Below are 57,476 nucleotides of genomic sequence, written 5' to 3'. Positions count from 1 at the left end.
CCTCGCGGGACTGCCCGTTGCCCATGTCGGCGTCGATCCAGGGGATCAAGGAACCGGCCAGCGGCACGCCGAACTGTGAGGAGTCGATGCCCTCGCGCTGGTGGGCGAGGACCTTGCGGTCGATTTCCAGGATGGCCGACGCCGGGTTGTCCAGTTCGGAGGAAACCTCGGAGTTCAGCGTCCCGAACTGGTTCAGCAGCTCACGCATGTGGCGGGCGCCGCCTCCGGAGGCCGCCTGGTACGTCATGGACGTGCCCCACTCGACGAGGCCGTTCTTGAACAATCCGCCCAGGCCCATGAGCATGCAGGAAACGGTGCAGTTGCCGCCCACAAAGTCCTTCACGCCGGACGCCAGGCCGGCGTCGATGACGGAGCGGTTGATGGGGTCCAGCACAATGATCGAGTCGTCGTTCATGCGCAGCGTGGAAGCCGCGTCCATCCAGAGCCCGTCCCAGCCGCGGTTGCGCAGCTCGGTGTGGACGCGGGAGGTGTAGTCCCCGCCCTGTGCGGTCACAATAATGGGCAGCTTGGCCAACGTGTCAATGTCAAAAGCGTCTTCGAGCTTGCCGGTGTCGCCGCCGTTAATCGCGGGGGCTGCGCCGCCGGCGTTCGAGGTGGAGAAGAAGACGGGGTTGATATCGCCGAAGTCGCCTTCGTCCTGCATGCGCTGCAGCAGAACGGAACCGACCATGCCGCGCCAGCCGACAAGGCCGACGGAAGGAACATTGTTATTGGTCATGTTCCCACTTTAGTCGGTGGGGCAAATCGGCCGTAGTTCGTTTCAGCCCGTGAACAAGCACGACGGCGTTTGGTGCCTTTTGCGGTCCGGTCCCGTTGGGTGCGGTCCCGGCCGGGCGGCTGGGATCGCGGAGATCCGGCCCAGGGCAGGTCGATCGGGTGGGAATTAGTCGATGGCGCGCGGGATGCCACGGAGCTTGCGCACGCGGGAGGCCTTGATCTCCCTGATGAGGTCCTTTAGGCCCAAGACAAAGAAGAGTCCGAACGCCGAGACCAGCACGAACATCATCAGGAGGCCGATCCAGCCATTGTCCTCAAGCAGTTTGAGATCGCGCAGAGCAACGTCGTTGGAGATGAAACCGGTAACCGTGGCCCCGATAAGGCCGGTCAAGGCGAAAGCCCACATGCCTGTCCACGCGATATGACCGATGACGGATGTCAGCGGGTACCTCCCGCCTCGATCCGCACCGTATTCCTCGGGTCGGTAGCTGTGCAGGTTTCCGTCAGCGCCGGTTCTAAGAATTCGTACTTCACCGCGGGCAACCGCCTCGTTGTGGGCCGTGTGCGTGGGATCGTCACCGAGCAGCTGCTCGGGGGGTTTCCTTGCGGTACCAGTATTTGATGTTCAGGAAGACCACAGCACGTGTCCTTTCGCCGTGCGACTATTCGGCCTGGAACTCCGTCTCGCCCTTGGCCCACAGGGTGAAACGGTATTCGGTGCCGTTCTTCGCGGTATGCCAGCCCTCCAGCGGCGTCGCCCCGCGGAACGTCCATTCCGAACTCAGCCCCGGCGCCTGTGTATCGCCCCGCGCATCCGTGTTGATGACAGTAATCACGGCCACATTGCAGTGTTCCTTAGCCTGCTCGTAAACCTGTCCGCCGCCAATAACCCACACCTCATTGCCACCAGGGGAGAACTGCGCCTCAACCAGTGCCTCCTCCAATGAGTCAAGCACGACGGCGCCACTTGCCTCAGGTGTGGAACCCCACCCTTGCTGGCGGGTCACCACGATGTTGGTGCGATCGGGGAGCGGACGGAACTTGTCCGGGAATGATTCCCACGTCTTGCGTCCCATGACCACCGGGTGACCCTTGGTGACGCGAGTGAAGTGGGCCATGTCCTCGGGCAGGTGCCAGGGCATGCCGCCGTCGGCCCCGATCACTCCGGTGTTGGTCTGCGCCCAGATCATGCCAACGATGGGCTGGGTGAAACGGTACGTGGGCGTGGCAGGAGACTGGCTCATACAGCGATCGGCGCCTTAATCGAGGGGTGGTGCTGGTAATCAACCAGTTCAAAGTCTGCAAAGTCGTAGTCAAAGATGGAGTCCGGCTTGCGGGTGAAGCGCAGCTGCGGGTACGGGTACGGTTCCCGCGAAAGCTGCTCGTCCACCTGCTCCACGTGGTCGTCGTAAATGTGCACGTCGCCGCCGGTCCAGATGAATTCGCCCGGCTCCATGTCCAGCTGCTGCGCGACCATCATGGTCAGCAGCGCGTACGAGGCAATGTTGAACGGCACGCCCAGGAAGGTGTCGGCGGAGCGCTGGTACAGCTGGCAGCTGAGCTTCCCACGCCCATCCTCGGTGGGGGCAACGTAGAACTGGAAGAAGGCGTGGCACGGCGGCAGCGCCATGTTTTTCAGCTCGCCAACATTCCAGGCGGAGACAATGTGGCGGCGCGAATCGGGGTTCTCCCGCAGCGAGGACATGACCTGGGCAATCTGGTCGATGTGCTCCCCGTCCGGCGTGGGCCACGAGCGCCACTGGACGCCGTAGACGGGGCCCAGCTCGCCGTCGTCGTCCGCCCATTCATTCCAAATCTTCACGCCGTTCTCCTGCAGCCAGCGCACATTCGAATCGCCGCGCAGGAACCACAACAGCTCCATCGCGACCGACTTGAAATGCACCCGCTTCGTGGTGATCAGCGGGAACGATTCGCTCAGGTCGAAGCGCAGCTGGCGGCCAAAAACGCTGCGCGTGCCGGTGCCGGTGCGGTCCGATTTCGCCGTCCCGTTGGCCTGCACATCGCGCAGCATGTCTTCATAAGGGGTCTCGATAGTCACGCCAACAGTCTACTTGTTGCGCTGGTTGAGGCGGCCCTGCAGCAATGTGACCAGCATCTTCCCATCCAGGCCGGCCCGTTCCCCTGCTTCAATGAGATGTTCGACGGCGGCCATCACCTCCAGCGCGTTCGTCACCTTTGAGGGTGGTTCCTCCCCACCGGGGCCCTCATCTCGTTCCTCGGTCGAGGCCCCTCTCAGGCGTTGGCCCATGTCTGCGGCGACCACGGTACCCTGACGCCTGTTGGTTACGACAAGTCCGCTCGCCTCGAGTTCCTTGTAGGCGCGGGCCACCGTTCCGGCGGCCACGCCGAGGTCGGCGGCGAGACTGCGGACGGTGGGCAGTCGCGTGCCGGGCGCCAGCTCGCCAACGGCAATGAGCGAGGAGATTTGGGTCCGCACCTGCTCGAACGGCGGCGTTGCCGTGGCCAGGTCGATGACTATTTGGGCTTCCACGGCACTACTTGCCGAGGCTGGTGCTGTTTTTTACCGGCGGTATGAAACCGGCCGGGGTGAAGGCACGCACGGGGTAGAAGCACAGGGTCAGGGCAGCAACAATGCAGACTCCACCAACCATGGCCAGGCTCTGGTCCGCGGATTGACCGCCGTACGTTGGTGCCGTGCCGAGGTTGAAGAGCGCCGCTGCCAAGATGGCGAACAGTCCGCCTGCCACCGTGCGGGCGATGCGGAACAGGGAGCGGCGGCGCAGGGTCCGCTCGAGCAGTTCCGAGGCATCGTTCAAGCCGGGGCGGCGCAGGACAACGGCTGTGGCACCGGCGCCAGCCGTGAGGATGGCCAACACGCAGATCAGCGGAACCAGGAAATGCGGCGAGGATCCGCCAAAGCCTGGCCAGTCATACCCGCCGCCCCTGTTGAGGCTGGAGGTGGCCGCGATGGTCGGGATCAGCCCAATTCCCGCAACGACGGCGAGGATGGGCAGGCTCCGCGGAACGGCGGCCTTGAGCCGGGCGCGCGGGGTCCCGGGTGTTGCATAGTTGTTGCGAAGCAGCAGTTCCAGGCCCAGGTGCGACAGCAGTACAAACACCAACATCAGGGTCATGGGCCCCAGCCAGCCGAACCACGGGACAGTGAACCAGCCCGCAACAAGTCCCACAGCTCCGGCTGCAGGTGCCAGCAGTCCCGCGGTGTTGTTCAGCTTCGCGGCAGCGGGGCCGTCTCCTGAGGAGGGATCCGGGGAGGCACCGCTGTTGAACAAGGCGTTGTAGCCGGCGTCGTCCGTGGGAGAAGCAAGGAACGGCGGCTTCCAGAACAGCATCGCGATGAGCACCAACATGTTGCCAATGGCCAGCCAATTCACCCAGGACGTCGCGGTGGAATCCGGGGCAGGCTGGGCCAGATAGTTCCCGGCAACTGCGGCCAGCCCGGAAGCGACGGTAGCCGAGACGCGCAGCAGCCGGTTCATGCCGATGGTCCGCAACGTCTTGTTCGCCTCCGCCGAAAGGGCTTCAAGGGACCTGCGCGAGGCAATGAGCCGCATGACGGCTGCTGTGCCCACAACCAGAATGGTCAACGCTACGCCCAAGGCAGTTGCGAGGACGTAGCCAGGTGCCCTGCCAAAGCGCGTCTGAATCGACTGGCCGTAATCGCCGAGTGTGACACTGTTTGGCCCAACGGATTCGGGGGCAAAGAACAGGAATCCAACAACAACGGCAGTTAGCGTAAAGATGCCTGCAACGGTCCAGCCCAGCGCGGGCTCGATGTAGTCGCGGGTGCGTCGGAACTCGAGGACTGCGCTGCGTTTGGGGGATTTGGGTGCCGGCCATGTTGACTGCCCTATGGCATGGACTGCGACTACTGCCACAGATGGGGCGATGACGGCCAGCCATGGAACTGTTGACCAGTGGTCGGGGTAGTACTGGTCTGGATCGTAGATTCCTGCCCGGTTGGCGCCGGCAAGGCTGCTGAACGCCCAGGCAATGACACCTGTCCAGAGGGCATGCCTGCGGATATATTCAAGGGACTTTGATTCGGCTTTGCTCCAGACGAACAACCGCAGTGCCAAATAGGTCACGACGGTGACACCGACGCCAATCGTCCCCACCAAGATAAGCAGTTCCATCCAGTTAACGCCAAACATCATTTCCCCCATGACTCAATGGTCTTTGTATCGAGTGTACGGTACAAAGACTTGTTGGGGAAGGAAATCGTGTGGGGCGGTGTCAGCCCGCCAGTAGGTCCGGGTGCTGCACCGCGGCGACGTTTGGGTGTGCGCGCAACCGGTAGCGCAGGGCGTTGTCGCCGTAGGTCTCCAGGATAGGACTGTTGGTGGGGTCGACGGAAAGTCCGCGGGCCTTCGACTGGAACTCGGGGCTGACCGCGAGCTGGGGCATCGTGGCGTCCAGTGCCGGGTTGAAGAAGAATGGCAGGGACATCCTGTCGGTGCCACGCAGGGGTGAGATGACGCGGTGCAGGGTCGCCTTGAGGTAGCCATTGGTGGCGAGTTCAAGCATCTCGCCAATGTTGACCACAAAGGTGCCGGGCACCTGGGGTGCGTCGATCCATGCGCCCTGGTATTCCACCTGGAGCCCGCCTTTTTCGGGTTCGACAAGCAGGAGTGTCAGCACACCGCCGTCGCGGTGGGATCCCACACCCTGCACGGGGTCCGGGCTGGATTCCCCTGGATAGCGCACAATTTTCAGCATCGGGAAAGCCCGGGAGGCGAAGGCGGCATCAAAAGTGTCTTCCGGCGCACCGAGGGAAAGGGCCAAGGCCCGCAGAAGCTCGAGTGAGATGGTGCTGAGCCGTTCGGTCCATTCCGATACAACGGCACGCATTTCGGGCAGTCCCTCGGGCCAGAGGTTGGGACCTTCCAGGCGCCAGTAGTCGGCTACGCCCTCACCCGCGGCAACGGCTTCATGCTCCACGCCGATGTCGATTTGTTCGCGCCAGTCGACGGACCCGTCCGTGAGTTCGCCGCCGACGCGGGTGTAGCCCCGGAACTGCGGGCTGTGGATGTTCTCCACGGCCAATTTCACATCCTCCGGCAGTTCGAAGAAGCGGCGGGAAACCTCGAGCATGGCGTCGGTCAGTTCCTGCGGTATTCCGTGGCCGGCCAGGTAGAGGAACCCGACCTCGTGCATGGCGTCGCGAAGCTCATCGCGGAAAGCGGCGGCTTCCTGTGGGCCTGCGCTGAGGCGGGAGAGGTCCAAGACGGGCAGTGAATCGAGTGAAGCCATCCCATATATCCTTTACGGCATCGTTGGCAAGCGAAATCCCTTATTCGCTTCAATGTTACGTACTGGAGTTCCAGATAGTTCAACAACGTTTCGAATTGCTACGCCCGGGTTCAATCCTCGTAGGGCTTGTGTTGTTCCAGGGCTACGATCCGGCCGGGCTCGGCCAGGGAAACGTGCGCCACCAAAACTTCGCCGGGGGTAAGATGTGGGTCCTTCAGTGGCAGGGCTTCACCCAGTTCGGGCGACATATGCCCGGCCAGCGTCTTCAGCACTGTTGGCAGCACCGGCCTGTGGGTGCACAGGGCGGTGGCGCTTGAGCGGGTCAGCATTTTTTCCACGACGGCGGCGACCTTGGCAGGGTGCCGTTTGTGGTCGGCCTCCGTCAGCCACGGCACCACCTTGACCTTGGCCTTCGTGGCCTGGGCATAAGGGGAGATGGTTGAAATGCAGCGCATCCAACCGCTCGTTTGGATGCGGGCAGGATGCCACGACATCAACAGACGTTGCAAATACAGTGCCTGCCGTTTGCCTGTTGCCGCCAGCGGGCGTTCACCCTCGGCCCTGGTCCATGCCGAACGTGGCTTGGCCTTGGCATGCCTGATGATGAGCAGGGGCCACGTCTGAAGTGTTTCGGCCTCGAAGGCAGCCACCAAAGCCTCCAGTGGTGCAATGTCCGAGGGGTTGGACAGCAGCCCCCGGGCCTTGTTGGGGCTGCACCAAATAGCGGCGTCAACCTCTTTGCCGTCGGGAATGGGCGGCATGTCATCCACGGCGGCAGCCCAGTAATGGACCTCCTTGAGTCCGGTCTTGACGGCGTAACTGATGGCAGGCAGCGGAATGCCGAGGGTGATGGGCAAGCCAACTTCCTCGTACACTTCACGCACCGCACACTCGGCCAGGGTCTCGCCCTTGTCGAGCTTGCCCTTGGGCCAAGACCAGTCGTCGTAGCGCTGCCGGTGGATCAGGAGGACTTCAAGCTTTTTCTTCTTGACCCGCCAGCACAGTGCGCCGGCGGCCAGGATCGAGACTTCCGTGCCGGCCTCGACGCCTTCTTCGAGATGTTCAGAGTTGCGCATTAGCGGTGGAGAGCTGATCTCGGCCGTGAACGGCTGGCGAGCAGCCAAGACTGGATGTCGAGCAAGGGTTTTCCTTCGTCGTCGAGATGGTGGCGTTTCCATTCGCCGTCGCTGTCGAGGTGCCAGCTCGCGGTGCCTGGATCCAGGTACCGGCCCAAAAGGGAATTAACGTCGGCAATGTCCTCAGGATTGGAAAGCTGCACCAGCGCCTCGACCCGGCGGTCAAGGTTCCTGTGCATCATGTCGGCGGAGCCAATGTAAACAACAGGATCCCCGCCGTTGGCGAAGGTGAACACCCGTGAGTGTTCCAGGAAGCGGCCAAGAATTGAACGGACCGTGATGTTCTCGCTCAGTCCGGGAACGCCGGGGCGCAGCGAGCAAATGCCGCGAACCACGATGCCGACCTCTACGCCTGCCTGTGAGGCACGGTACAGGGAGTCGATGATGGCTTCATCAACCATGGAGTTGACCTTGATGCGCACCCGGGCCGGCAGGCCGGCCTTCTTGTTGGCGATCTCGGTGTCGATGCGGTCGATCAATCCTGACCGGACTGATCGCGGAGCCACCAACAAACGGTCGAAGGACGTCTTCGGTGCATAGCCGGAGAGTTGGTTGAAGAGTTTGGATAGGTCTTCGGCCACCTGGTTGTCGGCCGTCAACAGGCCCAGATCCTCATAGTACCGGGCAGTGCGCGGATGGTAGTTGCCCGTGCCAATGTGGCAGTAGCGACGCAGTCCGTCCTGCTCCTGCCGAACCACCAGGGACAGCTTGCAGTGCGTTTTCAAGCCCACAATCCCGTACACCACGTGCACGCCGGCCTGCTCCAGCTTCCGGGCCCAGGAGATGTTCGCCTGCTCGTCGAAGCGGGCCTTGATCTCCACAAGGACCAAGACCTGCTTGCCAGCCTCTGCAGCATCGACCAAGGCGTCAACAATGGGGGAGTCGCCGGAGGTGCGGTACAGGGTCTGCTTGATGGCGCGAACCTTGGGGTCGGCGGCGGCCTGCTCCAGGAACGCCTGCACAGAGGTGGAGAAGGAGTCGTAGGGGTGGTGCAACAAGATGTCACGACGGCGCATGGCGGCAAAGACGTTTGCGGCCTTCGAGGTTTCGGAGGCATTCAGGTCCCGGGAGGTGTGCGCAACGTGTTTGGGGTAGCGCAGGTCGGGTCGGTCAATGCCGCCGAGGATGGACAGCCCGCGCAGGTCCAGGGGCGCCGGCAGCGAGTAAACCTCTGTCTCTTCCACATCGAGCTCGCGCACCAGCAGCGCCAGAATGCTTGGGTTGATGTCCGTGGCCACCTCAAGGCGGACGGGCGGGCCGAACTTGCGGCGCAGCAGTTCCTTCTCCAGTGCCTGCAAAAGATTCTCGGCGTCGTCTTCTTCAACCTCGAGGTCTTCATTGCGGGTGACACGGAACGTGTGGTGCTCCACGATCTCCATGCCGGGGAACAGCTGGTCGAGGTGTTCGGCAATGACTTCTTCCAGCGGAATGAAGCGGGCCACGCGGCCGGGAACCGTGCCGGCGCGGGTGCCGTCGAGCGCAACCAGCCTGGGCAGTTGATCGGGCACCTTGACGCGGGCAAACAACTCCTTGTCGCTGACAGGGTTGCGGACAACAACGGCCAGGTTCAGGGAAAGCCCGGAAATGTAGGGGAACGGGTGGGCGGGATCAACGGCCAGCGGGGTCAGGATGGGGAAAATCTTCTCGGCGAACATCTTGGCCAGCTGCACCTTTGACGGATCATCCAGCTCATCCCAGTGGACCAGGTGGAAGTGCTCATAGGCCAGGGCGGGGCGGATTTGACCGGCAAACACGTGCGCGTGCCGTGCCTGAAGCTCGTGGGCGGCGTCGCTGATCTGCTCCAAAACCTCCAACGGACTCAGCCCGGCAGGCGAGGGCACGGCAAGGCCGGTGGCGATGCGGCGCTTCAGCCCGGCCACCCGGACCATGAAGAACTCATCAAGGTTTGAAGCGAAAATGGACAGGAAGTTCACTCGTTCAAGCAGCGGCATGTCGGGGTCTTCGGCCAGTTCCAGGACACGGGCGTTGAAGGCCAGCCAGCTCAATTCGCGGTCGAGAAAGCGGTCCGGTGAGATGTCGCCTTCCGGGATGAGCGTCGGCTCAAACTCAGGGATGTCAATCCGGTCCTGCGTGGCGCGTGATGCCGGCACTTCGCCGGAAACAAATCGTTCCTGGCCATTGACTGCCAGCGTTTTCACGGATCCCTTGTATTCGCGCTTCATCAACAAGTCCTCATCGTCGGTAGTGCCTTAAAACAACCTTACAAGCCGCAGCGGGAATGGGTGCAACGGGCAGGTTAGGCGGATACGGGTCCATACATGACATCGGAGTCCCACTTGGTGAATCCCAGCTTGCGGTAGAGCGAGACGGCGGCTTCATTGTCGGCGTCAACGTACAGCATGATGGCACGCAGGCCGGCGTTTTGCAGATGATCCAGGCCCTGCCGTGTCAGCGTCTTCCCGAGCCCCAATCCCTGGGCGGCCGGGGTCACTCCCACAACGTACACTTCGCCCATGGCTTCCTGGCCGGAGCGTGCACCGTGGACCTTGGTCCAGTGGAAGCCGAGAATCTCATCCGCGTCGTTGACGGCGAGGAAGAAACCGGCCGGATCAAACCACGGTTCCTCCATGCGCGCCTGTAGATCGGCGAGGGTCAGCGAACCCTGCTCGGGATGGTCCGCAAACGCGGCAGCATTGGCAGCAACCCAGGGAACCTCGTCCTGGTGCGGGACAAATGTCCGCAAGCTCACGCCGTCGGGCGTTGGATAGTCAGCGGGAACCTGGGAATCAGCGGACGACGGCGCCTGCCGGACCAGGCGCATGCGCCACAGTTCGCGGATGGCACGGTAACCGTAACTGGCAGCCAAATCCGCGGCTGCCTCATGGCCACCGTGGGACCAGGCCTTGATGCCCTGCAGGCCGCGGATTTCCACCAGCTTGTCGGCGAGGATCGCCCCCACGCCATCATTGCGGTAGGCGGGGTGGACAACAATTTCCAGCACACCCTCGCTGCCGTTGAGAACAACGACGGCCACGCCCGCAAGGTCCTCGCCGACGGTAGGGGAAGCGTCCTCCGGGGCGTAGGTGAGCAGCGTCAGGACGCTGTGCGGGCCCGCAGCTGTGGATTTCAATTCCACCAGAGTCTGCTCGGAGAAGGGCGGGTTGCCGTCGGCGTCCTCGGCAGCATCAATCACCGTCTGGATTTCCTGCAGGATCTCCGGGGATGGGGCGCCGTTGATGACTGTGACCGGCCAGTTCTCAATATGTGCGGGGCTCATAACCACAGCCTAGTGGCCCGGCCCAAGACATTGCGAGAGGTGGGGCCGGTTTGCGTACGGGGGCGGACGTGCCTTAGAGTTTGGGAGCAGCACATCTTGCGAACTTCATTGTTCTTGAGATAGGCACTGGGGGGATGCACCAGTGGGGTGTCCTCGATACGTTCGACCCGTATGTCCTCCACCAATATGAAACTGACCCGCAGAAGATGGCGAGAATTCAACGAAATCGTTGACTTATCGCCGTTTTCTGCGGGTCAGTTCTTTAATTCCGAGAGACGCCTTGGGGGCCAGCCTACGGCCGGCTATGCGTCGGCGAGTGCGTCATCGGGGACCTTGGAGATGGTCAACCGGTAGCCAACGTTGCGCACGGTGCAGATCAAATTTTCATTCTCCGAGCCGAGCTTGGCCCGCAGTCGACGCACGTGGACGTCAACCGTGCGAGTGCCACCGTAGTAGTCGTAGCCCCATACCTCGTTGAGTAGTTGGGCCCGGGTGAAGACGCGCCCCGGGTGCTGGGCCAGGTACTTCAACAACTCAAATTCCTTGTACGTCAGGTTCAGTGCGGTGCCGTGGACCCTGGCCGTATAGCTGTCCTCGTCAATGACGATTCCTGCCGCCTGGATTTCCTGATGTGTGCCGTTTTCGGTGCTGGCAGCGCGAGTCAAGGCCAGGCGGATCCGGGCCTCCACTTCGGCAGGGCCTGCGGTGTTGAGGATGACGTCGTCGGCGGCCCAGGAAGCCGATACGGCAGCCATGCCGCCTTCGGTCAACACCAGCAGGAGCGGCACGCTGATCCCGGTGGCCCGCAGCAGCTGTGTCAGGGAGCGGGAGCCAACCAAATCCTTGCGGGCATCGACCATGATGAGTTCCGTCGGCTTCGCCTCCAGCAAGGCTGTGGGCACAGCAGGAAGAATGTGGACGGCGTGGCTCAAAAGTTCCAGCGCAGGCAGGACCTCCACGGAACTCCCGCGGTCGTTGGTCAGCATGAGAATCTGCGACATGACTTCCTAACAAAGTACTTTTAGCGCGCACCTTTGAGCGAGGAACCAATAGCCAGACCAAGGAAAATGGTGTGGACGAGCCAACTCCGGCGCTCCATTTTCAGGGTTGTTCCACAGTGTACCGGCAGAATAGGGCAGGATTGATGTGTGAAGTCATCAATAGCCGGACTTATTGGAATCATCGCCCTAGCACTGCTGGTGGCCGGACACTTTCTTGGCCTGGGCTGGGCGATGGGCGTCAGTATCGCCCTTGCCGTGGCCTTTGGCTATGGCTGGCCGCATTACCTCAACATCCCGGCGAAGAAGACACTGGGCACCGTCCTTGCCCTGACGGGTGGCGCTGCTGCGTTGACGGCGGGATTGACCGTCAACAGCGACTATCTAGCCTGGACACCCATCTACCTTGCACTGGGTTTCGGCGCGGTCATGGTGGTCCAGCTCATTCGCGGAACCGGGCAAAAGAGGCGCCTGGAATCCACGCTGGGCGCCGGGGCAGGCGTCGCCATCGCCGGTTTTGCTTGTGGCTGGGTGGGCTCCTTCAGATTTCTGGGCGAGCCAGGAATGACACTTATCATCGCCATCAGCACCGCAGTTGCGCTCCTCGTTGGCATGGTCAACTGGCCGGACAGGGTGCTGGCCCCGCTGGCAATCGTCCTGGCCACCCTGGCAGGCCCGCTGGTGGCACTGTTATTTTCCGACGTGCGCATTGTCCCGGCCGCCATTTTGGGCCTTCTTGTCGGAGCCGTCATCACCTCCTTCCGGCGGCTGCGGACTCTGACCGGCCCGACCCGCAACCTGCTCGGCATGGTTGCGGCGGCCCTGGCACCCGTGTTGTCCCTCGGTGCCCTGGTCTATTTCGTGGAGAAAATGCTCCTGCACTAGGTCGCGCCGTGGTCAGTCAAGATCCGTTCGAAGAACATTGTAGGATGGCATTATGAGCGTACTTGCCTTAGAAATCTTCTTTATCTGCCTCCTCGCGCTGGCCGGCGTAGCCATGGCCTGGTTTGCCGGACTGGTGGTGTGGCGCCTCTTCAAGGGTCAGCAGTAAACTGCCATGGCCATTGAGATACCCACTGACTTAACCCCCGAACTGGTTCCGCTGTCCTGGCTGCTTGGCACCTGGACGGGCACCGGCAGGCTGGGTGCCGGCGAGGAAAATTCCGAGCACTTCACCCAGACCGTGACCTTCAAGGCCAACGGCCTGCCATATCTGCAATACACGGCCGAGTCCTGGCTGTCCGATGAAGACGGCACCATCCTGCGCCCGCTCTCCGTCGAGACAGGGTTCTGGCAGCTAGACCGCACCCTCAATGACTCCGACGGCGGACCCGGCCTGATCCCGGCCGACATGGTCCCCGCACTGAGGACCGCCGACGATGTCGAGGCGCTTCGCAATGCTGACGGCGGCTTTGACATCATGGCGAACATCGTTCACCCCGGCGGCATCTCCGAGCTGTATTACGGCACCATCAAGGGCCCCCAGATCCAGCTCTCCACCGACGCCGTCATGCGCGGTGCCGGCGCCAAGGACTACACCGCAGCCACCCGCATCTTCGGACTTGTCAACGGCGACTTGTTCTGGCGCTGGGATGTTGCCGCGCAAGGGAAGTCGCTGGACGCCCACGCTTCGGCCGCCCTGCGCAAAGTCTCCGCCTAGCCACACATCTTAAAACTGATCCTCCCCACCGGCGCCCTCACCTCGTGCACCGGCTAGGGAGTCCTGCCGGTGTGGACCCGAAGGAAACGGCGAGAATTCATGGTTTTCATGTGTTTTTCGTCGTTTTCTGCGTATCAGCTGGTGGGGATCGACGGCGGATGCGGTTGCCTGCCGCTGTTGGCCGCAACGGCCCGGCATCAAATCGACCGTTCGGAATAGGCCACTAGTAGAAGGCGTTGCAACCGTTATGAGCTATTTGAGTCCTTTGTTGAACCGGACCGGGGCCGTACAGGCCGGCGGTCTCGATGCCGGAGTTGCCGCCCACTATGGGGATCCGAACCGGGAGCAGCGCCTGTTGGCGGGCTACCTCGGGAAGCCGGGGTCCGCCGTCGTGGATCTTTCACACCGCGGCGTCGTCACGGTGACCGGGCCGGACAGGCTCAGCTGGCTGAACACGTTGTCATCACAAGACACGACGAAACTTGCTCCCAACGTTGGCACCGAACTGCTGCTGCTGACCGTGCAGGGACGCATTGAGTTTGATGCCCGCGTTGTCGATGACGGAGAAACCACCTGGCTGATTGTTGAATCGGGGGAAGCCGCACCGCTGGCCGAGTGGCTGAACCGGATGAAGTTCATGCTCCGCGTGGAGATCGCCGACGTCTCGGGCGGGTGGGCTGTGCTGGGCTCGGTGACGGAGGTTCCGGAGTGGAGCGAGCATTTGGTGTGGGTTGATCCGTGGCCTCACATCGGAGTTGGCGGCTACAGCTACGCTGCCATTCCGGAAGACCAGCACCCCGGCCTGGAGCGGCCGTGGCGGGAATATCTGGTCCCGGCGCTTGAGCTGGAAGCAACGGTGGGGGACCGCCCGCTGGCAGGAGTTTGGGCCGCAGAGGCCTTGCGGTTGGCTGCCTGGCGTCCCCGCCGCGGTGCAGAAACCGACGAGAAAACAATTCCGCACGAACTGGACCTGCTGCGAACGGCGGTCCACATGAACAAGGGCTGTTACAAGGGTCAGGAAACCGTTGCGCGGGTGCACAACCTGGGTCGCCCACCGCGGCGGCTGGTGTTTTTGCAGCTCGACGGTTCTCTGCACACGCTGCCCGCTCCCGGCAGTGAGGTCCTGCTGGATGAACGTGTCGTGGGAACTGTGACGTCGGCTGCCCAGCACTTTGAGATTGGGCCCATCGCGCTGGCCCTCGTCAAGCGAAACGTTGACCCTGACGCTGTGCTTACCGTGAACGACAACGGGGAAATGTATCCCGCCAACCAGGAAATCATCGTCGCCACCGACGCCGGCCAAGTGGTCGGGCGGCAAACGGGATTCTTGCGCGCACCCCGCTAATAGCAGTCTTGGCGGACCGGCCCGCGGCCGCAAAGGCTGTGGCCCGGTGACCCGAAACAAGCGCGTATGAGCCCGCCCTATCGGAGAGAATTAAGTGGCGTTTAGCTATTCCACGTGGAATACTTCTTGCGGAATAGTGAAACGCTCCACGTAGGGCGGCAGCGGAAAACGACGTGGGCACTTGGATATGAGAAGTGGTATGGCAGTGGCAAAACAGCTCTCAGCCTTGGCACTGGCCGCTCTGGGCCTGTTGGTTGAGCGGGCCATGCACCCCTATGAGATGTACCAATTGTTGATGCACCGCCATGAGGACAGGCTGCTCAAGGTCAGGCCCGGCACGCTGTACCACGCCGTGGGCCGGCTGGCGGAGGCCGGACTGGTTGAGGCGACCGGAACCGTCAAGGACGGAAACCGGCCGGAGCGGACCAACTACGCAATTCTGCCGGCCGGCAGGGCCAGTCTGACGGCGGGGCTGCGGGAACTGCTGGCGGAGCCGGTCAAGGAATATCCGCGCTTCCCCCAAGCGCTCTCCGAAGCGCATAACCTCCCCGCAGCCGAGGTCATCGAGCTTTTGGCGCAACGTGTTGTTGCCCTGGGGCAGGAGTTGGCAGCCCTGGATGCCGACAGGAAACTCGCACTATCCAGGGATGTGCCCCGCCACTTCTGGATCGATGTGGACTATCAGCAACACCTGCTGCGGGCCGAGCTGGCCTGGATTGAAACGCTCCGTGCACAGCTGGACGATGGTTCGCTGCCATGGATGGACGGCCGGACCAGCCCGCAAATATTGACCGAAATCGTTCAACTCTAAGGATTACCCATGGAAATCGTGGCAAAACCGTGGCCCGCGTTATGGGCACTTGTTCTGGGGTTCTTCATGATCCTTGTGGATTCAACCATTGTTTCGGTGGCCAACCCCAAGATCATGGAAGGGCTGAACACCGACATCAACTCGGTCATCTGGGTCACGAGCGCCTACTTGCTGGCCTACGCAGTACCACTGCTGGTGACCGGACGGCTGGGCGACAAGTATGGTCCCAAAAACCTTTATTTGGTGGGCCTGGTTGTGTTCACCCTTGCATCGCTGTGGTGCGGCTTCTCCGGAGACATCGGGACGTTGATCCTGGCCCGCGTGGTCCAGGGCCTGGGCGCCGCCATGATGACGCCGCAAACGATGGCGATCATCACCCGCATTTTCGCCCCTGACAAGCGTGGCCCCGCCATGGGGCTTTGGGGTGCCACCGCCGGTGTTGCCATGCTCGTGGGACCCATCCTGGGCGGCGTCCTGGTTGACGGCCTGGGCTGGGAATGGATCTTCTTCGTCAACGTCCCCGTGGGAATTGTTGCCTTTGTGCTGGCCTGGCGGTTGGTTCCAAAACTGAAAACCCACGATCACAAGTTCGACCTCTTGGGTGTTGCGCTTAGTTCCGCGGGGTTGTTCCTGCTGGTCTTTGGCATCCAGGAAGGGGCCACCTACGACTGGGGAACGATCGCCGGTCCGCTCAATGTCTGGACCATGATCATCGCCGGCATCGTGTTCCTGGTTGCCTTTGTCTGGTGGCAGGCGGTCAACAAGGGCGAACCGCTGGTGCCGTTGCACCTGTTCAAGGTGCGCAATTTCTCGCTGGCGAACATCGCCATCACCACCATGGGTTTCAGCGTCACGGCGATGAGCCTGCCGTTGTTCTTCTACTACCAGCTGGTGCGCGGCATGACACCCACCCAGTCGGCACTCATGATGGTCCCCATGGCCTTGTTCTCAGGGGTCCTGGCACCGTTTGTGGGCAAGCTGGTGGACGCCGTCAACCCGCGTTACGTGGCCACGACAGGGTTTGTCCTCATGTCGATTTCCCTTGCCTGGACGGCGTCACTCATGAGTCCGGACACTGCCATTTGGCTGTTCCTGCTGCCCAGCGGCTTGTTGGGCATTGCCAGCGCCGGCATTTGGGCGCCACTGTCGACGACGGCCACCCGCAACCTTGGCCCGCGGGAGGCCGGTGCCGGGGCTGGGGTGTACAACACAACCCGCCAGATTGGTTCCGTCCTGGGCAGTGCCGCCATTGCGGCGCTGATCTCCGCCCGCCTGGCCGCCGAAATGCCGGCCGGTGCGGCAGGAGGTGCCGCCGGCGCCTCCGGACCGCTGCCCGAATTCCTCCATGCAGGATTCTCAACGGCCATGGCCCAGTCAACACTGCTGCCCGCCGCCGCGGTCCTGCTGGGAGCCGCCGTGGCAATCTTCTTCGCCAAACCCCGGGAAGTGTCGGCCATCTACGCAGAATTTGACTCCGCCAAGGCATCCGAGGTTGCCAAGGACTCGGCAGAAACGCCCGCCCGGACCGAGCACTAGGCACGCAGGCGAGATTGCCAGAGTACTTAAAGCACGACGGCGGGAGGTCACCTCCAGAAGGTGACCCCCCGCCGTCGTCCGCCATCATTTTCGCCGAGATGTGCGATGACGCCCTCAAGAAAGAGTCTCTTGAGGGCGTCATCGCACATCTCGGCGGTTAAGGCGGCGGTGAAGCGGCGGTGAACCGGACTCGGATTTAGCCGAACAAAATGGCGGCTTCGTCGTAGCGGTGCTGCGGAACAGTCTTCAAGTTGCCGAGGGCCGCTTCGAAGGGGACATGCTCAATCTCTGTGCCCTTGAGCGAAACCATGGTGCCCCAGCGCCCTTCCACGACGGAATCGACGGCGGCCATGCCCAGCCGGGTGGCCAGTACGCGGTCAAAGCTTGAGGGAACGCCGCCACGCTGGATGTGGCCGAGAATGGTGGCACGGGTTTCGATGCCTGTGCGGGCCTCGATCTCAGGGGCCAGCTGCTCGCTGATGCCGCCCAGGCGGGGGCGGCCAAAGGTGTCCAGGCCGCGCTCGGAGTGTGCCGAATCCTGGTGGTCGGGGACGAAGCCCTCGGCAACAACCACGAGGGGTGCGCGGCCGCGGTCGTGGGCTTCCTGCACCCATTCAACGATCTGGTCCATGCTGGTGTTCTGCTCCGGGATCAGCACAGCGTGCGCGCCCGTGGCCATGCCTGCATGCAGGGCAATCCAGCCAACGTGGCGGCCCATGACCTCTGCAATCATGCAGCGGTGGTGGGATTCACCTGTGGTGCGCAGGCGGTCGATCGCCTCGGTGGCAATCTGCACGGCAGTGTCGAAACCGAAGGTGTAGTCGGTGGCGTCAAGGTCGTTGTCAACGGTCTTGGGCACGCCCACAATTTTCAGTCCGGCGTCGGTGAGCCGGCGTGCGGCGGCCAGTGTGCCTTCGCCGCCGATAGCGATCAGGGCGTCGACGCCGAGGCGCTCCATGTGTGCCTTGATGACCTCGGGGCCGCCATTGCCTTCAAAGGGGTTGGTGCGGGAGGTGCCCAAGATGGTGCCGCCCTGCTTGGAGATGCCGCGGACCATCTGGCGGGGCAGGTCCATGACATCGCCCTCAACCACGCCGCGCCAACCGTCTCGAAAACCAACAAATTCATGGCCGTAGCTCTTGATGCCCTTGAGTACGATGCCACGGATCACTGCGTTCAGGCCAGGGCAGTCTCCGCCGCTGGTGAGAATTCCAATCTTCATGGGTAATAAAGTCCTTCGAGGGATGGAGTCAATGGGATTGAGCGCATCATTGAGCTCCTCTAAGACATCATTCTAGACGCTCGTGTGATCTCGGCAACCTCGCGACCAAACCGTGGACGGCATCTGTTAGTTCTGGCGCTTGCGCAGCAGGTTCGCGGCGCCCCCAGCCACCATGGCCACTCCCGCCCCGAGCAGCAGCCACATGACGGTGAGTCCGGCGTCCAGCCTGAGGTCCAGTTGGCTACTGAGGATGACAAGGATGCCTGCCACAAGTACGACGGCGCCCCACACGATGGTGCCGACGCGGGCCGGGTGCCGCACAGCTCCGGGGACGGCGGACGGCTCCTTGGCTGCCGGGGTTTCGGTGCCGGCCGCCGGCTCTGCGGTGGTGTCGGTCGACGGGGCTGTGAAGTATCCGGCCGGCGGGCGGTGCCCGGTTCCGGAGTTGTTGCCGCCGGAGTGGCCGGCTGGGTGATCAAGGGGGTCCGTTGGATGGTTCATGGTCTGCTCCGCTGCTTCTGTGGTTGGTGGAACGGGCGCTGGCCCAAAGTGGCGGCTGTCCGTCACGGGGCCACCGCCGCAGTGACGATGTCAATGTTGCTGGCCACGCCCTGCAGGCTGATGACCAGCACCGGGCCCTTGGCCCCCGGGTTGAGATTGGTGGCCATGTCCTGGGTGAGGACGCCGCCATCGTTCTTTCCATCGATGGAGAACGACGCCGCAGCCAGTTCACTGTTGATGGTCACGGGGATGTCGGAGGGAACCTTCACCGTCATGTTGGCGGTCACTGCCTTGAGGGAAACTTGCACGTCGGCGCTCAAGGCCGAGCCGCCGTCGAACTGGGTGAGGTCAAAAGTGGCATTGCCCAACACCACGGTGCGACCGGTTTCGGCCGCCTCTATTGAGGTGGGGGCCCAGGTGGTGTCATTGAACGCGGTGAAGGGAGTGTTATTGGCGGGCAGGCTCAGCATCCCGGCAAAGACCAGGGCCACGATGGCGAAGGTTCCCAGCCCGCCGGCTGTTCGGCCCAAAATGCCTGCGACCACAATGCCGAGTCCGGCCGTGATGGCCGCGGCCGCCGCGGCCACCCCGGCCTCGTAGCCGCCCAGGTCGATGATGTTTCCGACGTGCAGGAGCAGCACGGCTGCGCCAACCACGGCGGCGGCACCGAGCACCAGGAAACTGCCGGCCGCGCCCAGCCGGGGCTTCGTCTTGACGGGCTGCTGCTTGGCGTACTCCTGCTTGGGGTGCTGCGGCTTCACGTACTGGCCCGGTTCAGGACGGAAGCCCTGTGCATACTGCAGGGGTTGCTGCGGTGCGCCGCCCGGAGGGGTGCTGCCGGGCCAGCCGCCGTACGGCTGGCCTAGTTTTTCATCGCTATCGTTGCCGTACCAGTCAGCGCCGGATTGCTGCGCGGATCCCGAAGTGCCGGGGCCATGCTGCGCGGGCGTGCCTAAGTTCTTGGGGACGGTGCCCTCGGGCTTGTCGCGGTTGACGGCCCAATAGATGAGCCAGAAGACGGGGCCAATCCATATGACGGACCACGGAAACCAGCCGCCTCCGTCAAAGATGAATCCCTGACCGGGGCCCGCAAAGCCCAGCAGCGTCATCACCCCGGCGCCTGTCATGCCGCTGGACCAGCGGCCGCGGGCCACTTCCTCAACATGAATGCGGCCGTCCGGTTCGGGCAGCAGCGCCCAGGCCACGCCATAGGCGAGCAGGCCGACGCCGAAGAACAGCGTGAGCACCACGGTCAGGCCGCGCACAATCACGGGGTCGATGCCCCACTTGGTAGCCAGTCCGCTGCACACCCCGCCCACCCAACGGCTGCTGCCGCGCTGGAAGCCCAAGCTGCGGAGCCACTGAAAGAATTTGGCGGACTCGGACTGCAGCGGCGGAGGGGGAAGAGTTTCGTGCCCGACCGGCGGTTCGGCAGGCGTGTCTGCCGGTGGTTCTGGGAGGTCATGGGAAGTGTTCATGGTTCCATCGTGCCCTCTGCACACGCCGTGGAACATCGGGGGTGACCCTGAAAGAACCCTGAAGAACCCCGGGAAGCGCTGCGGGTGGCGCCGGAGCGTGTTTGGATTGAAACATGAGCACAAAGATGTACCGTTCCCAGGACCGCATTGTTGCCGGAGTGTGCGGCGGGTTGGCCGAGCACCTGGGAGTCAATGTGCGGATGGTTCGCGCCATCATGATTGGGGCCAGCTTCTTCTTTGGCGCCGGCTTGGTCTTTTACGGCTGGTTGTGGTTACTCGTGCCCATGGTGGGGGAGGCATCAGGGGACGGCAGCAAACTGCTCGACGCCGACGGCAACCCCAGGCTGGCACTGTTCCGCCCGGCGGCCGGTGCCGTGGTTGAAGTCAACTCCAACGCGGCGCGCAAGCGGCTATCCCTGGGATTGAGGGAGGTTGCCATCGGCGGGGCACTCGTCATTGCCGCCATCATCATTTTCGGCCAGCAAAGAGGCTGGAACCTGCAGCTGGGCACCTTGATCCCGTTGCTTGTCATCATCCTGGGTGCCGTCCTCGCCTGGATGCAATTGGATGACACCCGCAGGGTGGGGCTGCTCAGCGCAGCCAAGATGAACACTCCCACATCAATGCTGCGCCTTGGCGGGGGACTGGCCCTTGTCATCACGGGTGTGATCGTCATCGTTGCCGGTTCGGGATCGTGGACCCTGGTGTGGTCATCCGTGGTGGCTTCCCTAGCCGTGCTGGCCGGCGTGGCACTGGTCCTTGCCCCATGGGCGCTTAAATTCTGGCGCGAATTCCAAGCTGAAAGGACAGGAAGAATCCGTGAAACCGAGCGCGCGGAAATAGCCGCCCACCTGCACGATTCGGTCCTGCAAACCCTGGCCCTGATCCAAAAGAGCGCCCATTCCCCCGGGGATGTGACCCGGCTGGCCCGAGCCCAGGAACGTGAACTGCGGGAATGGATCTATAAGGACAACACCCACGACACCGGAGCACTGGTGGAACGGGTCAAGGCTGTCTGCGCGGAAGCCGAAGACCTCTATGGCCAGGCAGTGGAGGTCGTCACGGTGGGTGATGCCGAGCTGACCGACCGCGGAAATGCGCTTGTCCAGGCCGTGCGGGAGGCCGTCCTGAACGGTGTGCGTCATGGCGGGACAACCGTTTCCGTTTATGTCGAGGCCGGTGCCAAGGGAGTGGATGTGTTCATCAAGGACCGCGGCCCAGGCTTTGATGTCGCTGCGGTGCCGGCGGACCGGCTGGGAGTCCGGGAGTCCGTCGTCGGACGTATGCAGCGCAACGGCGGCACTGCTGAGATCATAAGTAGCACAGACGGCACCGAAGTGCGCCTGCACCTGCCCAGCGAAACACCTGCCCCCGAGGAAACCAAATGACTGCACCTGCAACACCGATCCGTGTTGTCATTGTCGATGACCACGCCATTTTTCGGTCAGGGCTCAAGGCCGATCTTGCCCAGGACATCCACGTATTGGCTGAGGCGGCAACCGTGGAGGAGGCCATCGCGGCGGTCACGGCGCACACACCCGACGTCGTGTTGCTGGATGTGCACCTGCCCGGCGGCCGCGGCCAGGGCGGGCGGGAAGTGATTGCCGGCTGCGGATCCTTGCTCGCGAGCACCAAATTCCTGGCGTTGAGCGTTTCGGACTCGGCCGAAGACGTGGTCTCCGTCATCAGGGCAGGTGCCCGCGGCTATGTCACGAAATCAATTTCCGGGGCTGAAATATCCGACGCCGTCCGCCGCGTGGCCGGTGGGGACGCCGTGTTCTCGCCCCGGCTGGCCGGATTTGTGCTGGATGCCTTCGGCACGGCGGAAGTGGCGGTCGAGGACGAGCTCGACAAGCTCTCCGCCCGCGAACTTGAAGTCATGCGGCTCATTGCCCGCGGATATTCCTACAAGGAAGTGGCCAAGGCGCTGTTCATCTCCATCAAGACGGTGGAAAGCCACGTCTCGGCCGTGCTGCGCAAGCTCCAACTGTCCTCCCGCCACGAGCTGACCCGCTGGGCTGTCGACCGGCGGCTGCTCTAAGCCAAGCGCTGGCCGCTCTGGGTCCGCCGGCTCCGCTCCCGCTCCCGCTACGGAACCTCGCTTTCCCTCACCCGCGAACTCGCAGTTAATGCGCTCCCAAACGCTTGGGAGCGCATTAACTGCGAGTTCACGGGGATGTACTAGGCCCAAAAGACTGTCACGCAGTGGTTGCATCGCGATCAATCGAATTCGATTGACCGGGCGCAACTACTGCGTCACAGATGCGGGTCAAAAAAGGGCTACGCCTTGGCGGAACCCAGGAATTCCTGCAGGCGGCCCACACCGATTGCAAGGTCGTCGTCGCCGAGGGCGTACGACAGGCGCATGAAGCCGCTGGGGCCAAACGCTTCGCCCGGCACAACAGCAACTTCGGCCTTGTCCAGGATCAAGGCGGCCAGTTCGGCGGAGGTGGCCGGACGGATCCCGCTAATCTCACGGCCCAGCAGGCCTCGGACATCCGCATAGGCGTAGAAGGCCCCGTGCGGGGTGGGGCACTCAACACCGTCGATCTCGTTCAGCGCCGAGACCATGGCCTTGCGGCGGCGGTCAAAGGCCACCTTCATCTCGTCCACAGCCGTCAATGGTCCGGACACTGCAGCCAGGGCCGCCATCTGGGACACGTTCGCCACATTGGAGGTGGCGTGGGATTGCATGTTGGTGGCGGCCTTCGTGACATCCAGGGGTGCGATCATCCAGCCCACGCGCCAGCCGGTCATGGCATATGTCTTGGCCACGCCATTGAGAATCACCACACGGTCACCCAACTCCGGGACGGCCGTGGCAATCGAGGTGAAGGGGACGCCGTCGTACGTCAGGTGCTCGTAGATCTCATCGGTGACGACCCAAATGCCCTTTGACGCAGCCCACAAACCAATCTCGCGGGTCTGCTCGGGGGTGTAGACGGCACCCGTGGGATTGGACGGGGACACGAACAGCAGCACCTTGGTGCGGGGTGTCAGTGCGGCCTCGAGCTGGTCAATGCTGACAAGGTAGCCCTGTTCGGGGCCGGCAAACACCTCAACCGGAACACCGCCGGCCAGGCGGATGGCCTCAGGGTAGGTCGTCCAGAACGGGGAGGGCACAATGACCTCATCGCCGGGATCAAGCAGTGTCGCGAAAGATTCGTACACAGCCTGCTTGCCGCCATTGGTCACCAACACCTGGGCGGGATCCACGGCGTAGCCCGAATCGCGCCGGGTCTTTTCGGCAATGGCGCTGCGCAGCTCGGGCAACCCAGCCGCGGGGGAGTAACGGTGGTACTTGGGCTGGCGTGCAGCGGCAATGGCCGCCTCAACAATATAATCGGGTGTGGGGAAATCGGGCTCACCGGCACCAAAGCCAATGACGGGACGCCCCGCAGCCTTCAGGGCCTTGGCCTTGGCATCAACGGCCAGGGTGGCGGATTCGGCAATGGCGGCGATCCGTGCGGAAACGCGGCGGGCGGAGGCTTGATCAGCGCTCAGTTCGGCAGACATCAGGATTCTTTCTTCGGTGGGAGAGGCCAAAATACTTTCATCGTCATCCTCTACTTTAGGCGCATCCGCTCCCCGGTTCGACGAACCGCCACAATGATGCGTAGAATGGATAACCGGTGTTCAAGCACCATGATGGTTCACGCCTTGAAGTCGGTTTGGAAAGACCGCCCTTCTGGCTGTAAGTTGTTCATGGTTATTAGCACCAAAGAGGGAAATAGTTCGGCCGTTGAAGCCAGCTTCACACGGTTGACTATCAAAGGGTAGTGGCGCAATTGGTAGCGCAGCGGTCTCCAAAACCGCAGGTTGCAGGTTCGAGTCCTGTCTGCCCTGCGCATGGATGCAGCGGGTGTAATGCACAGTTCATTGTGTGCAGAGCCGCCCGAGTGTCCTAGCGAATAGTTTGCACATCGTACGGTCCGGATACACGGACTAGCGTAGTAACCCAACTAATGATGAGTGAGGCACTGGTGACCGAAACTGCGGCAAGCAGCTCCAAGGGCCCTGCCAAGAAGGCGACAAAGCCCGGCAAACCCGGATTTTTTGCCCGGATAGCCATCTTCCTCCGCCAAGTAATTGGCGAGTTGAAGAAGGTTGTTACGCCCACTCGCAAAGAGTTGATCAACATGACCGCCGTTGTGCTGGTATTCGTAGTCATCGTGATGGGTATCGTCACTGTCCTTGATCTTGGTTTCGGCAGAGCCGTACTATGGATCTTTGGCGGAAACATAAACATCGAGCAGTAAGACGCTCAACTTGGCCGACCTCGCCGAAGATCTTTGGCATGGGGTCGGTTTGAGCCATTTAAGAAACGCACAAGGAAAGCAGGAAATTCGTGTCTGAGCTGGAGCCCGAGGCAACACACAGTGAGCAGGACCAGGACACTGTGGTTGTTGATGCTGCCATCAATGCCGACCTTGATGCCGTTGCAGAAGAAGCCGCAGTTGACACTGACGCCGCTGATGCTGCTCCCGCTGAACCCGAGGTTGACCCGGCAGAGGAATTCAAGGCCAAACTGCGCCGCCAGGAGGGTGACTGGTACGTCATTCACTCCTACGCAGGGTATGAAAACCGTGTCAAGGTAAACCTTGAATCACGCAGCCTGTCGCTGAACATGGAAGATTACATCTTCGAAATTCAGGTCCCCATGGAAGAAGTCGTGGAGATCAAGAATGCGCAGCGCAAGGTAGTCAACCGCGTCCGCATCCCCGGCTACGTGCTGGTCCGCATGGAACTCACCGACGCATCATGGGGCGTTGTACGCCACACCCCCGGCGTCACAGGATTCGTTGGCAACGCCCACAACCCTGTTCCGCTGCGACTGGATGAAGTCTTCTCCATGCTTGCCCCCATCTTCGAGGAGCAGCAGGCTGAAGAGAGCGGCGTTCCGCTGCGTCACGATCCTGTTGATGCCGAGATCGACTTTGAGGTCGGCGAGGCAGTCATCGTCAAGGACGGTCCCTTCGAGGGCTTGTCGGCGTCGATCTCCGAGATCAAGCCCGAAGCCGCACAGCTCGTTGTGCTGGTTTCCATCTTCGAGCGTGAAACCCCGGTCACCCTCGCATTCAACCAGGTCACCAAGATCTAGTTGCCCCAAATTTCGTTTCACGCGGAGTTTGCTTAGTTCTGTGTGAAACGTTCGGCCGGACGCCATTCGGCCACCCACCTTGGACGCGCTCCGTCGTCCTAGGAAAGATATTGAGAGAAGGACCCTACATTGGCTCCCAAGAAAAAGGTCACCGGCCTTATCAAGCTGCAGATCCAGGCAGGCGCCGCTAACCCGGCACCGCCCATCGGTCCGGCACTTGGTCAGCACGGCGTCAACATCATGGAATTCTGCAAGGCGTACAACGCTGCAACGGAATCCCAGCGCGGAAACGTCATCCCCGTTGAAATCACGGTTTACGAAGACCGTTCATTCACCTTCATCACGAAGACCCCGCCGGCTGCAGAGCTCATCAAAAAGGCTGCAGGCGTCGCCAAGGGTTCAGCTACCCCGCACACCGTCAAGGTTGCCCAGCTGACCAAGGCACAGGTCAACGAGATCGCCACCCAGAAGATGGTTGACCTCAACGCCACCAGCATCGAAGGCGCAGAGAAGATCATCGCCGGCACCGCCCGTTCCATGGGTATCACCGTCGAGGCTTAAGTCTTCTTTAGACTTTTACTTCACGCCCATTTGGGCATTCACAAACATTAAGAACGACGCCGGATCCCTCACCTTTGGGTGTGCGCCGGCGGACGTAGTGGCAGGGCCCGCGCGGTCCTAACGACCACAACTGCACAAGGAGAAACGCAGCATGGCAAAGCGCAGTAAAGCATATGAGGCAGCTCAGGCCAAGATCGATGCGGAGAACGTATACGCACCCTTCGACGCCATCAAGCTCGCCAAGGAGACCAACCCCTCCAAGTTCGACGCCACCGTTGAGGTTGCCTTCCGCCTGGGTGTAGACCCTCGCAAGGCCGACCAGATGATCCGTGGGACGGTAAACCTGCCCCACGGTACCGGCAAGACCGCCCGCGTCCTGGTTTTCGCAACCGGTGAGCGTGCAGAAGCCGCTATCGCAGCAGGCGCCGACTTCGTTGGCACCGACGACCTGATCGAAAAGATCCAGGGCGGCTGGACCGACTTCGACGCAGCCGTTGCAACCCCTGACCTCATGGGCAAGGTTGGCCGCTTGGGTAAGGTATTGGGGCCTCGTAACCTCATGCCCAACCCGAAGACCGGCACCGTGACCAACGATGTTGCCAAGGCTGTCAATGACATCAAGGGTGGAAAGATCGACTTCCGCGTCGACAAGCACTCCAACCTCCACTTCATCATCGGCAAGGTTTCCTTCGATGTTGAGAAGCTGGCCGAGAACTACGCAGCCGCTCTGGACGAGGTGCTTCGCTTGAAGCCTTCCGCGTCCAAGGGCCGCTACCTGCAGAAGGCCACCGTCTCCACGACGTTCGGCCCCGGCATCTCGGTTGACCCCGCGGCAACCAAGGTTGTCGTCGAGGCTTAGTCCTTGAATCTGTTCTGAAAAGGACCGTTGCAGCATTTCGCTGCGACGGTCCTTTTTCATTTGCCCGACCAGGATTTGCCCGGCAAGGATGGGCGGGGCGAACTTTGTCACCGTCCCGGCTGTTTGTAAGCTGGGTACAGGACGTTACTGCGGCAGGGGAGATTGGGTATGGAAGCCACTATCCGTCCGGCGCTTGCCGGTGATGCACCAGCACTGGCGACTTTGGCTGCCGTGACATTTCCGCTCGCCTGCCCGCGAGACTCGACGCAGCAGGCAATATCCGCGTTCATCAAGGAAAACCTGGGCGAACAGGCATTCGCCCAGTATGTGGCAGACCCTGCCCGCCAGTTGTTTGTTGCTCAGGAGGTTGTCACATCAGGTGCGGGACGCCTGCTGGCCTATAGCATGTTGGTTGACGCCCCGCCGTCGGACCTTGACGTGGCGGCGGTGATACCCGCAACCGGTGCAGTGGAGTTGAGTAAATGCTACGCACATCCCGATATCCACGGCCACGGCGTCAGCAGCACCTTGCTGCAGCACAGCCTGGCATGGGTAAGCCGGCGGGGGAGCCGGGCAATGTGGCTGGGCGTCAACGCCGAGAACCTGCGGGCCCAAGCATTTTATGGCAAGCACGGCTTCCAGCTGGCCGGCACAAGAAGTTTTCAACTGGGGAAGAGGGTCGAGCATGACTATGTCATGGTGCGGCCGGCAAAAGATTAGCAACGGGGAATTTACGCCATGACCGAAACGACCATTGAACAGTTGCGAATTCCGGAGTCCCTGGACGGCGACGAGGCCGCGGACTTCCTGCAAGCCGTCGAGGTGTCCCGCCAAGTCCGTGTCCACACCTGGGGCAATGACGAGCTGGCGTACACGGCACAGGAGTTGTTTGATCAATGCCATGACCCCTTTGAGTGGTATGTGGTCCTGGTGGCGCGCCAGGGCGGGGACATTGTGGGCCGGGCCGGCATCGCACTGCCCCTTGATGACAACACGGAGCAGGCGCACGTGACATTGGACGTCCTGCCGGGCGCTGAAGGATTGGGCCTGGGACGTAAGCTGCTCGAGGCCGCTGAGCTGTTCGTCAAAGGGGAAAACCGCCGGATCGTGTTTGTGGAAACCAACCACCCTGCCGGCACCTTGGGAGACGCAACAGTGGACCCCATCACGGCAACCCACGGCAGCGGCATGCTGCCGCTGAGCAACAGGGAAGCCCGCTTCGCTTACAGTGCTGGCTACGACCTGGACCAGGTGGAGCAATTCAGTTCGTGCGCCCTGCCACTTGAAGGCTCGCTGGTCGCCGCGCTGCAGGAGCAGGCCAGCTCCACTCACGAGTCGGCGTACGCCGTGCACCAGTGGCTGGACAGGGCACCTGAGCGGTGGACGGCAGAGATTGTGCGGCTGGAGCAGGGGGCGGATCAGAACGGCAACGACCAGGACTGGGATGTGGCCAAGCTGCGCAAGGCGGAAGAGCTGTCGGTGGTCACCGGCCGGCGCACCATGGTCACCGCCGCCGAATGCCTCCAAACCGGGGCGCTGGTGGGACTCACCTCCATTTCGCTGCTGGCCCACAACACGGGCGTGGCGTTTCAGGATGACACAGTGGTGGAAATGGAACACAAGGGCAAGGCGGTGGGGCTGCTGATCAAGGTTGCAAACATGGCGTTGCTGATGAAGGAATTCCCCCAGGCCAGGACCATCTATACCTGGAACGCGCCCGAAAGTTCGCACCTGCTGGCAGTGAACGCCCAATTGGGTTTCGTCAGCGCCGGTGTGACGGGACAGTGGCGCAAGGACTTTAACGCCATCTAGCGCTGCAGGTGTGCGCGGGCATACCTGCACACGATTTGGCATCTATTCGGTGCCTCCTGTAACCTTAAGGAACCAAAGACCGTCGGTCGATGGCAACCACCCCCAATCTGGTATGCGCACCATGCGCCGTCCCGGGTTGGAAACGGGCAGGAGCCATCCGAAAGTCCTTACAAGGACGGCCAGCGCAGGTGCACAAAGCTTATGAGCAGTGTTGAACCGGGATAAAACCCATGGATCCGCTGCGAAAAACGCCCCGTACATCTGTGCGGGGCGTTTTTGTTTGTCCCAACCAGTTCGCTGGCCAGGGCAAAAGACAGGAAAGACAGACATATATTCCCGGAAGGAGGGTTATGGCAACGCCAACAAAGGTGGCTGCAGTTGCAGAAATCACACAAGATTTCAACGAATCAACCGCAGCAGTCCTAACCGAATACCGTGGGCTCACCGTAGCTCAGCTCAAGGAGCTGCGCGTTTCTCTCGGCCAGGACACCAAGTTCTCGGTCGTAAAGAACACCCTGACTGCCATTGCGGCCAAGGAAGCGGGTGTTGATGCTTTCGAGGGTCAGCTGTCCGGTCCCACCGCCATTGCTTTCATCAAGGGTGACGCTGTTGCAGCAGCAAAGAGCCTGACGGATTTTGCAAAAACCAACAAGCAGCTGGTCATCAAGACCGGTTTCTTCGAAGGCAAGGCTCTCGACGCTGCAGAGGTCGCCGCACTGGCAGCCCTCGAGTCGCGCGAGTTCCAGCTGGCAAAGGTTGCAGGCATCCTGCTGGCACCGATGGCCGCCGCTGCGCGCACCCTCGACGCCCTGCGTTTGAAGCTTGCCGAAGGCGCTCCCGCTGAAGAGGCTCCGGCCGCTGAGGAAGCACCCGCTGCTGAAGAGGCTCCGGCCGCTGCAGAAGCTCCGGCCGCCGAAGCTGAGACCACCGAAGCGTAGCGTGCTGCGTCCGCGGACGCGCCGCCTGCCAGCAGGTGTTCACCCCTAGTACTTCCCTAAATCCATCAGGGTTTAGGTTTATGGATTCGCCCCTAGCGGGCAAAACACAGAAGGAGCGCCACTCATGGCTAAGCTCACCAACGACGAGCTCATTGCAGCTTTCAAGGAACTGACCATCATCGAGCTCTCCGAGTTCGTCAAGCTCTTCGAAGAGACCTTTGAAGTTACCGCTGCTGCTGTTGCAGTTGCAGGCCCCGCCGGTGGCGGCGCCGCTGAAGAAGCTGCTGAGCAGACTGAATTCGACGTTATCCTCGAAGCAGCCGGCGACAAGAAGATCGCAGTGATCAAGGAAGTTCGCTCCATCACTTCGTTGGGTCTGAAGGAAGCCAAGGAGGTCGTTGACTCGGCTCCCAAGGCTGTCCTCGAAGGCGTCACCAAGGAAGCTGCAGAGAAGGCCAAGGAAGCTCTCGAAGCTGCCGGCGCCACGGTTACCCTCAAGTAATCACCCCGCATTCCAAAAGAAGCCCCGCACCGGAAAGGTGCGGGGCTTCTTTGTGCCTGCAGCGCCCAATTTCGCCGAGATATGAGATGACGCCCTGTCCCGCAGGGCGTCATCTCATATCTCGGCGAAATTGGTCCGGGTGGAGCTGAGTTACTCGAGGGCAGAGATGTCCGCCACCACTGCCCCGTACGCGGCGATCAGCTCGTCGGCGGCCACAAACATGCTGTAGCCGTGCTCGCCGGCGCCCATGGCGACCCTGCGCCCAACGATGCTCTCGTCCACGAACACGGGCCACGCCGTCGTGCTTCCCAAGGGCGTGATGGTGCCTCGCTCATAGCCCGTTGCCACAAGGGCGACGTCGGCGTGCGGCATTTGCAGCTTGTTCACGCCCACGACGGCGCGCAATTTCGGCCAGGAAATGGCCCGCCCGCCGGGCACCAGCGCGAAGAGGAAGCTGTCGTCGCTGCGCTTGAGAACCAAGGATTTCACAATGTCCGACGGCGTGATCCCCATAAGCGCCGCAGCCTCACCGAGCGAATTGGCTGCCGGGCGCGGAAAAATTTCCACCACAAGGCCGCGGTCCGCAGCATCTGCTGCCACACGTTCGTGGCCTGTCAGTTCCGCGCTCACTCGCCATCCCTGAACAACAGCAGTGCCTCGCCCTGGCCGCCGCCGCCACACAGCGACACAGCCGCCTTGCCGCTGCCGCGCCGGTCCAGCTCCATGGCTGCATGCAGGGCCAGGCGGGCACCGGAGGCGCCGATCGGATGTCCCAGGGCGATGGCGCCGCCGTGAATATTGCACTTCTCCAGAGGCAGGTCCAGATCGCGCAGCGACTGGACCGCCACCGAGCCGAAGGCTTCGTTAATCTCAATGAAGTCAAGGTCGGCCACGCTCCAACCAGCCGTGGACAGGGCCTTGGAGATGGCATTGGACGGCTGGGAATGCAGGGAATTGTCGGGGCCCGCAACCTGGCCGGGGGAGCCGACCACCGCCAGCCACGCCAAGCCGTGCTCATCGGCGTAGGCACGGGAGGACAGCACCAGCGCACTGGCCCCATCGGACAGGGGTGAGGAGTTGCCGGCCGTGATGGCGCCGTCGGCCGTAAATGCCGGGCGCAGGCCCGCAAGGGTCTCCACGGTGGTCTGTGCACGGATTCCTTCATCGCGGCTCAACACCAGTGGCTCGCCCTTGCGCTGCGGAACGCTCACAGGGACAATCTCAGCATCGAAAACACCCGCCTCAACAGCGGCGGCGGCACGCTGGTGTGATGCGGCCGCGACCTCGTCCTGGGACGTGCGGGAAATATTGAGTCGAATATTTCCGCGTTCTGTGGACAAACCCATGGAGTCGTCGTCAAAGGCGTCGGTCAGCCCGTCATGGGCGGCAACATCCAACGCCTGGATGGCCCCGTACGTCCAGCCCTGACGGGAGCCGGGCAGAATGTGCGGGGCGCGGGTCATGGACTCCTGCCCACCGGCCACCACCACGGAAGCCTCGCCGCTGCGGATTAGCCGGGCCGCGTCGATCACTGCGCTCAGCCCGGACAGGCACACCTTGTTGATGGTCACGGCCGGCACATTCCAGCCAATTCCGGCACCCACGGCGCTCTGCCTGGCGGGGTTCTGACCGGCGCCTGCCTGCAGCACCTGACCCATGATGACCTGGTCAATGTCACCGGCGTCGACGCCGGAGCGGGTCACAGCGGCGGCAATGGCCTTGGAGCCAAGTTCAACGGCGGTAAATGGCGCCAATTGTCCGTTGAGCCGGCCCTGTGGGGTGCGGGCTCCTGCAAGAATTACCACATCATGTGCTTGTGCCGTCATGGCTTGCGCGCTCCTTGAAACTAATGCCCTGAAGCTCGTCGTTGAGCCACGGATCTCCTCCATAGAATCTAACAGCATTGGTCTTCAAGAAATTTCTTGAACCGCGCTTTGGCGCGTAATTGCGGGGATCCCACATCAATACTTGCGGTTTTTTGGATCGTGGGGTAGACACGCGAGTACTTAAGCCTGTAGTGTAGTTCTTTGCGTATCCCTCTTAACCTTCAGCCTTCATATAGCGGTGGGCTTTGTCTAGGTCAAGAGCTAAGGACAGCATGCAACACGGAGCAGCTTCTCTGCACCATGATGCACCTTCCAAGGCTTCTTGACCAGCGTTCGTCCGGGTTTGATGACCAGGAGTGAATCGGGTGAGGGTCGTAAGAACAAGCCTGCAGGTCTGTGGAAGGATCCCTCTTGGTCGCCTCGAGCACCTCTAATGTAAATAACGCTGCAACCGCTATCGATTCAAACAGCACTGATGGTGCAAAGAGTCGCCTCTCATTCGCAAAGATTCACGAGCCGCTTGACGTGCCGAATCTGCTTGCCCTCCAGACCGAGAGCTTTGACTGGCTCGTAGGTAACGGGCGCTGGCAGAATCGCATGCAGACGGCCGTGGATGCTGGCGATGACAGTGTGGCCGTCACCTCTGGTCTGTCCGACATCTTCGAAGAAATCTCACCCATCGAGGACTTCCAGGGCACCATGTCCCTGTCCTTCGCGGAGCCGGAATTCTCTGACCCGAAGTTCACCGTTGACGAGTGCAAGGACCGCGACGCAACGTACGCGGCACCGCTGTACGTCAAGGCCGAGTTCATGAACAACTTGACCGGTGAAATCAAGCAACAGACTGTCTTCATGGGCGATTTCCCGCTCATGACCAACAAGGGCACCTTTGTTATCAACGGCACCGAGCGTGTTGTTGTGTCCCAGCTGGTCCGTTCCCCGGGTGCTTACTTTGAGCGCACCGCGGACAAGACCAGTGACAAGGAAATCTTCACTGCCAAGATCATCCCCTCACGTGGTGCATGGTTCGAGCTGGAGATTGACAAGCGCGACCAGGTTGGCGTCCGCCTCGACCGCAAGCGCAAGCAGTCAGTCACCGTGCTGCTGAAGGCCTTGGGTTGGACCGAAGGCCAGATCCTGGAGGAGTTCGGCGAGTTCGACTCCATCCGTGCCACCTTGGAAAAGGATGCCACCACCGGTCGCGAAGATGCACTGCTTGACATCTACCGCAAGCTGCGTCCGGGCGAGCCGCCCACAGTTGACGCCGCCGATGCGCTGCTGAACAACCTGTACTTCAACCCCAAGCGTTACGATCTGGCCAAGGTTGGCCGTTACAAGATCAACCGCAAGCTGGGTATTGACCTGCCCTTGAGCGATGAGAACGCTTCGGTCCTGAGCGTGGATGACATTGTCGCCATGATCAAGTACCTGGTTGCCTTGCACGCCGGCCACAAGACCACCAAGGGCCAGCGCGACGGCGCAGAGGTTGATCTGCGGGTAGATGTCGATGACATCGACCACTTTGGCAACCGCCGCATCCGCGCCGTGGGTGAGCTTATCGAGAACCAGGTCCGCACGGGCCTGTCCCGCATGGAGCGCGTTGTTCGCGAGCGTATGACCACGCAGGACGTCGAAGCCATCACGCCGCAGACCCTGATCAACATCCGTCCCGTTGTGGCAGCGATCAAGGAGTTCTTCGGAACGTCCCAGCTCTCGCAGTTCATGGATCAGAACAACCCGCTGGCCGGATTGACGCACAAGCGCCGCCTGTCCGCACTGGGCCCGGGCGGTTTGTCCCGTGACCGTGCAGGCATGGAAGTCCGTGACGTTCACCCGTCGCACTACGGCCGCATGTGCCCCATTGAAACCCCTGAAGGACCCAACATTGGTCTGATCGGTTCCTTGGCGTCCTACGGTCGCATCAACCCCTTCGGCTTCATCGAGACCCCGTACCGTCGGGTCAAGGATGGCGTTGTATCGGATGAGGTTGACTACCTGACTGCCGATGACGAGATGGACGTGGTGATCGCACAGGCCAACGCGCCGCTCGATGCCAACAGCCACTTCGTTGAAGATTCCGTCCTGGTTCGCCAGCGCGGTGGTGGCGGCGAGCCCGTTCTGATCCCGGCCAACGAGGTCGAGTACATGGACGTTTCCCCGCGCCAGATGGTGTCTGTGGCTACCGCCCTGATCCCGTTCCTCGAGCACGACGACGCCAACCGCGCCCTCATGGGTGCGAACATGCAGCGCCAGGCTGTGCCGCTGGTCCAGTCCGAGTCCCCGTTTGTGGGCACCGGCATGGAGCGCGCCACCGCTGTCGACGCCGGTGACGTTGTCATCGCGGCGAAGGCCGGTGTGGTTTCGGAAGTTTCCGCTGACATCGTCGTGATGTTGAACGACGACGGCACGGAAACCAACTACCCGATCGCCAAGTACCAGCGTTCAAACCAGGGGACGGCTTACAACCAGCGTGTCCTGGCCTCCGAAGGCCAGCGCCTGGAAGTTGGCGGCATCATCGCTGACGGTCCGGCAACGGATCTTGGTGAACTGGCCCTGGGTAAGAACCTGTTGGTTGCTTTCATGTCCTGGGAAGGGCACAACTACGAGGATGCCATCATCCTTTCGCAGCGCATTGTTGCCGAAGATGTGCTCTCCTCCATCCACATCGAAGAGCATGAGATCGATGCCCGCGACACCAAGCTTGGTGCCGAGGAGATCACTCGGGACATCCCGAACGTTTCCGAGGAAATCCTTGCCGGTCTCGACGAGCGAGGCATCATCCACATCGGTGCCGAAGTTGAAGCCGGCGACATCCTGGTAGGCAAGGTCACCCCCAAGGGTGAAACCGAGCTGACCCCGGAGGAGCGTCTGCTCCGTGCCATCTTCGGTGAGAAGAGCCGCGAAGTTCGCGACACCTCATTGAAGGTTCCCCACGGCGAGTCCGGCACCGTCATCGGTGTCCGCGTCTTTGACCGCGACTCCGAAGATGACCTGCCCCCCGGTGTGAACCAGCTGGTTCGTGTCTACGTGGCCAACAAGCGCAAGATCACCGATGGTGACAAGCTTGCCGGCCGCCACGGCAACAAGGGTGTTATTTCCAAGATCCTGCCGATCGAAGACATGCCGTTCCTTGCAGACGGCACACCGGTTGACATCGTCCTGAACCCCTTGGGTGTGCCAGGTCGAATGAACGTTGGCCAGGTCCTGGAAATCCACCTCGGTTGGGTTGCCAAGACCGGTTGGAAGGTTGAAGGCGAGCCGGACTGGATCAAGAACCTGCCCAACCTGCCGCGTGAAAGCGGCCAGACCCGTGTTGCCACACCGGTGTTCGATGGTGCCCGTGACGCAGAAATCACAGGCCTGCTCGATTCCACGAACCTGACCCGCGACGGCGAACGCCTGATCGACTCCTCCGGTAAGACCATGTTGTTCGACGGCCGCTCCGGCGAGCCGTTCCCGGACCCGGTCTCCGTTGGCTACATGTACATCTTGAAGCTCCACCACTTGGTGGATGACAAGATCCACGCCCGCTCCACGGGCCCGTACTCCATGATCACCCAGCAGCCCTTGGGCGGTAAGGCCCAGTTCGGTGGCCAGCGCTTCGGTGAGATGGAAGTTTGGGCACTTGAGGCATACGGTGCGGCGTACACGCTGCAGGAATTGCTGACGATCAAGTCCGATGACATCCATGGCCGAGTGAAGGTTTACGAAGCCATCGTCAAGGGCGAGAACATCCCGGAGCCGGGCATCCCGGAATCCTTCAAGGTTCTTATCAAGGAAATGCAGTCGCTGTGCCTGAACGTGGAAGTTCTTTCCACCGATGGCACCACGATTGAGATGCGTGACTCGGATGAAGAAGTCTTCCGGGCCGCGGAAGAGTTGGGCATCGACCTGTCACGGGCCGAACCAAACTCTGTCGAAGAAGTTTAGTAAGGCCCGACGGCGGTAGCCAGCCTGCCGCCGTCGCGCCTGTACTTCCTCCCGTACCCGAAACAGACTTTAGAGAATTAGAGAGAACAGGACCCATATGTCCAGCGAATCCTCCTTCGGCCTCATGCAGATTGGCCTGGCCACCGCGCAAGATATTCGCGACTGGAGCCACGGCGAAGTCAAGAAGCCGGAAACCATCAACTACCGCACCCTCAAGCCGGAAAAAGACGGCCTCTTCTGTGAGAAGATCTTCGGCCCGTCCCGTGACTGGGAGTGCTACTGCGGCAAGTACAAGCGCGTGCGTTTCAAGGGCATCATTTGTGAGCGTTGTGGCGTTGAAGTCACCCGCGCCAAGGTGCGCCGTGAGCGCATGGGCCACATTGAGCTTGCCGCTCCCGTAACCCACATCTGGTACTTCAAGGGCGTCCCCTCGCGCTTGGGCTACCTGCTGGATTTGGCACCGAAGGACCTTGAAAAGGTCATCTACTTCGCCGCCTACATGATCACCAGTGTTGATGACGCTGCCCGTCACGAAGAACTGCCCAACCTCCAGATCGAGCACGACCTGGAAAAGAAGCAGATGGTTGACACCCGCGACAGCGACATCGCCACGATTGCCCGCAACCTTGAAGGCGAGATTGCCCGCCTGGAAGGTGAAGGCGCCAAGGCTGCCGACAAGAAGAAGGCCCGTGACTCTGCGGACCGTCAGATGGCGAACGTACGCAAGCGCGCTGACGCTGACATTGACCGCCTCGAGCAGGTTTGGGACCGTTTCAAGGCGCTGAAGGTTGCCGACCTTGAGGGTGACGAAGCTCTTTACCGCGAATTGCGTGACCGTTACGGCATGTTCTTCGAAGGTGCCATGGGTGCCGAAGCCATCAAGAGCCGTCTTGAGACCTTTGACATGCCCGGCGAGGCCGAGATTCTGCGCGACATCATTGCCAATGGCAAGGGCCAGCGCAAGACCCGTGCACTGAAGCGGTTGAAGGTTGTCAACGCGTTCCTGACAACCAACAACAGCCCTCTGGGCATGGTTCTGGACGCCGTCCCGGTGATCCCGCCGGAACTGCGCCCCATGGTTCAGCTCGACGGTGGCCGCTTCGCCACCTCGGACTTGAACGACCTGTACCGTCGCGTGATCAACCGCAACAACCGTCTCAAGCGCCTGCTTGATCTGGGTGCTCCGGAGATCATCGTCAACAACGAAAAGCGCATGCTGCAGGAAGCTGTTGACTCGCTCTTCGACAACGGCCGCCGCGGCCGTCCTGTCACCGGTCCGGGTAACCGTCCGTTGAAGTCACTCTCTGACATGCTCAAGGGCAAGCAGGGACGCTTCCGCCAGAACCTCTTGGGCAAGCGCGTTGACTACTCTGGCCGTTCCGTTATTGTTGTTGGCCCGCAGCTGAAGCTGCACCAGTGTGGTCTGCCCAAGCAGATGGCCCTGGAGCTCTTCAAGCCGTTCGTGATGAAGCGCCTAGTTGACCTCAACCACGCACAGAACATCAAGAGCGCCAAGCGCATGGTTGAGCGTTTCCGTCCCCAGGTCTGGGATGTTCTCGAAGAGATCATCACCGAGCACCCGGTACTGCTGAACCGTGCACCAACCCTGCACCGTTTGGGTATCCAGGCGTTTGAGCCCCAGCTTGTTGAAGGCAAGGCCATCCAGCTTCACCCGCTGGTTTGTGGTGCCTTCAACGCTGACTTCGACGGTGACCAGATGGCAGTTCACCTGCCGCTGAGCCCCGAAGCCCAGGCTGAGGCACGCATCCTGATGCTGTCCTCGAACAACATCCTGAAGCCGTCTGACGGCCGCCCGGTCACCCTGCCTTCGCAGGATATGATCATCGGTCTGTACCACTTGACCACCAAGCGTGAAGGTTCAGTGGGCGAAGGCCGTGTGTTCTCCACCGCTGCCGAAGCCGTCATGGCGTTCGACGCCGGTGAGTTGCACTTGAACTCACAGGTCAAGATCCGTCTGGAAAACTTCGTTCCCGGTGCCGAGCGCAAGGGTCCGGAAGGCTTCGAAGCCGGCGATTCAGCCATCATCGACACGTCCCTGGGACAGGTGCTCTTCAACGACACCCTGCCCGAGGACTACCCGTGGGTTGAAGCTGTTGCCGACAAGGGCCAGCTTTCGGAGATCGTCAACGACCTTGCCGAGCGCTACCCCAAGGTGGTTGTGGCAGCAACACTGGATAACCTGAAGGATGCCGGTTTCTACTGGGCCACCCGTTCAGGCATTACAGTTGCCATCTCCGACATTGAGGTGCCGGCGGAAAAGCCCGCCATCCTTGAAAGCTACGAGGTCAAGGCCGCCAAGGTCCAGGCCCAGTACGACAAGGGTCTGATTGCTGACGACGAGCGCCGCCAGGAGCTCATCGACATCTGGAACCAGGCAACCAACGAGATCGCCGATGTCATGCGCGAGTCCTTCGCCGCATCCAACACGATCAACCGCATGGTTTCCTCCGGTGCCCGTGGTAACTGGATGCAGGTTCGCCAGATTGCCGGTATCCGTGGCTTGGTGGCTAACCCCAAGGGTGAAATTATTCCTCGCCCGATCAAGTCCTCCTACCGTGAGGGCCTGTCGGTTTTGGAGTACTTCATTGCTACTCACGGTGCCCGTAAGGGTCTGGCCGATACGGCCCTCCGTACGGCTAACTCCGGTTACCTGACGCGTCGTCTGGTTGACGTGTCACAGGATGTCATCGTTCGCGAAGACGACTGTGGCACCGAGCGTGGATTGACACTGCCGATCGCAGTGGTTGATTCCATGGGCGAAATCGTGCTGCACGAAGAGGTTGAGAACAGCGTTTACGCCCGTACCTTGGCTTCTGAGGTAGTGGATGCTTCAGGCAACGTTCTGGCTGCTGCCGGAGACGACGTCGGAGATGTCCTCATTGACAAGCTGTTCGCAGCTGGCATTGAAGAGATCAAGGTTCGGTCGGTGCTCACCTGTGAGTCAACCGTTGGAACATGTGCGCTCTGTTACGGCCGTTCCTTGGCCACCGGCAAGACCGTGGACATTGGTGAGGCCGTGGGCATTATTGCTGCACAGTCCATTGGTGAGCCCGGCACGCAGCTGACCATGCGTACCTTCCACACCGGTGGTGCTGTTTCCGCCAACCGTGGCGAGGACATCACCCAGGGTCTGCCCCGTATCCAGGAGCTCTTCGAAGCACGTACCCCCAAGGGTGTCGCTCCGATCGCAGAAGCTGCCGGTCGCATCAACATTGATGAGTCCGAAAAGACGATGCGTTTGATCCTGACACCGGATGACGGTACGGAAGAGATCGCCTACCCGATCCTGCGACGCGCCCGCCTGCAGGTTGCTGACGGCGAGCACGTTGAAGTTGGCCAGAAGCTCATTGTGGGTGCAGTTGACCCCAAGCAGGTTCTGCGCATCCTCGGCCCGCGCGCCGCTCAGAAGCACCTCGTTGAGGAAGTTCAGCGCGTTTACCGCAGCCAGGGTGTGGGTATCCACGACAAGCACGTCGAGGTTATCGTTCGTCAGATGCTGCGCCGCGTCACGGTCATCGAGTCCGGTGACTCGAAGCTGCTGCCCGGCGAGCTTGCCGAGCGCGGCCGCTTCGAGACGGAAAACCGTCGCGTGGTGTCCGAAGGCAAGAAGCCGGCATCGGGCCGTAACGAGCTCATGGGTATCACCAAGGCTTCCTTGGCCACCGAATCATGGCTCTCCGCCGCATCCTTCCAGGAGACCACCCGCGTTCTGACGCAGGCGGCCATGGAAGGCAAGTCGGACCCGCTGTTGGGTCTGAAGGAGAACGTGATCATCGGTAAGTTGATCCCCGCCGGCACCGGCCTTCCGCGCTACACCAACGTCACGGTGGAGCCCACGGAAGAAGCCAAGGCCAACCTGTTCACCGGTCCGAGCGCCTTCAGCGACTTTGACTACGTGGGCGGCGTGGGAGATTTGGGCAACGAGTTCCGTGCCATCCCCTTGGATGACTACGATCTCGGCACCAACTTCTCCGGCTAGCACTTAGCGCAATAAAGTTCGACGGCGGTGACCCACCTTTCAAAGGTGGGTCACCGCCGTCGAACGTTAACCAAGATCCCTCCTCACCCAAACGGGGAGCCCTGAAGAACGCTCCTGCAGATAAGGGGCGATTTCACTGAACGCTCCTGCAGATAAGGGGCGATTTCGCCGAACGCTCCTGCACTTACGGCTTCATGGAGTAGTCGCCTGCCTTCCACTTGTCCCAGTCCCAGGTGGCCAGGAACTTGTTGCCGCCGGCCAGGCCCAGCCCATACAGGGATTGTTTGTCCCGTGCCGTGAGCCGGAAGTCAGTGGAGCGGTAGTTGGAGGTGTCAACGAAGATGGTTCGTGAGGAGGCTTGCGGATCGCTGATGTACATCCGGTCGTGCGCTCCCATCATGGTGGTCAGCACCGACTTGGCCAGTTCCAGGCTGTTGTTGTCCGGGCTCCAGTCCTGGTTGCGGATGACGGCCTTGCCTGACAGCTTTACGCCGATGGTTGGCCACCGTGCCGGTTTGCCGTCGTGTCTGTCGAAAATGGACATGGGGAAGTTGGAGAGGATGCCGCCGTCGCAGCAGACGATGTGGTTGTGCCCGGTGACCGCAGGACTTGTCGTCATGGTCCGGGGGCGGAAGAAGAAGGGTATGGACGCCGACGCCCTGATGGCGTCGGCCACGGATGCAGTGTCCGGGTCAACGCCCAGCAGCGACTCGTAGTCCCAGGGCAGACGCAGCATCAGGCCGCGGGAGACGTCGGACACTATCACCACCAGTTTGTACCGCCGTGACGGTGGCAGGGCGCTGTTGGGATCGTCCTCTTTCAGGTCGGCCCACGTGTGGACACCCTGGGTGGCAAGGGTTTCCTTGATCCAGCGGTGCATGAAATCACCGGCATACAATCCCCGATGCAGCAACAGGCCCGTGAGCGGGCCCAGGAATGGAACATGGGCCAGGAACCCCTTCTCGTCTTCAAAGAAAGAAAAGTCCAGTTCATCCATGGCCGCCTTGATGTGGGGCACCTGCATGCCGGCCGCCAGGAATCCCGCAACAATGGCACCCGCCGATGTTCCCGCAATCCTGTGGAAGGCATAAGGGTCCTTGAACTCCGCCAGTGCCGCCATGGCTCCCACCAGGGCCGAACCCTTGACACCGCCGCCTTCAAGAACCAAATCTGCATCAGCCATGACGTGCCTCCACTCCGCCCGATACCTCCGAGACTGGGCCACGTGAGCGCCACTGTCAAGGGTTGCGGCTGTGGGGTGAGGAGCCGATTTCCGCGCAAGGCCAAACCCGTGGTAATGTGGTGAGTAATTGTTAGTGTGGCAGTGGATAAGAGCGTCAATTTTCTTCATTTTGGTGAAGGAAGTGGATGCGGGTCCGGGTTGTACGGTTCTTGTACAGCGAATGCCACATTTTTGCATGCCTAGGCGCTGTGAAGTCGCCAAGCCTGCGACTACCAGTAAACGGCTTACCCTCAGCGGCTGAATCATTCCGGCCGGCGGGGCAAGCAACACGATAAAACAACGGAGAACACGAAAGTGCCTACGATTAACCAGCTGGTCCGAAAGGGCCGGACACCCAAGGTCACCAAGACCAAGGCTCCCGCATTGAAGGGCAGCCCCATGCGTCGCGGCGTTTGCACGCGCGTTTACACGACCACACCGAAGAAGCCGAACTCGGCTCTGCGTAAGGTTGCACGTGTGCGCCTCAACGGCGGCGTGGAAGTTACTGCTTACATCCCCGGTGTAGGCCACAACCTCCAGGAGCACTCCATCGTGCTCGTCCGTGGAGGCCGTGTTAAGGACCTTCCCGGTGTTCGTTACAAGATCGTCCGCGGCGCACTGGATACCCAGGGCGTTAAGAACCGCAAGCAGGCACGCAGCCGCTACGGTGCAAAGATGGAGAAGAAGTAATATGCCTCGCAAGGGTCCGGCCCCCAAGCGGCCGCTAGTAGTAGATCCCGTATACGGTTCCCCTTTGGTCACACAGTTGATCAACAAGGTTCTGGTCGACGGCAAGAAGTCAACCGCAGAGCGCATCGTTTACGGTGCACTCGAGGGTGTTCGTGAGAAGACCGGTGCTGATCCCGTAGTCGCCTTGAAGAAGGCCATGGAGAACATCAAGCCGAGCCTTGAGGTCAAGTCCCGCCGTGTTGGTGGCGCCACCTACCAGGTTCCGGTTGAGGTCAAGCCGGGTCGTCAGACCGCACTTGCCCTTCGCTGGTTGGTAGGTTACTCGAAGGCTCGCCGCGAGAAGACCATGACCGAGCGTTTGCGCAACGAAGTTCTGGATGCCTCCAACGGTCTTGGTGCCGCTGTCAAGCGTCGTGAAGATACCCACAAGATGGCAGAGTCCAACAAGGCCTTCGCACATTACCGCTGGTAACTAGAGCCGTGACGAATGCTGGCGGCAACCCCGCCAGCATCTTTCCAGCTCATCACTAGACTAAAGGGAGAAACCGTGGCACAGGACGTGCTTACAGACCTTAACAAGGTCCGCAATATCGGCATCATGGCCCACATTGATGCTGGCAAGACCACTACAACTGAGCGCATCCTGTTCTACACGGGTGTGAACCACAAGCTCGGCGAAACGCACGATGGTGCTTCGACGACTGACTGGATGGAACAGGAAAAGGAACGCGGCATCACCATCACGAGCGCCGCCGTGACCTGCTTCTGGGACAACAACCAGATCAACATCATTGACACCCCTGGCCACGTTGACTTCACGGTCGAGGTTGAGCGCTCACTTCGCGTGCTTGACGGCGCAGTTGCTGTTTTTGACGGCAAGGAAGGCGTGGAGCCGCAGTCTGAGACTGTTTGGCGCCAGGCTGACAAGTACAACGTTCCGCGTATCTGCTTCGTCAACAAGATGGACAAGCTCGGTGCTGACTTCTACTTCACCGTAGACACCATCATCAACCGCTTGGGTGCCAAGCCGTTGATCATGCAGCTGCCCATCGGTGCCGAAAGCGAATTCATCGGCGTCGTTGACCTGCTGACCATGAAGGCCTTCGTTTGGGCCGGCGACTCCAAGGGTGATGTCACCATGGGCGCCAACTACGAAATCCAGGAGATCCCCGCGGATCTGCAGGAAAAGGCAGTAGAGTACCGCGCAGCCCTCGTTGAGGCAGTTGCCGAGGCTTCCGAAGAGCTCATGGAGAAGTACCTCGAAGGCGTCGAGCCTTCAATCGAGGAACTGAAGGCCGGCATCCGCCACCTGACCGTGAACTCCGAGATCTACCCGGTGTTCTGTGGCTCAGCCTTCAAGAACCGCGGCGTGCAGCCCATGCTCGATGCTGTCATCGACTACCTGCCGAACCCGTTGGATGTTGGCGCCATGATTGGCCACGATCCCCGCAACGAGGAAGTTGAGCTCACCCGTGAGCCCAGCGAAGAGTCCCCGTTCTCGGCTCTGTCCTTCAAGATCGCCGCACACCCGTTCTTCGGCCAGTTGAACTTCATCCGCGTGTACTCCGGCAAGGCAACTTCCGGCACACAGCTGCTGAACTCCACCAAGCAGAAGAAGGAACGTCTGGGCAAGCTCTTCCAGATGCACGCCAACAAGGAAATGCCGGTGGATGAAATCCACGCAGGTCACATCTACGCCGTTATCGGCCTCAAGGACACCACTACTGGTGACACCCTGTGTGATCCGGCCAACCCGATCGTGCTCGAGTCGATGACCTTCCCGGATCCTGTGATCTTCGTCGCCATTGAGCCGAAGACCAAGAGTGACCAGGAGAAGCTCTCCACCGCCATTCAGAAGCTCTCCGCTGAGGACCCGACGTTCACCGTCAACCTCAACGAAGACACCGGCCAGACCGAAATTGGTGGCATGGGCGAGCTTCACTTGGACGTCTTGGTTGACCGTATGCGCCGCGAATACAACGTTGAAGCCAACGTTGGCAAGCCGCAGGTTGCCTACCGTGAAACCATCAAGCGCGCCGTCGTCAAGCACGACTACACGCACAAGAAGCAGACCGGTGGTTCAGGTCAGTTCGCCAAGATCCAGATTGCGATTGCGCCGCTGGATACGCACGACGGCGAAATGTACTCGTTCCAGAACAAGGTCACTGGTGGCCGTGTTCCCCGCGAATACATCCCCAGCGTTGACCAGGGCATCCAGTCCGCACTGCCTGACGGCGTGCTGGCCGGCTACCCGATGGTTGGCATCCAGGCCACGCTGCTTGACGGCGCGTCCCACGATGTTGACTCCTCCGAAATGGCCTTCAAGATCGCCGGTCGCATGGCGTTCAAGGAAGCCGCTCGGTTGGCCAACCCGGTTCTGCTTGAACCGCTGATGGAAGTTGAAGTCCGCACCCCTGAGGAATACATGGGTGAAGTTATTGGTGACATCAACTCACGTCGTGGCCAGATGCAGTCCATGGAGGACGCAAGCGGTGTCAAGGTCATCAAGGCTCTTGTTCCCTTGTCCGGCATGTTCGGTTACATCGGCGATCTGCGTTCCAAGACCCAGGGTCGCGCAGTTTACTCGATGAAGTTTGACAGCTACTCTGAGGTTCCGAAGGCAGTAGCCGACGAGATCATCCAGAAGGCTCGCGGCGAATAGGCGCAATTTTGCTTGATGTCTGGGCCGGTTTTTGGCCGGCCCAGACATCAAGTGGCACGAAATTTCTTAAATATCAAAAGCCCCCAGTAGACTTACTTTGGATTTCAGCAGCGAACAGCGCTGTTGGGAGTAAGTCATCTGAAAAACGTTCTAGGAGGACCCCGTGGCGAAGGCAAAGTTCGAGCGGACTAAGCCGCACGTTAACATCGGTACCATTGGTCACGTTGACCATGGTAAGACCACGTTGACGGCTGCCATTTCCAAGGTACTTTACGACAAGTACCCCGATCTCAACGAGGCGCGTGATTTCGCTACTATCGACTCGGCTCCCGAGGAGAAGCAGCGTGGAATCACGATCAACATCTCCCACGTTGAGTACCAGACTGAGAAGCGCCACTACGCACACGTAGACGCTCCCGGTCACGCTGACTACATCAAGAACATGATCACCGGTGCTGCCCAGATGGACGGCGCTATCCTGGTGGTTGCTGCGACTGACGGCCCGATGGCCCAGACTCGCGAGCACGTTCTGTTGGCCCGCCAGGTTGGTGTTCCCTACCTGCTGGTTGCACTGAACAAGTCCGACATGGTTGATGACGAAGAACTCCTCGACTTGGTCGAAATGGAAGTTCGCGAACTCCTCTCCTCACAGGGCTTCGACGGCGACGAGGCACCTGTTGTGCGCGTTTCCGGCCTGAAGGCACTGGAAGGCGACCCCGTATGGGTCAAGTCCGTTGAGGACCTGATGGACGCCGTTGACAACAACGTTCCGGACCCGATCCGCGACAAGGACAAGCCGTTCTTGATGCCGGTTGAAGATGTCTTCACCATCACCGGCCGCGGCACCGTTGTTACGGGCCGCGCCGAGCGTGGAACGCTTCAGATCAACTCTGAGGTCGAGATCGTCGGCATCCGTCCGGTCCAGAAGACCACGGTTACCGGTATCGAAATGTTCCACAAGCAGCTCGACGAGGCTTGGGCCGGCGAGAACTGTGGCCTGCTGCTCCGCGGCATCAAGCGCGAAGACGTAGAGCGTGGCCAGGTTATCGTGAAGCCGGGTTCCATTACCCCGCACACCGATTTCGAAGCCAACGTCTACATCCTGGCCAAGGACGAAGGCGGGCGTCACAACCCGTTCTACTCCAACTACCGCCCGCAGTTCTACTTCCGCACCACGGATGTTACCGGCGTCATCACCCTGCCTGAGGGCACGGAAATGGTTATGCCTGGCGACAACACCGAAATGTCAGTCGTGCTGATTCAGCCGATCGCCATGGAAGAGGGCCTCGGCTTCGCTATCCGCGAAGGCGGCCGCACCGTTGGTTCAGGTCGTGTCACCAAGATCCTCAAGTAGTCTTTAGACATACTTGTAGTTCTTTAGGAGGGTCCCAGCTTCGGCTGGGGCCCTTCTTTGCTTTAATGTTCGACGGCGGGGCTCGCCTCCCAGCCAAGCGGACGCCGGGTGCGGCCAGAGCGGGCGCCGGGGACTCGCCGTCGTGCCCCACCGGTTCCACAATCTGCCGAGGTGTGAGATCACGCCCTGTGCCCTGCTCCCCGCGGTTCACTCCACAACGCCGGCTAGCTTGTTGGCTCCAGCCCGTCCACGAGTTCCTGTACGAGGGCAACGTCCAGGGGCTGGCCCGCATTGACGGTCAGCAGTGTGATGCCGGCAAAGATCCCGTCGCCCAGCAGGGTGCCGATGAGTGTTGCCCGGCGTGGCACGTCTTCGGCGTCCCTGAAGGCCACAGAATAGGCGAAGCCTTGTTTGCCGGCGCCGGTGACGGAGCCCTGCATCTCCTCCACGGCGCCAAATTCGGTGACGTAGAAGTTAGCCATGTTTTCCGTCCAGGCAATAATGTCTGCCAGGTTCGTGGCGGCCGTGTCATCGCGAACAAGGGAAACCAGGTCTCCGTTGCTCAGGCTGAATTGCCGGCTGTGCGGACCTGCACTTGACTCCTCCAGGGCGCGGGCCCCGTCGCGCAGGGAAATGCTGATTCCGAGTCCGGTATCGAATTGAATGCTCAAGGTTATGGCCTTTCAGTTTCTGGGGCAGCAGGTGGTGTGTGCAGGCTAATGCCCTGGTTCGTAGCGGTCTTGGCCCTGGATAGCCTGGAAGCTGTCGTCGTAGGGAGCCTTGTGGGCTGTTCCGGCGTTGACAATGACTTCGCTCGATCCGCCCACCGTCAGTTTGGCCACGCCGGAGTCGAAGTCCACTAGGTTGCTCTCGTTCGACACCACGGAGTTGGCTTGCACGGTGACCGCGGAGGCGTGCACGATCTGCTGCATGTCGGCGGCTGCACCGGCTTGGTTGCCCGTGGCCACATTGCCCAGATAGCTCTCCATCAGGTGTTGGTTCTCCGGTGTAATGAACAACTCTAATTGTGCCGTCCCTTGGATGCCTGCCTTTGACTCCGTGCTGATGCCTTCGGTGGGGATACCCGGGCTCTGCAGCCCCGGCTCTGCAACGTTCGGGTTGTCCTGCAGCTTCGCGGCGCCCTCGAGGGTTCCCTTGCGGTCGAGGGTCATCTTGTTGATGTCGCCCTCCGCGTCCATGGACAGCGTGATGCCGGCCTCGCCGCTGCCACCAAACTTCAGGCCCTCGCCGAGGTCCAGCTTCCCGCCGAAACTCGCTGTGGCGCTTGCCGAAGAGGTTTCATCCGATAAGTTTCGTTCATAGGCAAAGTCCACTTGTGCCGAGACTGACGTGTCGCTGCTGAGCTTGCCTTCGGCGCCGACGGAGACGGTGCCCTTGGCGCTCATCCACTCTTTAGTGGAACCGTGGTCGTTGGCGGCGTTGTCCAGCCTGTCGTGAATGTACCCGCCAGGATTGCTGATGGCGTCCGAGACTTTTCCGAAGCTGTCCGGGGGAAGGTCGTTGAGCATCTGGTCGCGGGCGGCGAGTGCTTCTTCAAGGCTGTTGAATTTGTAGGTCTTGCTGAGTTCCCCCGTCAGGGTCGCATTTGCCCCGCCCTTGGTGCTCGGAGTGTTGACACCGCCGCCAAGATCGCCGCTGAGCTTCAAGGTCACAGAACCGTCGGCGTTTTGTGTGATCCTGCTTGCTAGGTGGGCACCGCCGTGCACCCAGGCGACCTGGCCGTCCACGCCAATCTTGTCCGTTCTGGTGTACATGGGGATGGAACCCAGCCCACTGGCAACCAGCATCGCGACAGCGGCCTGGAAGGCAATCGGTGGAAGCTTGTCCTCCAAGGAAGCAAGGTAATACGAGTTGGGAACGCCATTTCCGTCCTTGCCGCTAAACAAGGCATCCTGCTGAGCCTTGCTGAGCCCGTTCCACCACGCCAGTACCTCTGCCGCGGTGCGATTCGGCATGTCCTCCAGCTCGTTCTGGAGATCGTCGCCGAGGGGATCCCCATCTTCGGACCCGGTGGAGCCGGGACCGCCAGGGACCCCGCCGCCAACATCGTGGGCTGCTGACGTCTGCTCCTGCTCCCTGGCCTGGGCCACCAACTCCTTGGACGTTCCGGTCAGCAAGTCCCTGACCGTGCCCAGCTGCGGTCGTAGACGAGATGCCCACTCGCTGCGGAAGCGTTCGGCATCCGGGCCGCCCCATCGTGCGTTCATGATCGCCGGGTGGAGCGCCGTGGCGGAGTGGTCCAAAATGGCCGAGGACTCGCCAAAGAGCTTGGACAAGGCCCTGAGCTGCTCGGGGTCGGCGCCAAGCATTTGGTTGTTCATGACTGTCCGTTTCTACGACGCTTGGAATGTCCATGGCATATTCTGCGCTCCGCGCAGCTCAGCGCCAACTGTTCATAGTGAAAGCGTAGAGGATGTGCACAACGTCCCGCGATGGACAGCACTCCCCATGGTGCGAAGCGGACGCGCCGCTAGGCTGGTTCAATGACATTGGACAAGCAGCAGATCCCTGCCGGCACCCTCCGGACCGCATCCATCATCGTCCTGGGTTTTGCGGCCTTGCTCCTGTTGTTTGGCCAGGGCATGTTCCAAACCGGGAGCAGTCCGGTGCAAACTGCGAGGGAGCTGCAGGCTGCCGGACTGCAGGGGACGCTCACGGACGCACGGGTCAACGTGATCCGTGCCGACGACGGCGAGTGGCACGCCATGCATGCAGAACTGGCCTTCACGGGAAGTGACGGTTCGCGGCACACGATGGAGACCGACCACTTTCCCCGCTACTGGCCTCCCATTAATTCCGCGGGCGGCTGGGTTGAGGATTTTCCCACCAAGGCCGAGTTGCTTGGCCAGCCGGTCACATACCGCCTCGGCGACAGTCCCGCCGTCGAACTCGACAGTGAGCTCCCCGCATTGGCAAGTCGCGGCTGGACCTTCCCGAACTACCTGGGGGTGGCGTTGCTGGTCCTCGGCGTTGGTGCGGCCATCGGGGGAACGGTGAGCTTGGTGCGAGCCGTGCGCCGGCTAAACGCAGCGAAGAGCTGACCGGTCCAGTTTGCCAGGCCGCCTGCAGTGGAATGTGCGACGGCGGAGCCGGCCTCCCAGCCAAGCGGGCACCGGGTGCGACAACAGCGGGCGCCGGGACCCGCCGTCGTGCCACCTCCCGGTCCCCAATCTGCCGAGGTGTGAGTTCACGCCCTGCGCCACGCGCTCCCGTTGGCTCGCATACCCGCATCGGGTCCCTCGCGGGTGTGGGCCCGCAACCATCCTTGACGCAGTAGGTGTCGCCGACTCCGCTTTCCAAGTCCGAAATGACAAGGCTGGAATGGATCATCTAGTGCGTCATGGACGTCTAAATGTATATCCGGGGAACGGCGGGGCTTAGCGGACGCCCTTCACCTGGGCTACAGCGATGGCACCGGCCAGGGCTGTGATGCCGGAGACCAGGAACAGCAGCGTGAAATCGCCAACGGCGCTGACAAGGAGCGCCCCGAGCATGGGGGCGAAGGCCTGGGGCACGGTGAGTGCGATGTTCATGATGCCCAGGTCCTTGCCGCGGGAGAGCTGGTCGGGCAGGACCTCGGTGGCCAGGGCCTGGTCGACCGACAGGAAACAGCCGTAGCCCAGACCCAGCAGCCCGGCCGCAACCGTCGCAGCACCCATGGTGGGGGCGAAGGCCAGGATCAGGGCGGCGACAGCCTGCAGTGCGGAGGCGCCGAAGACGAAGGCACGGCGGCGGCCGAGTTTGTCGGAGAGCCGGCCCAGCCACAGAGAGGCGATGATGACAAACACCATGTAGACCAGCGTCAGCAGGATCAGCGAGCCTTCGGCGTCCGGGACCGCCAGCCCGTACATGAGGAAGTACAGCAGCAAGCTGGTGCCAAAGGCGTTGCCGAGATTGACCAGGATGCGGCTCAGCAGGGTCCAGCCGAAGTCGGGGAATTGCCGTGGGCTGATCCACAGCCCCTCAAGCAGTGACCGCCAGGTGAGTGCTGCGATCACACCCGGCGGCAGCACGGCGTCGGGCACCAGAAACAGGAAGGGCAGGCCGAGCAGCACGAGGAGGGCCGCCATGAGTGCATAGCCGCCGAAGGTGCTTAGGCCCAGTGCTGTCACCAGGATCAGGCCGGCGATGATGCCGATGGCCTGCGGAGCCGTGATCCAGCCGGAAACATAGCCCCGCTGGTTGACCGGCACCTGGTCGGAGATCGCCGCCGTCAGTGCCGCGGTCAGCACGCAGAAGAAGGTGCTGGCCGCCACCCAACAGATCCCGATCCCCAGGAGCGAGGACTGCATGCCGAGCACGAGCAGGGATGCGGCGAACCCGGCAGTTCCGGCCGCGATCCACGGGCGACGGCGGCCAAACCGTGAGGTGGTGCGGTCGGACAGCGCCCCGGTGATCGGGTAGGTAACGAGGGCGAAGATGCCGGCGATGCCTGAGATGTAGCCGAAGCCCAGGACGTTTTGCACCCAGTCGCTGGCGTTGAGGAATTTTTCCACCTGTAACGGCAGCAGCAATTGCACGGGCGTCAGCTGGGCAATCCACACACCAAACCAGCTCAGGGCGAAGAAGGAAATCCAGCGTCCGCCCACCCTCCGGGTGGGAACAGCCGCCAGCGAATCCGTGCCTGGGGGAGTGGACACCCCTTCTGGTTCGGTGATCTTACTCACTCCTGTAGCTTCTCACGTCCGTCAAGAGAGGCGTCCCGGGGCGCCGTGGGCAAAAATGTTCGCAAGGCCACACAAGCTGGGATTGGCGTTCAGGGCCGCAATCCGACATACTTATTAAGTTGTTCAAGTGCTTTTTCGTGTCCCGGTCGAGATAATGCTCTTCGCAGGGTCCAAGCTGAAGCCCAAACATAACCCAACCTTCGTACTAATGGTGCGGGTACGTGCGTGATTTATCGCGACACGCCCGACCGCGGGGGTCGGAGCTTCGATGGATTGAGGAACCCGGATTTCATTCGGATTCAGTTCATGGAGGCGTGGCTGTGAATGCCACATTTGAACAGGAAAAGTAAACAGCGTTTACGTCAACAGCATCGCTTACGTTCAGGATGCTTCGTTACAGGAAAGAGAGTCACGACGCCATGGCGGGACAAAAAATCCGCATCCGGCTGAAGTCATATGACCACGAGGTTATTGATGTTTCAGCCCGGAAGATCGTTGAGACGGTCACGCGCGCAGGCGCAACGGTAGTGGGCCCCGTGCCGCTGCCCACCGAGAAGAACATTTACTGTGTAATTCGTTCACCTCACAAGTACAAGGACAGCCGCGAGCACTTTGAAATGCGCACGCACAAGCGTCTGATCGACATCATTGATCCCACGCCCAAGGCAGTTGATTCGCTCATGCGTCTCGACCTGCCGGCCGACGTGAACATCGAAATCAAACTGTAGGGAGGTGCTGAGAAACTATGACCGCGACCCGAAACACTAAGGGCATCCTGGGCACGAAGCTCGGCATGACCCAGGTCTGGGACGAGAACAACTTGCTTGTTCCCGTTACTGTTGTCCAGGCCGACTCCAACGTCATCACCCAGCTGCGCAATGCAGAGGTAGATGGCTATGTAGCGATCCAGATCGGCTACGGCCAGATCGATCCTCGTAAGGTGACCAAGCCCTTGGCTGGCCACTTCGCAAAGGCAGGCGTCACGCCTCGTCGCCACGTCGTCGAGCTGCGCACCGCAGACGCTGACACTTACACCCTCGGTCAGGAGCTCTCCGTTGAGATCTTCGAAGCCGGCCAGAAGGTCGACGTCGTCGGTACTTCAAAGGGTAAGGGCTTCGCCGGTGTCATGAAGCGTCACGGCTTCCATGGCGCCCCGGCCTCTCACGGTGCTCACAAGAACCACCGTAAGCCCGGTTCCATCGGTGGCGCGTCCACCCCTGGCCGCGTTTTCAAGGGTATGCGCATGGCAGGCCGTATGGGTGCCGAGCGCGTAACCACCGTGAACCTGACCGTTCATGGTGTTGACGCCGAGAAGTCGCTGCTGCTGATCAAGGGTGCCGTCCCCGGCGCCCGCGGCCAGGTCGTACTCGTACGCACCGCCGTGAAGGGAGCATAAGTAAATGGCTACTGTAAAAGTTGACCTGCCTGCAGAGATCTTCGACGTACAGACCAACGTGCCCTTGTTGCACCAGGTTGTCGTAGCTCAGCTTGCCGCTGCCCGCCAGGGTACGCACAAGACCAAGACCCGCGCCGAAGTATCCGGTGCAGGCCGCAAGCCGTTCGCACAGAAGGGTACCGGCCGTGCCCGTCAGGGTTCCATCCGCGCCCCTCACATGACCGGCGGTGGCGTTGTCCACGGTCCGACCCCTCGCGATTACAGCCAGCGTACGCCCAAGAAGATGAAGGCTGCAGCCCTGCGCGGCGCCCTCTCTGACCGCGCACGCAACGGCCGTATCCACGTTATTGCTGAACTGGTTGCCGGCACCAAGCCGTCCACCAAGGTTGCAATGGCGACCCTGGCCGCCGTGACCACTCGCAAGAACATGCTTGTTGTCATCGAGCGCGCCAACGACGTTGCCGCACTGAGCGTTCGCAACATCGTCAACCTGCACGTACTGTACGTTGACCAGCTCAACACCTACGACGTGCTCGTTTCCGATGACATTGTCTTCACCCAGGCTGCCTACGAGGTATTCGTCTCGGGCCGCGCTGCTGCCGAGGCTTTCGCTTCCAGCATGCTGGTTATTGAAGATTTCGATGCCGAAGCCGATGCTGCTGTTGAAGGTGCCGAAGGCACCATCAAGGGCAACAAGGACTCCATGAAGTACCACGTGCCTGGTTCACGCTGGTACGAGGCCACTGAGGCCGAAGTTTGGTTTGCAACGGTAGAGGACGCCAAGGCCGCAGGCTTTGTTCCCGCCGGCGGCGAAGCTGCCCAGACCATTAAGGAGGACGGCAAGTGAGCGCCGTTACCATCAAGGATCCGCGCGACGTAGTGCTTGCACCCGTCGTATCGGAAAAGAGCTACGGCTTGATCGATGAAGGCAAATACACCTTCCTGGTCGACCCCCGCTCCAACAAGACCGAGATCAAGCTGGCCGTGGAGAAGATTTTCTCCGTCAAGGTCGACTCGATCAACACCATCAATCGTGCCGGTAAGCGCAAGCGCACCAAGTTCGGATGGGGACAGCGTAAGAACACCAAGCGCGCAATTGTCTCCCTCCGCGAGGGCACGATCGACATCTTCGGCGGTCCGCTTTCATAAGCGGAGACCACTTTAACGAGGAAATATACTATGGGAATCCGTAAATACAAGCCGACAACCCCGGGCCGTCGCGGCTCGAGCGTTGCCGACTTCACAGAAATCACGCGGTCGACGCCGGAGAAGTCTCTGGTCCGTCCCCTGCCCAAAAAGGGTGGCCGCAATAACACTGGTCGTATCACGACTCGTCACAAGGGTGGTGGCCACAAGCGCCAGTACCGCCTGATTGACTTCCGTCGTCACGACAAGGATGGCGTTAACGCTCGCGTTGCTGAGATCGAATACGATCCCAACCGCACCGCTCGCATTGCCCTCCTGCACTACGTCGATGGCACCAAGCGTTACATCGTCGCCCCGAACAAGCTCAGCCAGGGAGACTTCGTAGAAGCCGGTCCTGCTGCTGACATCAAGCCTGGCAACAACCTCCCGTTGCGCAACATCCCCGTGGGTACTGTTATCCACGCTGTGGAGCTGCGTCCCGGTGGCGGTGCCAAGATGGCTCGTTCGGCCGGTGCCTCTGTTCAGCTCGTCGCCAAGGAAGGCAAGTTCGCCCAGCTGCGTCTGCCCTCCGGCGAAATCCGCAACGTTGATGCGCGCTGCCGCGCGACCATCGGCGAAGTTGGCAACGCTGAGCAGTCCAACATCAACTGGGGTAAGGCTGGCCGTATGCGCTGGAAGGGCGTACGCCCGACCGTCCGCGGTGTTGTCATGAACCCGGTCGATCACCCTCATGGTGGTGGTGAAGGCAAGACCTCCGGTGGACGTCACCCGGTCAACCCGAACGGTAAGCGCGAAGGCCGTACCCGCCGTCCCAACAAAGAGAGCGACAAGCTGATTGTTCGTCGCCGCCGTACTGGCAAGAACAAGCGATAGGAGCCTGGAGACATGCCACGTAGCCTGAAGAAGGGTCCCTTCGTTGACCAGCACCTCTTTGTAAAGGTAGCTCGGGAGAACGAAAATGGAACCAAGAACGTAATTAAGACCTGGTCCCGCCGCTCGATGATCGTCCCCGATATGTTGGGTCACACGATCGCCGTGCACGATGGTCGCAAGCACATTCCCGTGTTTGTTACCGAGTCGATGGTCGGGCACAAGCTCGGCGAATTCGCCCTCACGCGGACATTCCGCGGCCATGTCAAGGACGACCGTAAGGGCAAGCGCCGCTAGGCGCTTGTCAATACGGCAAAGACGAGAGAGAGATAGCAATGGAAGCCAAGGCAAGTGCGCGTCATCTGCGCGTAACGCCTATGAAGGCCCGGCGCGTCGTCAACCTGATTCGTGGCAAGCAGGCGAATGAGGCATTGGCGATTTTGAAGTTTGCCCCCCAGGCAGCTTCGGAACCGGTTTTCAAGGTAGTCCAGTCCGCAGTGGCTAACGCCCGCGTTCTGGCAGATCGCGACAGCGTCGCGTTCAACGAAAATGATCTGTACATCAGCGAAATCTTCGTTGATGAAGGCCCCACCATGAAGCGGTTCCAGCCGCGTGCACAGGGCCGTGCGTTCCAGATCAAGAAGCGCACCAGCCACGTCACCGTGGTTGTCGCGACACCCGAGAAAGAGGAGGTTCGCTAAGTGGGACAGAAAGTAAACCCGCACGGATTCCGTCTCGGGATCACCACGGACCACCGTTCACATTGGTTCGCGGACAGCAACAAGCCCGGCCAGCGGTACAAGGACTTCGTAAAAGAAGACATCCAGATCCGTGCACTCATGTCCACGGGCATGGACCGCGCCGGTATTTCCAAGGTTGAGATCGAGCGCACCCGTGACCGTGTACGTGTGGATATCCACACCGCACGCCCCGGTATCGTCATCGGTCGTCGTGGAGCAGAGGCAGACCGCATCCGCGGCGAGCTCGAAAAGCTCACCGGCAAGCAGGTTCAGCTGAACATCTTGGAAGTCAAGAACCCGGAAGCTGATGCTCAGCTCGTTGCCCAGGGCATCGCAGAGCAGCTGACCTCACGTGTGGCTTTCCGCCGCGCGATGAAGAAGGCCATGCAGTCCGCACAGCGCACCGGCAGCGTCAAGGGCATCCGTGTCGCTTGTGCTGGTCGTTTGGGTGGCGCTGAAATGTCACGCACCGAGTTCTACCGCGAAGGTCGTGTGCCCCTGCACACCCTGCGCGCCAACATCGATTACGGCTTCTTCGAAGCCAAGACCGTGTTCGGCCGCATCGGTGTCAAGGTCTGGATCTACAAGGGCGATGTCACGTCCAAGGAACTGGCTGCCCAGGCAGCCGCTGCTCCTGCACGTGGCCGTGGCCCGCGTCGTGACGGCGATGACCGCGGAGCCCGCGGTCCCCGCGCCGGTGGCGACCGCCGTCGTAACGACCGTCCGGAGCGCACCGAGGCAGCTGCCGCGGTTGAGGCTCCTGTAGCTGCAGAGGTTGCAGCTCCGGCAGTAGAAGGAGGACAGGCTTAAATGCTTATCCCACGTCGAGTAAAGCACCGTAAGCAGCACCACCCCGGTCGTTCGGGGCAGGCTACTGGCGGCACCACGGTTTCGTTTGGTGAGTGGGGCATTCAGGCTCTTTCGCCGGCATACGTAACCAACCGTCAGATCGAGTCCGCTCGTATCGCCATGACCCGTCACATCAAGCGCGGTGGAAAGGTGTGGATTAACATCTACCCCGACCGTCCCTTGACGAAGAAGCCTGCTGAAACCCGCATGGGTTCCGGTAAGGGTTCCCCCGAGTGGTGGATCGCAAACGTCAAGCCCGGCCGTGTTCTTTTTGAACTCTCCGGTGTATCAGAAGAGGTAGCACGCGAGGCATTGCGCTTGGCAATCCACAAGCTGCCGTTGAAAGCACGCATTGTGCGTCGCGAAGGTGGTGAGTAGAGATGTCAGTTGGTTCCAAGGAACTTGCCCCTGCACAGCTTGACGGGTTTGACAATGCACGTCTTGTTGAAGAACTCCGTAAGGCTAAGGAAGAACTGTTCAACCTGCGCTTCCAGTCGGCCACCGGCCAGCTGGAAAGCCACGGTCGTTTGCGCGTTGTGAAGCGCGACATCGCCCGCATCTACACGGTGCTGCGCGAACGCGAGCTGGGCATTCGCCCGGACGTGGTTGCCGCTGCACCCGTGGAGAAGGCCTCCAAGAAGGCTGACAAGGAAGCCAAGAAGGCCTCCAAGAAGGCTGAAGAATCTGAGGAGGACGCCAAGTGAGCGATTCTGTAAACAACACCGAAAATGGCGTGGAGACGCCAGTACGTAACGAACGCAAGAAGATGCGCGGTTACGTTGTCTCCGACAAGATGGACAAGACCATCGTTGTTGAGGTTGAAGACCGCGTAAAGCACGCTCTTTACGGCAAGGTTCTGCGCCGCAACAAGAAGGTCAAGGCCCACGATGAAGAGAACAGCGCCGGCATCGGCGACCTCGTCATCATCAGCGAGACCCGCCCGCTCTCCGCAACCAAGCGCTTCCGCCTGGTTGAGATCGTAGAGAAGGCCAAGTAAACATTCTGTAGCTTCGGCTGGGATTTGTGAACTAAAATGTTGGGCCCGTTGCCACTTGTGGCGGCGGGCCCAACACTTTTTAATGCACGACGCCGGGACGCACCGTTCCCAGGAAGCCCCGCCTGGGGTGGGCCAACAGCGGCGGCCGGGACGCGCCGTCGTACGTCAGGGGCGGAACGGCTAAGACCGGCCGGCAATGGTGGCAGGATTCGTGATTCGCACAGTGTGCCCAAAGCAACAGGAATGGGGGCGGGCGGCGTTCCTTCAGGTTCCGCCATCGTGCTAAGATTGTCTATTGATGCGCCTTTTCTGTGCCGCCGTTTACGGTAGCGGCAGTAGGTGCGCAATTACCTCGTAAATGGTCGTGCCACTACAAACTGCCGTCTGGCGCGTGAGTTTCTCACGCATTGGGCTGGATCGGAAAGTGCAGTTGGCATGAAGCGTTTAGGCGCGTTTTGGCAAAATCCAGGCGCGTCGTGAGACATCCCGAACAATACGTTCCGCAAGGCTTATCCATAGATGGTTTATGGCCAAGAACCCGCGCGACGAACAGGAGATACTAGTGATTCAGCAGGAGTCGCGGCTTAAGATCGCCGACAACACGGGTGCCAAGGAAATCTTGACAATCCGCGTTCTCGGTGGATCTGGGCGCCGCTACGCAGGCATTGGCGACACCATTGTCGCAACCGTCAAGGATGCAATTCCCGGCGGTAACGTAAAGAAGGGTGACGTCGTCAAGGCTGTCATCGTTCGCACAAAGAAGGAACGCCGTCGTCCGGACGGCTCCTACATCAAGTTCGATGAGAATGCAGCTGTCATTCTCAAGGCTGACGGGGACCCTCGCGGTACCCGTATCTTCGGCCCGGTTGGACGTGAACTTCGCGACAAGAAGTTCATGAAGATCATCTCGTTGGCTCCGGAGGTGCTGTAACTTATGGCAAAGATCAAGAAGGGTGACCTGGTTCAGGTCATCACAGGCGCCAAGGCTGAGCGTGGCGGCGACCGTGGCAAGCAGGGCAAGGTCCTGAAGGTCTACACCGAAACCAACCGCGTGTTGGTTGAGGGCGTAAACCGTGTCACCAAGCACACCAAGGCCGGCCAGACCGATCGTGGCACCAACACCGGTGGCATCGAAATCGTCGAGGCACCCATTCACATCTCCAACGTTGCAGTAGTGGACCCGTCCACGAAGAAGCCGACCCGTGTTGGCTACCGCATCGAAACCGTTGAGCGCGATGGCCGCGAGCGTCAAGTACGCATCCGCGTTGCCAAGACCTCGGGGAAGGACCTGCCATGAGCGCCGTAGTTGCAGAGAACACACCCAAGATCACACCTCGTCTGAAGGCCCGCTATGCAGCGGAGATCAAGGCGAGCCTGATCGAGGAGTTCAAGTACTCCAACGTCAACCAGGTTCCGC

At 61.1% G+C, this 57,476-nt stretch carries 56 protein-coding genes, 1 tRNA gene and 1 pseudogene (2 of these 58 cut by a window edge); 37 read left to right on the top strand and 21 right to left on the bottom strand.

What is annotated here, in order from left to right; all coding sequences use genetic code 11:
* The 11 genes from asd to art_RS10260 all read right to left on the bottom strand — a co-directional run.
* Positions 1–739, bottom strand: partial view of an aspartate-semialdehyde dehydrogenase gene (gene asd / locus art_RS10310; protein WP_038464777.1) — the 5' portion only. Its footprint begins 395 nt before the window's first position; the window shows 739 of its 1,134 coding nt (coding positions 1–739); the start codon lies at positions 737–739; its stop codon lies off the left edge, out of view.
* A 165-nt stretch (positions 740–904) separates the two neighbouring features.
* Positions 905–1,129 carry a hypothetical protein gene (locus tag art_RS10305; protein ID WP_157875231.1) on the bottom strand — a complete coding sequence of 75 codons (225 nt, stop codon included), beginning with the start codon at positions 1,127–1,129 and terminating at the stop codon, positions 905–907.
* Between the two features lie 271 nt (positions 1,130–1,400).
* Positions 1,401–1,982 carry a dihydrofolate reductase gene (locus art_RS10300; protein WP_038464773.1) on the bottom strand — a complete coding sequence of 194 codons (582 nt, stop codon included), beginning with the start codon at positions 1,980–1,982 and terminating at the stop codon, positions 1,401–1,403.
* Positions 1,979–2,797 (bottom strand): thymidylate synthase, encoded by an 819-nt coding sequence (locus art_RS10295; RefSeq protein WP_038464771.1) that lies wholly within the window; start codon positions 2,795–2,797, stop codon positions 1,979–1,981. The genes art_RS10300 and art_RS10295 overlap by 4 nt, the downstream gene beginning before the upstream one ends.
* 9 nt (positions 2,798–2,806) lie before the next feature.
* The gene (locus art_RS10290) at positions 2,807–3,250 is read right to left on the bottom strand and encodes a GntR family transcriptional regulator (protein ID WP_038464769.1); all 444 of its coding nucleotides are present in this window, start codon (positions 3,248–3,250) and stop codon (positions 2,807–2,809) included.
* Between the two features lie 4 nt (positions 3,251–3,254).
* On the bottom strand, positions 3,255–4,904 hold the full coding sequence (locus art_RS10285) for a hypothetical protein (protein WP_038464767.1): 1,650 nt from the start codon (positions 4,902–4,904) through the stop codon (positions 3,255–3,257).
* A gap of 70 nt (positions 4,905–4,974) precedes the next feature.
* Positions 4,975–5,991: an isopenicillin N synthase family oxygenase gene (locus art_RS10280; protein WP_038464765.1), complete on the bottom strand. Its 1,017-nt coding sequence runs from the start codon at positions 5,989–5,991 to the stop codon at positions 4,975–4,977.
* A gap of 110 nt (positions 5,992–6,101) precedes the next feature.
* Positions 6,102–7,067: an NUDIX hydrolase gene (locus art_RS10275; RefSeq protein ID WP_038469615.1), complete on the bottom strand. Its 966-nt coding sequence runs from the start codon at positions 7,065–7,067 to the stop codon at positions 6,102–6,104.
* Positions 7,067–9,310, bottom strand: a complete 2,244-nt coding sequence (locus art_RS10270) for an RNA degradosome polyphosphate kinase (protein WP_038464763.1) — start codon at positions 9,308–9,310, stop codon at positions 7,067–7,069. The genes art_RS10275 and art_RS10270 overlap by 1 nt, the downstream gene beginning before the upstream one ends.
* A 74-nt stretch (positions 9,311–9,384) precedes the next feature.
* On the bottom strand, positions 9,385–10,365 hold the full coding sequence (gene mshD / locus art_RS10265; RefSeq protein WP_038464761.1) for a mycothiol synthase: 981 nt from the start codon (positions 10,363–10,365) through the stop codon (positions 9,385–9,387).
* 302 nt (positions 10,366–10,667) lie between these two features.
* Positions 10,668–11,366, bottom strand: a complete 699-nt coding sequence (locus tag art_RS10260) for a response regulator transcription factor (protein ID WP_038464759.1) — start codon at positions 11,364–11,366, stop codon at positions 10,668–10,670.
* A gap of 147 nt (positions 11,367–11,513) precedes the next feature.
* On the opposite strand from art_RS10260, the gene art_RS10255 reads away from it, so the two are divergent.
* From art_RS10255 to art_RS10235, 5 genes are all read left to right on the top strand, one after another.
* Complete coding sequence (locus art_RS10255) at positions 11,514–12,248, top strand: hypothetical protein (RefSeq protein WP_038464757.1); 735 nt, start codon at positions 11,514–11,516, stop codon at positions 12,246–12,248.
* A gap of 172 nt (positions 12,249–12,420) precedes the next feature.
* On the top strand, positions 12,421–13,023 hold the full coding sequence (locus tag art_RS10250) for an FABP family protein (protein ID WP_038464755.1): 603 nt from the start codon (positions 12,421–12,423) through the stop codon (positions 13,021–13,023).
* Positions 13,024–13,270: 247 nt separating this feature from the next.
* A complete protein-coding gene (locus art_RS10245) occupies positions 13,271–14,368 on the top strand; it encodes a folate-binding protein YgfZ (protein ID WP_038464753.1) in 1,098 nt (365 codons plus the stop codon).
* Between the two features lie 199 nt (positions 14,369–14,567).
* The gene (locus art_RS10240) at positions 14,568–15,179 is read left to right on the top strand and encodes a PadR family transcriptional regulator (protein WP_038464751.1); all 612 of its coding nucleotides are present in this window, start codon (positions 14,568–14,570) and stop codon (positions 15,177–15,179) included.
* Between the two features lie 9 nt (positions 15,180–15,188).
* The gene (locus tag art_RS10235) at positions 15,189–16,715 is read left to right on the top strand and encodes a DHA2 family efflux MFS transporter permease subunit (protein ID WP_038464748.1); all 1,527 of its coding nucleotides are present in this window, start codon (positions 15,189–15,191) and stop codon (positions 16,713–16,715) included.
* A 196-nt stretch (positions 16,716–16,911) separates the two neighbouring features.
* On the opposite strand, the gene art_RS10230 is transcribed toward art_RS10235, so the two are convergent.
* From art_RS10230 to art_RS10220, 3 genes are all read right to left on the bottom strand, one after another.
* A complete protein-coding gene (locus art_RS10230; RefSeq protein WP_038464746.1) occupies positions 16,912–17,937 on the bottom strand; it encodes a 6-phosphofructokinase in 1,026 nt (341 codons plus the stop codon).
* A gap of 126 nt (positions 17,938–18,063) precedes the next feature.
* Complete coding sequence (locus tag art_RS21000) at positions 18,064–18,438, bottom strand: hypothetical protein (RefSeq protein WP_052136225.1); 375 nt, start codon at positions 18,436–18,438, stop codon at positions 18,064–18,066.
* Positions 18,439–18,500: 62 nt separating this feature from the next.
* Positions 18,501–19,916, bottom strand: coding sequence for a PspC domain-containing protein (locus tag art_RS10220; protein WP_052136223.1), 1,416 nt, complete (start codon positions 19,914–19,916; stop codon positions 18,501–18,503).
* Positions 19,917–20,029: 113 nt separating this feature from the next.
* Between art_RS10220 and art_RS10215 the strand changes: the two genes are divergently transcribed.
* Positions 20,030–21,304, top strand: a complete 1,275-nt coding sequence (locus art_RS10215) for an ATP-binding protein (RefSeq protein WP_038464745.1) — start codon at positions 20,030–20,032, stop codon at positions 21,302–21,304.
* Positions 21,301–21,957, top strand: coding sequence for a response regulator transcription factor (locus art_RS10210; protein ID WP_038464743.1), 657 nt, complete (start codon positions 21,301–21,303; stop codon positions 21,955–21,957). The genes art_RS10215 and art_RS10210 overlap by 4 nt, the downstream gene beginning before the upstream one ends.
* A 239-nt stretch (positions 21,958–22,196) precedes the next feature.
* Here art_RS10210 and art_RS10205 read toward each other — a convergent pair whose 3' ends face one another.
* On the bottom strand, positions 22,197–23,432 hold the full coding sequence (locus art_RS10205) for a pyridoxal phosphate-dependent aminotransferase (protein WP_038464741.1): 1,236 nt from the start codon (positions 23,430–23,432) through the stop codon (positions 22,197–22,199).
* 257 nt (positions 23,433–23,689) lie between these two features.
* Here art_RS10205 and art_RS10200 point away from each other — a divergent pair.
* The 9 genes from art_RS10200 to rplL all read left to right on the top strand — a co-directional run bounded on the left by art_RS10200 (position 23,690) and on the right by rplL (position 29,689).
* A tRNA-Trp gene (locus art_RS10200) sits at positions 23,690–23,762 on the top strand.
* 122 nt (positions 23,763–23,884) lie between these two features.
* Positions 23,885–24,175: a preprotein translocase subunit SecE gene (gene secE, locus art_RS10195; protein ID WP_038464739.1), complete on the top strand. Its 291-nt coding sequence runs from the start codon at positions 23,885–23,887 to the stop codon at positions 24,173–24,175.
* Between the two features lie 89 nt (positions 24,176–24,264).
* A complete protein-coding gene (nusG, locus tag art_RS10190; RefSeq protein ID WP_052136221.1) occupies positions 24,265–25,017 on the top strand; it encodes a transcription termination/antitermination protein NusG in 753 nt (250 codons plus the stop codon).
* 129 nt (positions 25,018–25,146) lie between these two features.
* Complete coding sequence (gene rplK, locus art_RS10185) at positions 25,147–25,578, top strand: 50S ribosomal protein L11 (RefSeq protein WP_038464737.1); 432 nt, start codon at positions 25,147–25,149, stop codon at positions 25,576–25,578.
* Positions 25,579–25,729: 151 nt separating this feature from the next.
* Entirely contained in the window at positions 25,730–26,437 is a 708-nt protein-coding gene (gene rplA / locus art_RS10180) for a 50S ribosomal protein L1 (RefSeq protein ID WP_038464735.1), read from the top strand.
* Between the two features lie 168 nt (positions 26,438–26,605).
* Complete coding sequence (locus art_RS10175; RefSeq protein WP_038464733.1) at positions 26,606–27,157, top strand: GNAT family N-acetyltransferase; 552 nt, start codon at positions 26,606–26,608, stop codon at positions 27,155–27,157.
* 18 nt (positions 27,158–27,175) lie between these two features.
* Positions 27,176–28,249: a GNAT family N-acetyltransferase gene (locus art_RS10170; RefSeq protein WP_038464731.1), complete on the top strand. Its 1,074-nt coding sequence runs from the start codon at positions 27,176–27,178 to the stop codon at positions 28,247–28,249.
* Positions 28,250–28,599: 350 nt separating this feature from the next.
* Positions 28,600–29,187, top strand: a complete 588-nt coding sequence (gene rplJ, locus art_RS10165) for a 50S ribosomal protein L10 (RefSeq protein ID WP_038464729.1) — start codon at positions 28,600–28,602, stop codon at positions 29,185–29,187.
* 124 nt (positions 29,188–29,311) lie between these two features.
* A complete protein-coding gene (gene rplL, locus art_RS10160) occupies positions 29,312–29,689 on the top strand; it encodes a 50S ribosomal protein L7/L12 (RefSeq protein ID WP_038464727.1) in 378 nt (125 codons plus the stop codon).
* Positions 29,690–29,839: 150 nt separating this feature from the next.
* Here the strand turns inward: rplL and art_RS10155 are convergent, their stop codons facing one another.
* Positions 29,840–30,319, bottom strand: a complete 480-nt coding sequence (locus art_RS10155) for an aminoacyl-tRNA deacylase (RefSeq protein ID WP_038464725.1) — start codon at positions 30,317–30,319, stop codon at positions 29,840–29,842.
* Positions 30,316–31,515 (bottom strand): acetyl-CoA C-acetyltransferase, encoded by a 1,200-nt coding sequence (locus tag art_RS10150; RefSeq protein WP_038464723.1) that lies wholly within the window; start codon positions 31,513–31,515, stop codon positions 30,316–30,318. Before art_RS10150 ends, art_RS10155 begins: the two co-directional genes overlap by 4 nt.
* A gap of 411 nt (positions 31,516–31,926) precedes the next feature.
* On the opposite strand from art_RS10150, the gene rpoB reads away from it, so the two are divergent.
* Both rpoB and art_RS10140 read left to right on the top strand, forming a co-directional pair.
* Positions 31,927–35,445 (top strand): DNA-directed RNA polymerase subunit beta, encoded by a 3,519-nt coding sequence (gene rpoB / locus art_RS10145; protein ID WP_038464721.1) that lies wholly within the window; start codon positions 31,927–31,929, stop codon positions 35,443–35,445.
* 97 nt (positions 35,446–35,542) lie between these two features.
* Positions 35,543–39,445, top strand: coding sequence for a DNA-directed RNA polymerase subunit beta' (locus tag art_RS10140; protein WP_038464719.1), 3,903 nt, complete (start codon positions 35,543–35,545; stop codon positions 39,443–39,445).
* 184 nt (positions 39,446–39,629) lie between these two features.
* Here art_RS10140 and art_RS10135 read toward each other — a convergent pair whose 3' ends face one another.
* The gene (locus tag art_RS10135) at positions 39,630–40,628 is read right to left on the bottom strand and encodes a patatin-like phospholipase family protein (RefSeq protein ID WP_038464717.1); all 999 of its coding nucleotides are present in this window, start codon (positions 40,626–40,628) and stop codon (positions 39,630–39,632) included.
* Between the two features lie 354 nt (positions 40,629–40,982).
* On the opposite strand from art_RS10135, the gene rpsL reads away from it, so the two are divergent.
* The 4 genes from rpsL (at position 40,983) to tuf (ending at position 45,373) form a co-directional block, all read left to right on the top strand.
* Positions 40,983–41,357 carry a 30S ribosomal protein S12 gene (rpsL, locus tag art_RS10130; protein ID WP_038464715.1) on the top strand — a complete coding sequence of 125 codons (375 nt, stop codon included), beginning with the start codon at positions 40,983–40,985 and terminating at the stop codon, positions 41,355–41,357.
* Position 41,358: 1 nt separating this feature from the next.
* Positions 41,359–41,829, top strand: coding sequence for a 30S ribosomal protein S7 (gene rpsG / locus art_RS10125; RefSeq protein ID WP_038464713.1), 471 nt, complete (start codon positions 41,359–41,361; stop codon positions 41,827–41,829).
* A 75-nt stretch (positions 41,830–41,904) separates the two neighbouring features.
* Positions 41,905–44,019, top strand: coding sequence for an elongation factor G (gene fusA / locus art_RS10120; protein ID WP_038464711.1), 2,115 nt, complete (start codon positions 41,905–41,907; stop codon positions 44,017–44,019).
* 163 nt (positions 44,020–44,182) lie between these two features.
* Complete coding sequence (gene tuf / locus art_RS10115) at positions 44,183–45,373, top strand: elongation factor Tu (protein ID WP_038464709.1); 1,191 nt, start codon at positions 44,183–44,185, stop codon at positions 45,371–45,373.
* Positions 45,374–45,597: 224 nt separating this feature from the next.
* On the opposite strand, the gene art_RS10110 is transcribed toward tuf, so the two are convergent.
* Together art_RS10110 and art_RS10105 are read right to left on the bottom strand one after the other, a co-directional pair.
* Positions 45,598–46,044, bottom strand: coding sequence for a hypothetical protein (locus art_RS10110; RefSeq protein WP_038464707.1), 447 nt, complete (start codon positions 46,042–46,044; stop codon positions 45,598–45,600).
* A 45-nt stretch (positions 46,045–46,089) separates the two neighbouring features.
* Positions 46,090–47,715, bottom strand: a complete 1,626-nt coding sequence (locus tag art_RS10105; RefSeq protein ID WP_157875230.1) for a WXG100 family type VII secretion target — start codon at positions 47,713–47,715, stop codon at positions 46,090–46,092.
* Positions 47,716–47,877: 162 nt separating this feature from the next.
* Here art_RS10105 and art_RS10100 point away from each other — a divergent pair, with 162 nt between their 5' ends.
* The gene (locus tag art_RS10100; RefSeq protein ID WP_038464703.1) at positions 47,878–48,435 is read left to right on the top strand and encodes a hypothetical protein; all 558 of its coding nucleotides are present in this window, start codon (positions 47,878–47,880) and stop codon (positions 48,433–48,435) included.
* A gap of 336 nt (positions 48,436–48,771) precedes the next feature.
* On the opposite strand, the gene art_RS10095 is transcribed toward art_RS10100, so the two are convergent.
* The gene (locus art_RS10095) at positions 48,772–50,061 is read right to left on the bottom strand and encodes an MFS transporter (protein WP_253901551.1); all 1,290 of its coding nucleotides are present in this window, start codon (positions 50,059–50,061) and stop codon (positions 48,772–48,774) included.
* 419 nt (positions 50,062–50,480) lie between these two features.
* On the opposite strand from art_RS10095, the gene rpsJ reads away from it, so the two are divergent.
* From rpsJ to rplE, 14 genes and pseudogenes are all read left to right on the top strand, one after another.
* On the top strand, positions 50,481–50,789 hold the full coding sequence (rpsJ, locus tag art_RS10090; RefSeq protein WP_038464699.1) for a 30S ribosomal protein S10: 309 nt from the start codon (positions 50,481–50,483) through the stop codon (positions 50,787–50,789).
* 17 nt (positions 50,790–50,806) lie between these two features.
* Entirely contained in the window at positions 50,807–51,457 is a 651-nt protein-coding gene (rplC, locus tag art_RS10085; RefSeq protein WP_038464697.1) for a 50S ribosomal protein L3, read from the top strand.
* Positions 51,458–51,461: 4 nt separating this feature from the next.
* A pseudogene (gene rplD, locus art_RS10080) lies at positions 51,462–52,055 on the top strand (50S ribosomal protein L4); the annotation flags it as partial.
* A 245-nt stretch (positions 52,056–52,300) separates the two neighbouring features.
* Positions 52,301–52,606 (top strand): 50S ribosomal protein L23, encoded by a 306-nt coding sequence (gene rplW / locus art_RS10075; RefSeq protein ID WP_038464693.1) that lies wholly within the window; start codon positions 52,301–52,303, stop codon positions 52,604–52,606.
* Positions 52,607–52,636: 30 nt separating this feature from the next.
* On the top strand, positions 52,637–53,476 hold the full coding sequence (rplB, locus tag art_RS10070) for a 50S ribosomal protein L2 (RefSeq protein WP_038464691.1): 840 nt from the start codon (positions 52,637–52,639) through the stop codon (positions 53,474–53,476).
* Between the two features lie 12 nt (positions 53,477–53,488).
* Positions 53,489–53,770 (top strand): 30S ribosomal protein S19, encoded by a 282-nt coding sequence (gene rpsS, locus art_RS10065; RefSeq protein ID WP_038464689.1) that lies wholly within the window; start codon positions 53,489–53,491, stop codon positions 53,768–53,770.
* A 38-nt stretch (positions 53,771–53,808) separates the two neighbouring features.
* Positions 53,809–54,174: a 50S ribosomal protein L22 gene (rplV, locus tag art_RS10060; RefSeq protein ID WP_038464687.1), complete on the top strand. Its 366-nt coding sequence runs from the start codon at positions 53,809–53,811 to the stop codon at positions 54,172–54,174.
* On the top strand, positions 54,175–55,023 hold the full coding sequence (gene rpsC, locus art_RS10055) for a 30S ribosomal protein S3 (RefSeq protein ID WP_038464685.1): 849 nt from the start codon (positions 54,175–54,177) through the stop codon (positions 55,021–55,023). It begins immediately after the preceding gene.
* Positions 55,024–55,440: a 50S ribosomal protein L16 gene (gene rplP, locus art_RS10050; RefSeq protein WP_038464683.1), complete on the top strand. Its 417-nt coding sequence runs from the start codon at positions 55,024–55,026 to the stop codon at positions 55,438–55,440.
* A gap of 2 nt (positions 55,441–55,442) precedes the next feature.
* On the top strand, positions 55,443–55,766 hold the full coding sequence (gene rpmC / locus art_RS10045) for a 50S ribosomal protein L29 (protein ID WP_038464680.1): 324 nt from the start codon (positions 55,443–55,445) through the stop codon (positions 55,764–55,766).
* 62 nt (positions 55,767–55,828) lie between these two features.
* Complete coding sequence (gene rpsQ, locus art_RS10040; RefSeq protein WP_082000545.1) at positions 55,829–56,059, top strand: 30S ribosomal protein S17; 231 nt, start codon at positions 55,829–55,831, stop codon at positions 56,057–56,059.
* Between the two features lie 562 nt (positions 56,060–56,621).
* Complete coding sequence (gene rplN, locus art_RS10035) at positions 56,622–56,990, top strand: 50S ribosomal protein L14 (protein ID WP_038469604.1); 369 nt, start codon at positions 56,622–56,624, stop codon at positions 56,988–56,990.
* A 3-nt stretch (positions 56,991–56,993) separates the two neighbouring features.
* Positions 56,994–57,356 (top strand): 50S ribosomal protein L24, encoded by a 363-nt coding sequence (rplX, locus tag art_RS10030; RefSeq protein ID WP_038464677.1) that lies wholly within the window; start codon positions 56,994–56,996, stop codon positions 57,354–57,356.
* Positions 57,353–57,476 carry the beginning of a 50S ribosomal protein L5 gene (gene rplE / locus art_RS10025; protein WP_038464675.1) on the top strand. 461 nt of this gene lie beyond the right edge of the window, so 124 of the gene's 585 nt are visible here — the first part of the coding sequence; the start codon lies at positions 57,353–57,355; its stop codon lies off the right edge, out of view. Before rplX ends, rplE begins: the two co-directional genes overlap by 4 nt.

It is taken from the genome of Arthrobacter sp. PAMC 25486 (assembly GCF_000785535.1).
Taxonomy (GTDB): Bacteria; Actinomycetota; Actinomycetes; order Actinomycetales; family Micrococcaceae; genus Specibacter.
This window is presented reverse-complemented; position numbering and strand designations above follow the sequence as displayed.

What these genes read in the sequence shown, in the direction of transcription:
- rplV (WP_038464687.1), top strand. Translation starts at nt 53,809, where the DNA reads ATGGAAGCCAAGGCAAGTGCGCGTCATCTGCGCGTAACGCCTATGAAG.
- art_RS10260 (WP_038464759.1), bottom strand. Translation starts at nt 11,366, where the DNA reads ATGTCGCAGATTCTCATGCTGACCAACGACCGCGGGAGTTCCGTGGAG.
- art_RS10210 (WP_038464743.1), top strand. Translation starts at nt 21,301, where the DNA reads ATGACTGCACCTGCAACACCGATCCGTGTTGTCATTGTCGATGACCAC.
- art_RS10240 (WP_038464751.1), top strand. Translation starts at nt 14,568, where the DNA reads ATGGCAGTGGCAAAACAGCTCTCAGCCTTGGCACTGGCCGCTCTGGGC.
- art_RS10245 (WP_038464753.1), top strand. Translation starts at nt 13,271, where the DNA reads ATGAGCTATTTGAGTCCTTTGTTGAACCGGACCGGGGCCGTACAGGCC.
- art_RS10135 (WP_038464717.1), bottom strand. Translation starts at nt 40,628, where the DNA reads ATGGCTGATGCAGATTTGGTTCTTGAAGGCGGCGGTGTCAAGGGTTCG.
- art_RS10300 (WP_038464773.1), bottom strand. Translation starts at nt 1,982, where the DNA reads ATGAGCCAGTCTCCTGCCACGCCCACGTACCGTTTCACCCAGCCCATC.
- rpsG (WP_038464713.1), top strand. Translation starts at nt 41,359, where the DNA reads ATGCCTCGCAAGGGTCCGGCCCCCAAGCGGCCGCTAGTAGTAGATCCC.
- art_RS10170 (WP_038464731.1), top strand. Translation starts at nt 27,176, where the DNA reads ATGACCGAAACGACCATTGAACAGTTGCGAATTCCGGAGTCCCTGGAC.
- art_RS10150 (WP_038464723.1), bottom strand. Translation starts at nt 31,515, where the DNA reads ATGACGGCACAAGCACATGATGTGGTAATTCTTGCAGGAGCCCGCACC.
- rpsQ (WP_082000545.1), top strand. Translation starts at nt 55,829, where the DNA reads ATGCGCGGTTACGTTGTCTCCGACAAGATGGACAAGACCATCGTTGTT.
- art_RS10275 (WP_038469615.1), bottom strand. Translation starts at nt 7,067, where the DNA reads ATGCGCAACTCTGAACATCTCGAAGAAGGCGTCGAGGCCGGCACGGAA.
- rplL (WP_038464727.1), top strand. Translation starts at nt 29,312, where the DNA reads ATGGCTAAGCTCACCAACGACGAGCTCATTGCAGCTTTCAAGGAACTG.
- rpsJ (WP_038464699.1), top strand. Translation starts at nt 50,481, where the DNA reads ATGGCGGGACAAAAAATCCGCATCCGGCTGAAGTCATATGACCACGAG.
- art_RS10230 (WP_038464746.1), bottom strand. Translation starts at nt 17,937, where the DNA reads ATGAAGATTGGAATTCTCACCAGCGGCGGAGACTGCCCTGGCCTGAAC.
- art_RS10285 (WP_038464767.1), bottom strand. Translation starts at nt 4,904, where the DNA reads ATGGGGGAAATGATGTTTGGCGTTAACTGGATGGAACTGCTTATCTTG.
- art_RS10205 (WP_038464741.1), bottom strand. Translation starts at nt 23,432, where the DNA reads ATGTCTGCCGAACTGAGCGCTGATCAAGCCTCCGCCCGCCGCGTTTCC.
- art_RS10100 (WP_038464703.1), top strand. Translation starts at nt 47,878, where the DNA reads ATGACATTGGACAAGCAGCAGATCCCTGCCGGCACCCTCCGGACCGCA.
- rplX (WP_038464677.1), top strand. Translation starts at nt 56,994, where the DNA reads ATGGCAAAGATCAAGAAGGGTGACCTGGTTCAGGTCATCACAGGCGCC.
- rpsS (WP_038464689.1), top strand. Translation starts at nt 53,489, where the DNA reads ATGCCACGTAGCCTGAAGAAGGGTCCCTTCGTTGACCAGCACCTCTTT.
- rplB (WP_038464691.1), top strand. Translation starts at nt 52,637, where the DNA reads ATGGGAATCCGTAAATACAAGCCGACAACCCCGGGCCGTCGCGGCTCG.
- rplA (WP_038464735.1), top strand. Translation starts at nt 25,730, where the DNA reads ATGGCAAAGCGCAGTAAAGCATATGAGGCAGCTCAGGCCAAGATCGAT.
- art_RS10215 (WP_038464745.1), top strand. Translation starts at nt 20,030, where the DNA reads ATGAGCACAAAGATGTACCGTTCCCAGGACCGCATTGTTGCCGGAGTG.
- rplC (WP_038464697.1), top strand. Translation starts at nt 50,807, where the DNA reads ATGACCGCGACCCGAAACACTAAGGGCATCCTGGGCACGAAGCTCGGC.
- art_RS10235 (WP_038464748.1), top strand. Translation starts at nt 15,189, where the DNA reads ATGGAAATCGTGGCAAAACCGTGGCCCGCGTTATGGGCACTTGTTCTG.
- art_RS10105 (WP_157875230.1), bottom strand. Translation starts at nt 47,715, where the DNA reads ATGAACAACCAAATGCTTGGCGCCGACCCCGAGCAGCTCAGGGCCTTG.
- art_RS10250 (WP_038464755.1), top strand. Translation starts at nt 12,421, where the DNA reads ATGGCCATTGAGATACCCACTGACTTAACCCCCGAACTGGTTCCGCTG.
- rpmC (WP_038464680.1), top strand. Translation starts at nt 55,443, where the DNA reads ATGTCAGTTGGTTCCAAGGAACTTGCCCCTGCACAGCTTGACGGGTTT.
- art_RS10280 (WP_038464765.1), bottom strand. Translation starts at nt 5,991, where the DNA reads ATGGCTTCACTCGATTCACTGCCCGTCTTGGACCTCTCCCGCCTCAGC.
- rplJ (WP_038464729.1), top strand. Translation starts at nt 28,600, where the DNA reads ATGGCAACGCCAACAAAGGTGGCTGCAGTTGCAGAAATCACACAAGAT.
- art_RS10175 (WP_038464733.1), top strand. Translation starts at nt 26,606, where the DNA reads ATGGAAGCCACTATCCGTCCGGCGCTTGCCGGTGATGCACCAGCACTG.
- art_RS10220 (WP_052136223.1), bottom strand. Translation starts at nt 19,916, where the DNA reads ATGAACACTTCCCATGACCTCCCAGAACCACCGGCAGACACGCCTGCC.
- mshD (WP_038464761.1), bottom strand. Translation starts at nt 10,365, where the DNA reads ATGAGCCCCGCACATATTGAGAACTGGCCGGTCACAGTCATCAACGGC.
- secE (WP_038464739.1), top strand. Translation starts at nt 23,885, where the DNA reads ATGAGTGAGGCACTGGTGACCGAAACTGCGGCAAGCAGCTCCAAGGGC.
- rplP (WP_038464683.1), top strand. Translation starts at nt 55,024, where the DNA reads ATGCTTATCCCACGTCGAGTAAAGCACCGTAAGCAGCACCACCCCGGT.
- art_RS10270 (WP_038464763.1), bottom strand. Translation starts at nt 9,310, where the DNA reads ATGAAGCGCGAATACAAGGGATCCGTGAAAACGCTGGCAGTCAATGGC.
- art_RS10140 (WP_038464719.1), top strand. Translation starts at nt 35,543, where the DNA reads ATGTCCAGCGAATCCTCCTTCGGCCTCATGCAGATTGGCCTGGCCACC.
- art_RS21000 (WP_052136225.1), bottom strand. Translation starts at nt 18,438, where the DNA reads ATGAACCATCCAACGGACCCCCTTGATCACCCAGCCGGCCACTCCGGC.